General features: G+C 60.5%; 46 protein-coding genes (1 of these 46 running past the window's edge). 30 read left to right on the forward strand and 16 right to left on the reverse strand.

From position 1 onward, the window contains the following. Window positions 1–147: 147 nt before the first annotated feature. The 14 genes from B0G57_RS13240 (at window position 148) to B0G57_RS13310 (ending at window position 22,022) form a co-directional block, all read left to right on the forward strand. Window positions 148–5,691: a beta strand repeat-containing protein gene (locus tag B0G57_RS13240; RefSeq protein WP_018443841.1), complete on the forward strand. Its 5,544-nt coding sequence runs from the start codon at window positions 148–150 to the stop codon at window positions 5,689–5,691. 108 nt (window positions 5,692–5,799) lie between these two features. Continuing rightward, window positions 5,800–7,923 carry a type I secretion system permease/ATPase gene (locus B0G57_RS13245; RefSeq protein ID WP_026230259.1) on the forward strand — a complete coding sequence of 708 codons (2,124 nt, stop codon included), beginning with the start codon at window positions 5,800–5,802 and terminating at the stop codon, window positions 7,921–7,923. A gap of 5 nt (window positions 7,924–7,928) precedes the next feature. Beyond that, complete coding sequence (locus tag B0G57_RS13250; protein WP_026230260.1) at window positions 7,929–9,356, forward strand: HlyD family type I secretion periplasmic adaptor subunit; 1,428 nt, start codon at window positions 7,929–7,931, stop codon at window positions 9,354–9,356. Between the two features lie 145 nt (window positions 9,357–9,501). Beyond that, on the forward strand, window positions 9,502–10,890 hold the full coding sequence (locus tag B0G57_RS13255) for a TolC family protein (protein ID WP_018443844.1): 1,389 nt from the start codon (window positions 9,502–9,504) through the stop codon (window positions 10,888–10,890). 48 nt (window positions 10,891–10,938) lie between these two features. Beyond that, a complete protein-coding gene (locus tag B0G57_RS13260; protein WP_020566555.1) occupies window positions 10,939–12,228 on the forward strand; it encodes a glycosyltransferase in 1,290 nt (429 codons plus the stop codon). Between the two features lie 444 nt (window positions 12,229–12,672). Further along, entirely contained in the window at window positions 12,673–15,588 is a 2,916-nt protein-coding gene (locus B0G57_RS13265) for a LysM peptidoglycan-binding domain-containing protein (RefSeq protein WP_158256613.1), read from the forward strand. 5 nt (window positions 15,589–15,593) lie between these two features. Then, the gene (locus B0G57_RS13270) at window positions 15,594–16,016 is read left to right on the forward strand and encodes a hypothetical protein (protein WP_018443847.1); all 423 of its coding nucleotides are present in this window, start codon (window positions 15,594–15,596) and stop codon (window positions 16,014–16,016) included. A 93-nt stretch (window positions 16,017–16,109) separates the two neighbouring features. Continuing rightward, window positions 16,110–16,667, forward strand: a complete 558-nt coding sequence (locus B0G57_RS13275) for a hypothetical protein (protein ID WP_146013370.1) — start codon at window positions 16,110–16,112, stop codon at window positions 16,665–16,667. After that, window positions 16,625–17,317: a hypothetical protein gene (locus B0G57_RS13280; protein ID WP_146013369.1), complete on the forward strand. Its 693-nt coding sequence runs from the start codon at window positions 16,625–16,627 to the stop codon at window positions 17,315–17,317. Before B0G57_RS13275 ends, B0G57_RS13280 begins: the two co-directional genes overlap by 43 nt. Continuing rightward, window positions 17,317–17,724, forward strand: coding sequence for a hypothetical protein (locus tag B0G57_RS30895; RefSeq protein WP_035469703.1), 408 nt, complete (start codon window positions 17,317–17,319; stop codon window positions 17,722–17,724). The genes B0G57_RS13280 and B0G57_RS30895 overlap by 1 nt, the downstream gene beginning before the upstream one ends. A 344-nt stretch (window positions 17,725–18,068) precedes the next feature. Further along, the gene (locus B0G57_RS13295; RefSeq protein WP_018443852.1) at window positions 18,069–18,470 is read left to right on the forward strand and encodes a hypothetical protein; all 402 of its coding nucleotides are present in this window, start codon (window positions 18,069–18,071) and stop codon (window positions 18,468–18,470) included. A 549-nt stretch (window positions 18,471–19,019) separates the two neighbouring features. Then, a complete protein-coding gene (locus B0G57_RS13300; protein WP_035469707.1) occupies window positions 19,020–20,036 on the forward strand; it encodes a dienelactone hydrolase family protein in 1,017 nt (338 codons plus the stop codon). Window positions 20,037–20,200: 164 nt separating this feature from the next. After that, window positions 20,201–20,668 (forward strand): hypothetical protein, encoded by a 468-nt coding sequence (locus B0G57_RS13305; protein WP_146013368.1) that lies wholly within the window; start codon window positions 20,201–20,203, stop codon window positions 20,666–20,668. Between the two features lie 274 nt (window positions 20,669–20,942). After that, window positions 20,943–22,022: an alpha/beta fold hydrolase gene (locus B0G57_RS13310; protein ID WP_189595337.1), complete on the forward strand. Its 1,080-nt coding sequence runs from the start codon at window positions 20,943–20,945 to the stop codon at window positions 22,020–22,022. Window positions 22,023–22,165: 143 nt separating this feature from the next. Here the strand turns inward: B0G57_RS13310 and B0G57_RS31730 are convergent, their stop codons facing one another. The 5 genes from B0G57_RS31730 to B0G57_RS13335 all read right to left on the reverse strand — a co-directional run bounded on the left by B0G57_RS31730 (window position 22,166) and on the right by B0G57_RS13335 (window position 27,237). Then, window positions 22,166–22,531, reverse strand: coding sequence for an energy transducer TonB (locus B0G57_RS31730; protein ID WP_018443856.1), 366 nt, complete (start codon window positions 22,529–22,531; stop codon window positions 22,166–22,168). A 394-nt stretch (window positions 22,532–22,925) separates the two neighbouring features. After that, complete coding sequence (locus B0G57_RS13320; protein WP_018443857.1) at window positions 22,926–23,324, reverse strand: ExbD/TolR family protein; 399 nt, start codon at window positions 23,322–23,324, stop codon at window positions 22,926–22,928. After that, window positions 23,321–23,980, reverse strand: coding sequence for a MotA/TolQ/ExbB proton channel family protein (locus tag B0G57_RS13325; RefSeq protein ID WP_018443858.1), 660 nt, complete (start codon window positions 23,978–23,980; stop codon window positions 23,321–23,323). Before B0G57_RS13325 ends, B0G57_RS13320 begins: the two co-directional genes overlap by 4 nt. Window positions 23,981–24,000: 20 nt before the next feature. Further along, window positions 24,001–26,175 (reverse strand): TonB-dependent receptor, encoded by a 2,175-nt coding sequence (locus B0G57_RS13330; protein WP_051090139.1) that lies wholly within the window; start codon window positions 26,173–26,175, stop codon window positions 24,001–24,003. A gap of 273 nt (window positions 26,176–26,448) precedes the next feature. Next, window positions 26,449–27,237 carry an SDR family NAD(P)-dependent oxidoreductase gene (locus B0G57_RS13335; RefSeq protein WP_018443860.1) on the reverse strand — a complete coding sequence of 263 codons (789 nt, stop codon included), beginning with the start codon at window positions 27,235–27,237 and terminating at the stop codon, window positions 26,449–26,451. Window positions 27,238–27,339: 102 nt separating this feature from the next. Between B0G57_RS13335 and B0G57_RS13340 the strand changes: the two genes are divergently transcribed. The 4 genes from B0G57_RS13340 (at window position 27,340) to B0G57_RS13355 (ending at window position 32,156) form a co-directional block, all read left to right on the forward strand. Further along, window positions 27,340–27,897 carry a TetR/AcrR family transcriptional regulator gene (locus tag B0G57_RS13340; RefSeq protein WP_018443861.1) on the forward strand — a complete coding sequence of 186 codons (558 nt, stop codon included), beginning with the start codon at window positions 27,340–27,342 and terminating at the stop codon, window positions 27,895–27,897. A 295-nt stretch (window positions 27,898–28,192) separates the two neighbouring features. Beyond that, window positions 28,193–29,416: an MFS transporter gene (locus tag B0G57_RS13345; RefSeq protein ID WP_018443862.1), complete on the forward strand. Its 1,224-nt coding sequence runs from the start codon at window positions 28,193–28,195 to the stop codon at window positions 29,414–29,416. A gap of 45 nt (window positions 29,417–29,461) precedes the next feature. Then, window positions 29,462–29,989, forward strand: a complete 528-nt coding sequence (locus tag B0G57_RS13350; RefSeq protein WP_018443863.1) for a metal-dependent hydrolase — start codon at window positions 29,462–29,464, stop codon at window positions 29,987–29,989. 241 nt (window positions 29,990–30,230) lie between these two features. Then, entirely contained in the window at window positions 30,231–32,156 is a 1,926-nt protein-coding gene (locus B0G57_RS13355) for an SMP-30/gluconolactonase/LRE family protein (RefSeq protein ID WP_018443864.1), read from the forward strand. 27 nt (window positions 32,157–32,183) lie between these two features. Here the strand turns inward: B0G57_RS13355 and B0G57_RS13360 are convergent, their stop codons facing one another. Continuing rightward, window positions 32,184–33,098 (reverse strand): LysR substrate-binding domain-containing protein, encoded by a 915-nt coding sequence (locus B0G57_RS13360; RefSeq protein ID WP_018443865.1) that lies wholly within the window; start codon window positions 33,096–33,098, stop codon window positions 32,184–32,186. A gap of 120 nt (window positions 33,099–33,218) precedes the next feature. Here B0G57_RS13360 and B0G57_RS13365 point away from each other — a divergent pair, with 120 nt between their 5' ends. The 4 genes from B0G57_RS13365 to B0G57_RS13380 all read left to right on the forward strand — a co-directional run bounded on the left by B0G57_RS13365 (window position 33,219) and on the right by B0G57_RS13380 (window position 39,116). Further along, window positions 33,219–34,385: a mandelate racemase/muconate lactonizing enzyme family protein gene (locus tag B0G57_RS13365; protein ID WP_018443866.1), complete on the forward strand. Its 1,167-nt coding sequence runs from the start codon at window positions 33,219–33,221 to the stop codon at window positions 34,383–34,385. A gap of 62 nt (window positions 34,386–34,447) precedes the next feature. Beyond that, window positions 34,448–35,788 (forward strand): C4-dicarboxylate transporter DctA, encoded by a 1,341-nt coding sequence (gene dctA, locus B0G57_RS13370; RefSeq protein WP_051090140.1) that lies wholly within the window; start codon window positions 34,448–34,450, stop codon window positions 35,786–35,788. A 145-nt stretch (window positions 35,789–35,933) separates the two neighbouring features. Beyond that, window positions 35,934–37,496 carry a methyl-accepting chemotaxis protein gene (locus tag B0G57_RS13375; protein WP_018443868.1) on the forward strand — a complete coding sequence of 521 codons (1,563 nt, stop codon included), beginning with the start codon at window positions 35,934–35,936 and terminating at the stop codon, window positions 37,494–37,496. 288 nt (window positions 37,497–37,784) lie between these two features. Continuing rightward, a complete protein-coding gene (locus tag B0G57_RS13380; protein WP_018443869.1) occupies window positions 37,785–39,116 on the forward strand; it encodes an MFS transporter in 1,332 nt (443 codons plus the stop codon). On the opposite strand, the gene B0G57_RS13385 is transcribed toward B0G57_RS13380, so the two are convergent. Continuing rightward, on the reverse strand, window positions 39,117–39,644 hold the full coding sequence (locus B0G57_RS13385; protein WP_018443870.1) for a GNAT family N-acetyltransferase: 528 nt from the start codon (window positions 39,642–39,644) through the stop codon (window positions 39,117–39,119). A gap of 261 nt (window positions 39,645–39,905) precedes the next feature. Here B0G57_RS13385 and B0G57_RS13390 point away from each other — a divergent pair, with 261 nt between their 5' ends. Beyond that, a complete protein-coding gene (locus tag B0G57_RS13390; protein ID WP_020566561.1) occupies window positions 39,906–40,625 on the forward strand; it encodes a hypothetical protein in 720 nt (239 codons plus the stop codon). A gap of 314 nt (window positions 40,626–40,939) precedes the next feature. Continuing rightward, entirely contained in the window at window positions 40,940–43,309 is a 2,370-nt protein-coding gene (locus B0G57_RS13395) for a PAS domain S-box protein (protein WP_018443872.1), read from the forward strand. A gap of 10 nt (window positions 43,310–43,319) precedes the next feature. On the opposite strand, the gene B0G57_RS13400 is transcribed toward B0G57_RS13395, so the two are convergent. Both B0G57_RS13400 and B0G57_RS13405 read right to left on the reverse strand, forming a co-directional pair. Next, the gene (locus B0G57_RS13400; protein ID WP_018443873.1) at window positions 43,320–44,153 is read right to left on the reverse strand and encodes an anti-sigma factor family protein; all 834 of its coding nucleotides are present in this window, start codon (window positions 44,151–44,153) and stop codon (window positions 43,320–43,322) included. Next, the gene (locus tag B0G57_RS13405; protein WP_018443874.1) at window positions 44,150–44,668 is read right to left on the reverse strand and encodes a sigma-70 family RNA polymerase sigma factor; all 519 of its coding nucleotides are present in this window, start codon (window positions 44,666–44,668) and stop codon (window positions 44,150–44,152) included. Before B0G57_RS13405 ends, B0G57_RS13400 begins: the two co-directional genes overlap by 4 nt. 349 nt (window positions 44,669–45,017) lie before the next feature. On the opposite strand from B0G57_RS13405, the gene B0G57_RS13410 reads away from it, so the two are divergent. Further along, entirely contained in the window at window positions 45,018–46,067 is a 1,050-nt protein-coding gene (locus tag B0G57_RS13410) for an aldo/keto reductase (RefSeq protein WP_018443875.1), read from the forward strand. A gap of 10 nt (window positions 46,068–46,077) precedes the next feature. Here B0G57_RS13410 and B0G57_RS13415 read toward each other — a convergent pair whose 3' ends face one another. Both B0G57_RS13415 and B0G57_RS13420 read right to left on the reverse strand, forming a co-directional pair. After that, on the reverse strand, window positions 46,078–47,076 hold the full coding sequence (locus B0G57_RS13415) for a DedA family protein/thiosulfate sulfurtransferase GlpE (RefSeq protein WP_018443876.1): 999 nt from the start codon (window positions 47,074–47,076) through the stop codon (window positions 46,078–46,080). A 334-nt stretch (window positions 47,077–47,410) separates the two neighbouring features. After that, complete coding sequence (locus B0G57_RS13420) at window positions 47,411–47,722, reverse strand: DUF4148 domain-containing protein (RefSeq protein ID WP_018443877.1); 312 nt, start codon at window positions 47,720–47,722, stop codon at window positions 47,411–47,413. Window positions 47,723–47,917: 195 nt separating this feature from the next. Between B0G57_RS13420 and B0G57_RS13425 the strand changes: the two genes are divergently transcribed. Together B0G57_RS13425 and B0G57_RS13430 are read left to right on the forward strand one after the other, a co-directional pair. Then, the gene (locus B0G57_RS13425) at window positions 47,918–48,736 is read left to right on the forward strand and encodes a creatininase family protein (protein WP_018443878.1); all 819 of its coding nucleotides are present in this window, start codon (window positions 47,918–47,920) and stop codon (window positions 48,734–48,736) included. Between the two features lie 102 nt (window positions 48,737–48,838). Further along, on the forward strand, window positions 48,839–50,014 hold the full coding sequence (locus B0G57_RS13430) for a YncE family protein (protein WP_018443879.1): 1,176 nt from the start codon (window positions 48,839–48,841) through the stop codon (window positions 50,012–50,014). A gap of 34 nt (window positions 50,015–50,048) precedes the next feature. On the opposite strand, the gene B0G57_RS13435 is transcribed toward B0G57_RS13430, so the two are convergent. The 3 genes from B0G57_RS13435 to B0G57_RS13445 all read right to left on the reverse strand — a co-directional run bounded on the left by B0G57_RS13435 (window position 50,049) and on the right by B0G57_RS13445 (window position 53,452). After that, entirely contained in the window at window positions 50,049–50,723 is a 675-nt protein-coding gene (locus B0G57_RS13435) for an HAD family hydrolase (protein ID WP_018443880.1), read from the reverse strand. Window positions 50,724–50,840: 117 nt separating this feature from the next. Further along, the gene (locus B0G57_RS31735; RefSeq protein ID WP_146098872.1) at window positions 50,841–51,212 is read right to left on the reverse strand and encodes a hypothetical protein; all 372 of its coding nucleotides are present in this window, start codon (window positions 51,210–51,212) and stop codon (window positions 50,841–50,843) included. Window positions 51,213–51,328: 116 nt separating this feature from the next. After that, entirely contained in the window at window positions 51,329–53,452 is a 2,124-nt protein-coding gene (locus B0G57_RS13445; protein WP_020566563.1) for an NPCBM/NEW2 domain-containing protein, read from the reverse strand. Window positions 53,453–53,557: 105 nt separating this feature from the next. Between B0G57_RS13445 and B0G57_RS13450 the strand changes: the two genes are divergently transcribed. Beyond that, window positions 53,558–54,307: a hypothetical protein gene (locus tag B0G57_RS13450; protein WP_018443884.1), complete on the forward strand. Its 750-nt coding sequence runs from the start codon at window positions 53,558–53,560 to the stop codon at window positions 54,305–54,307. A 137-nt stretch (window positions 54,308–54,444) separates the two neighbouring features. Here the strand turns inward: B0G57_RS13450 and B0G57_RS13455 are convergent, their stop codons facing one another. Beyond that, window positions 54,445–55,356 carry an AraC family transcriptional regulator gene (locus B0G57_RS13455; RefSeq protein ID WP_018443885.1) on the reverse strand — a complete coding sequence of 304 codons (912 nt, stop codon included), beginning with the start codon at window positions 55,354–55,356 and terminating at the stop codon, window positions 54,445–54,447. Window positions 55,357–55,521: 165 nt separating this feature from the next. On the opposite strand from B0G57_RS13455, the gene B0G57_RS13460 reads away from it, so the two are divergent. Continuing rightward, a complete protein-coding gene (locus B0G57_RS13460) occupies window positions 55,522–56,355 on the forward strand; it encodes an oxidoreductase (protein ID WP_018443886.1) in 834 nt (277 codons plus the stop codon). 121 nt (window positions 56,356–56,476) lie between these two features. Continuing rightward, window positions 56,477–57,145: a VC0807 family protein gene (locus B0G57_RS13465; RefSeq protein WP_018443887.1), complete on the forward strand. Its 669-nt coding sequence runs from the start codon at window positions 56,477–56,479 to the stop codon at window positions 57,143–57,145. 7 nt (window positions 57,146–57,152) lie between these two features. Here the strand turns inward: B0G57_RS13465 and B0G57_RS13470 are convergent, their stop codons facing one another. After that, window positions 57,153–57,671: the 3' end of an SMP-30/gluconolactonase/LRE family protein gene (locus B0G57_RS13470; protein ID WP_026230266.1), read on the reverse strand. Its footprint extends 1,491 nt past the window's final position; the window shows 519 of its 2,010 coding nt (coding positions 1,492–2,010); its start codon lies beyond the right edge, outside the window; the stop codon is at window positions 57,153–57,155.

A 57,671-nucleotide genomic window follows, 5' to 3' on the forward strand; every position in this document is an offset into this window, starting at 1 on the left:
TCTCAGTCATAGGTTGCGTCCGCAAGTTGTAGTTGCGGACGCAAGCCTGCGCTCGTTCAGCTTCCGATTCTAGGTGCGCTTAAATTCGCGCTTACGTATCAATGGGCCGGCGTCGAGAACGTCGATCCCAGCAGCCGGGGATCCTATATGGACGCTCAGGAACTGGGTGTGCTAGAAAAATTCACGGGCGAAAACTTCGTATCAAGCTTCACAGGTGGCCCCGACCCTTCCAATTGGCATCAGGCCCAGGTGCTGCAGGATGCATTCAACCAGCTGATGAATGCCGTTGAGGTTCGCTTGGTGGCGCAAGGGCCTCTGGCCTCTTATCTGTCGGGCGTGGGCTTCAATTACGACACGGACTCGTTGGTTGGCAGCGTGGACCTCACCGCACTAGCTGAAGCGTTGATCAATGCAACTCCAGCGGGGCAACTTGCGGCTGAGGGGTACTGGTCAAGTGTGGCCCCGATGGTTGGCAACCTTTGCAGCGAGTTGGGGTTGGGGGCGAGCGCCTATCAGACTGCGTTTCAGGGGCCATTCAGCAGTCTGAACTTGCCGTTCAGCCTTGATGAAATCGTCCAAGGCAACGTTTTCTTGGGCAACGGAACGAACACTGTGGCTGTGGCGCACACTGCGGGTGTCCCACACTATTTCGACGGTGGTCCCGGTGTCAGGTACGAAGGGAGTTCAGGCAGCGGGGATGTGTTTGTCTTCAATCAAGGCTATGGGCAACTGGAAATCAACGAATTCGACTGGAACGCGTCGAATAACGTGTTGCGCTTGGGAGCCGGCATTACGCCGGATGCCGTCAAAGTCACGCTCGATGACAATCAGGACATTCTCCTCACCATTGGCAGCAATGGCGATCAGATAAAACTGGACAGCGAGGGAACGGGCGATCTGCGCTGGGGAGTCGAACAGGTCCAATTCGCCGACGGAGCCGCATGGACCCAGAGTCAACTCATCGCGTCGGCGCGCAACATCCAAGGCACGGCCGCAAGCGAAACTTTGTACGGTACCAACGGAGCCGACACGTTCGATGGCAAGGGCAGCACTCCGTACAGCGGCAGCGACGTGGAGATTGGCAACGGTGGGAACGACACTTTCATTTTCAATGAAGGTTACGGGAAGCTCACGATTAACGAGTACGACTATGGCGCATCCCCGGAGAACGTATTGCAGTTGGGTGCTGGAATTACTCCTGATCAGGTAGTGGTCAGCGTCGATCGCAGCCAAAACATTGTGCTGACAATCGGCACCAACGGCGACCAGGTCATGCTTAATCGTGAAGCGACCGGGGACGCGCGCGAAGGCGTCCAGCAAATTCAGTTCGCCGATGGCACGATCTGGACGCAAAGCCAACTTCTGGGGATGCTCGCCACCATCGACGGGACACCCCAAGATGACACCCTCTACGGCACAGGGGGGGCCAACGTCTTCGATGGTAAGGGCGGCTATGACGTCGAGGTAGGGAACGGCGGGAACGACACATACGTCTTCAACTCGGGCTACGGAACTCTTGTCATCAAGGACTCTGGCTCCGGCGTCTTGGACTTAGGCACGGGCATCACGCCAAGCGAAGTGAAGATCAGCACCGATTATTCAGGCGATATCGTCTTGACGATCGGTACCGAGGGCGACCAGGTCATGCTGAGCGGTATGACCCGAGGTGCGAGCAGCAGCATTCAGCAAGTGTTGTTCGCCGACGGCACGAGTTGGACAGCCGCCCAGATCTTGGCATGGTCGAGCGACATCCAGGGCACGACTGGCAACGACGATCTCTATGGGACGTCGGGCGACGACGTCTTCGACGGCAAAGGCGGCAATGACTACGAGTCGGGGCGTGGAGGCAACGATACGTTCATTTTCAACCAGGGCTATGGGCACCTCGAGATTTCGGAGGTCAACGGCAGCGCCGGCTTCGACAGTGTGCTCGAGTTGGGCTCGGGAATTACGCCGTCAGCGGTGACGATCGCATACGGCCCCAACCAGAGCCTCGTTCTGACGGACGGCAACGATCAGATCACCCTCGACGGAATGGCCAATGGATCAGGACGAGACGGCGTGCAGACGGTGCAGTTTGCGGACGGTACTGTCTGGACCGCCAGCCAGATGCTGGCGTCGATCGGCGAGATCCGCGGCACGGCGGGCGATGACCAGCTTTTTGGAACGAGCGGTGCAAACTTGTTCGATGGTGGTGGGGGCAACGATTACGAAGACGGAGACGGCGGCAATGACACGTTTATATTCAATCGAGGGTACGGGACGCTAGAGATAGTCGAGCAGGGTGCGGCAACGACAACGGGCACCCTGCTGCTCGGCCCTGGCATATTGCCGTCATCCGTGACGGTTAGCCTGGCGGGCGACTCCGTGCTGCTCACGATCGGTTCGAACGGCGATCAGGTGAAGCTGGATTACATGACCGACCGTGGCAGCAACTTCGGCGTTCGAGACGTGCAATTTGCCGACGGAACCGTATGGACAGCGAGCCAGATTCTCGCGTCACTCAGCGACGTTTCAGGCACGGCAAAAGATGATTCGATCGGCGGCACGAGTGATCCAAGCGTTATTGACGGAAAAGGCGGCAACGATGTGGCGGGCGGACAGGGAAACAACGACACGTTCGTCTTCAAAGCCGGGTATGGACATCTGACGGTATACGAACCGCAGGCTGCCAACGGTGTCACCAACGTGTTGCTCTTCGGGCCTGACATCGACGAATCGTTTGTGACGGTAAAGGAGAATATGCAGGACGCCGTCGTGCTGACAGACGGCATCGCGGGCGACGAGGTCACGCTGGTCAACCAGGCATATGAGTTCCAGGGACTGCAGTACGGCGGTGTACAAGAGGTGCAATTTGCTGACGGTACCATGTGGACGGCGCAGCAACTGCTGCAGAGGGCGACGCAGGGAACGCCGGGGGACGACGTCCTCATTGGCGGATGGCAAGCGAGCCTCTTGGATGGCAAAGGCGGGAACGATTACGAAGCCGGCGGTGGCGATGGCGACACGTTCGTTTTTAACGCCGGATACGGACATCTGCAAATCAATGAGTATCAGTGGGGGACCGCAAATAACGTACTGCAACTCGGACAGGGTATCAGCGAGTCGTCGATTTCAGCGTCTGTGACGCGCGGTGACGCCATTGTGCTTAGTGACGGCACGCCTGGTGACCAGATCGTTCTCGATGGTGAGTTCGATGACGCACGATATGGTGGTACCTCGCGTGGCATACAAGAGGTTCAATTCGCCGATGGGACGACGTGGTCCGTTCAGCAACTGGTTCAATTGGCGCAAACGAGAACAGGTACGCCGGGGGACGATTACTTGGTCGGCACCACTACTGCCAGCGTGTTCGACGGCAAGGGCGGGAATGACTTCGAGACCGGCGGCGGCAAGGGAGATACGTTCGTTTTCAATGCGGGCTACGGGCATCTGGAGATCTATGAATATCCGTATCAACCCACTAACGTCTTACAGCTTGGCCCGGGGATCAGCGCCTCGTCAGTGGAGGTTAGCGCCACCGAGGACTACGGGGTCATACTGACGGATGGGATGGCAGGCGACGAGATCGAACTCGACGGCGAATTGGGCGGGGAGGGCGTAGAGCAAGTCCAGTTCTCGGATGGAACGGTCTGGACCAGGCAGCAGCTGTTGCAGATGGCGGAAACCACAACCGGCACGCCCGGTGACGACGTGCTTCTGGGCACCACCGACGCCAGTCTGTTTGACGGGAAGGGCGGCAACGATTATGAAGAAGGTGACGGTAACGGCCATTTAGACACCTTTGTATTTAACGCGGGTTACGGTCACTTGGAAATCGACGAGTCAAATTACACCGTCGCGACGAGCGTGTTGGAACTGGGTCCTGGAATCAGCGAATCTTCCCTCCAAGTCACCACGGACAAGAGCGAAGACATCGTGCTGACGTCGGGAACGGATCAGATCGTGATCGACTGGATGGCGGATGGCTGGGGAGATTACGGCGTCGGACAAGTGACGTTCGCCGACGGGACGGTATGGACGGCCAGCCAGATCATCGCAATGGCCAGCAACGTTCAGGGAACAGCCGGTAACGACACGCTATACGGCACCAGTATTTCAAGTACGTTCGACGGAAAGGGAGGCAACGACGTCGAGATCGGAAATGGCAACGACGATACGTTCATATTCGATCCGGGCTACGGACATCTCGAAATCGAAGAGGGGATGGCCAACTACGATTCAACCAACGTGTTGCAGTTCGGGGCCGGCATCAGGGCCGCTATGGTCACTGCGTCGTTGGGAAGCAACGGCAGTATCGTCTTAACGTCTGGCACAGACCAAGTCGTGCTGGATGGTATGACCACGCAATCGTGCGGAATCCAACTAGTCCAGTTCGCCGATGGCACGCAGTGGACGCCGAGCCAGATATTGGCGATGGCCAGCATCATCCGAGGGACCGCTGGTAACGACACGCTATCTGGGACGGCGGGCGGCGACTGGTTCGATGGCCGAGGCGGCAACGACCTCGAGGTAGGCGGAGGCGGTGCCGACACGTTTGTCTTCAACCAGGGCTACGGCCACCTGGAAATCGACGAGCAGGACTACTCTCACGGCATTGTGGGAAAGGTGTTGAAGCTCGGCCCGGGGATCGCGCCTTCTTCAGTAACGGTGACATCGGACCAGTACCAGGATGTCGTCTTGACGTCGGGATCCGATCAGATCCAGCTGGACGGCATGGCGGATAACTCGGGGTTGCGGGGCGTGCAGCAAGTGCAGTTTGCCGACGGAACCTTATGGACGGCGGCCCAAATGATTGCCTGGGCGCGCGATGTCCAAGGCACGCCGGGCAACGAGACGCTATACGGCACCAACGGCGCCGACATTTTTGATGGCCAGGGCGGCAACGATATCGAGATCGGCAATGGCGGCGCTGATACGTTCGTCTTCAATCAAGGTTACGGTCAACTGGAGATCGACGAAGCCAATTACTACCCAGGCACGAATTCGGTCCTGCGGCTTGGCGCGGGAATCGACGAGTCGGAAGTCTCAGTAGCCGGCACAAGCAGCCGCGGGCTGGTGCTGACAGACGGCATAGCGGGCGACCAGATCACGCTGGATAACGCCCTCTACGGAAGCGACTACGGGGTGCAGCAGGTGCAATTCGCCGACGGTACGACGTGGTCGGCACAGCAGCTTGAGCAAATGGCGACGACTGGCAACGCTGGCGGGGGCACGCTCTACGGCACACCGGGGGCAGACGTATTCGATAGCCGTGGTGGCAATGCGACCGAAGTCGGCAACGGCGGAAGCGATACCTACCTCCTCCAACCGGGATACGGTCCTATAACGATCGTCAATGGCATATCGAGCAACAACGTTTCGGAAGGGGTTTTATCGATCGCGGGCGTCAATCCTGACAACGTTTGGTTGGCGCAAGTCGGAAACAATCTTCAGGTTGAAGTGATGGGTTCCACGACGGAAGCCACCATTCAAAACTGGTTCAACAACTCCTACAGCAAGCTTGGAGAGCTTACTGTCAGCGGCGGCACGGCGGGCAACATGACGCTGGATGCACGGATTGACCAGTTAGTCCAGGCAATGGCGACCTTTAGTAGCAATAATCCGGGCTTCGATCCGACCTCGTCGGCAAACCCGGTTATCAACGATCCAACGCTGCTTACCGCGGTCAATTCGGCGTGGCATCAGTAGGAGCATTCCATCTTCGGTGATCCCGTCACATCTACGTGACGGGATCCTGACGGCAGTGATTCGTCGACGACACAGGATCGGCGAAACAACCAATACGGGGTCTCGTTTGTGACCGCACGACCAGAACACCTCGCCGCGGATCCGGGGCTCGCGGCACTGATTGTGATAGCGCGCCTTCACGGCATCGCAGCGGATGCCGATCAATTGCGTCATGCGGCCGCGCTTGAAAACGCTCGTTTTGACGAGCGAGATTTAATTCTTTCCGCTCGTTCACTTGGGCTGAAGGTGCGCGCGGTTAAGGTCAGTGAAGCCCGTCTGCCAAAATTGCCTTTGCCGGCACTACTGCTCGATAGCGAAGGGAAGCATTGCGTCTTGGCCGCATGCGATGGCATGCGATCCATGGTCTTGGAATGCGGCGCGGCAACGCCGACTGTCACTCAGCCCTCCGAGGTAATGAGGCGCTCCGCAGGGCACCTACTGTTGTTCGCTTCACGAGCGTCGCTCGCCGGCGAACTGGCGCGGTTTGACTTTTCGTGGTTTATTCCTGCAGTCGTCAAATACCGGCGCCTGTTGCTCGAGGTGCTACTGGTATCTCTCGTGCTGCAGCTCTTTGGCCTCGTCTCCCCTCTGATGTTCCAAGTCGTGATGGACAAGGTTCTCGTGAACCGCGCGTACACGACGCTCAACGTTGTTTGCCTCGCGCTGCTCGTCTGTTCCATTTTCGAAGTGATCCTGACGGGCTTGCGAAACTTCGTCTTCGCACATACAACCAATCGCATTGATGTAGAACTTGGCGCTCGGCTCTTCCGTCACTTGCTGACGCTGCCGCTCGCCTACTTTGAGGCGAGACGCGTCGGCGATACGGTCGCTCGCGTCAGAGAGCTCGAAAACATTCGGAGTTTTCTTACCGGGCAGGCGATAACAGCCGTCATCGATCTGCTTTTCTCTGTGGTTTTCTTTGGCGTCATGTGCATTTACAGCGTCTGGCTGACCCTGGTCGTCGCCATCTCCCTGCCAGTTTATGCGTCCATTTCCATGACGCTAAACCCGGTGCTGCGTGACCGATTGAACCAAAAGTTCGCTCGCGGTGCCGACAATCAATCCTTCCTCGTGGAGGCGGTTTCCGGCGTCCAGACCGTGAAGGCGATGGCGCTCGAGCCGCAGTTCACCCGTCGCTGGGACAACCAACTGGCGGCGTATATCACCGCCAGCTTCCGCGTGAATTCTCTGAGTAAACTTGGACAGCAACTTATTCAACTCGTGGGAAAGCTCGTTACAGTGACGACGCTGTTCCTGGGCGCGAAGCTCGTCATCGATGGCAAGCTGACCGTCGGCCAACTGGTCGCCTTCAACATGATGTCGCAGCGTGTCGCCGCACCGGTACTGCGCCTCGCACAACTGTGGCAGGATTTCCAGCAAATTGGCATCTCGATGCTGCGCTTGGGCGATATCCTGAATTCGCGTACCGAATTACCCCAAAGTCGCCAGGCGATGCCTGCGATCAAGGGGGATGTGAACTTTGATGACATCCGCTTCCGTTATTGCCCCGATGGCCAACCTGTCCTCAACGGAATCAACCTGGCGATCCGCGCCGGGGAAGTCATCGGCATCGTTGGCCGGTCGGGTTCCGGGAAGAGCACGCTGACGAAATTGTTGCAGCGCTTGTATGTTCCTGAACATGGTCGCGTGCGCATCGATGGGATCGATCTCGCCCTGGCGGATCCTGCATGGCTGCGCCGGCAAATCGGTGTGGTGCTGCAGGAGAACTTACTGTTCAACCGATCAATTCGCGACAATATCGCTATCACGGACTCCGGTGCGCCTCTGGAAGCGGTGATCCATGCGGCGAAGCTCGCGGGGGCGGATGACTTTATTGCAGAGCTTCCGCAAGGCTATGACACAGTCGTTGGCGAACATGGTTCGACGCTTTCGGGTGGCCAGCGACAACGCATTGCCATTGCACGTGCGCTTCTCACCAATCCTCGAATATTGATCTTCGACGAAGCCACGAGCGCGCTTGATTTCGAGACCGAGCGGGTAATTCAGAACAACATGAAAGCCATCTGTCAGGGCCGTACAGTGATCATTATCGCGCACAGGCTCAGTGCGGTTCGCCATGCGAATCGCATCATCGCAATGGATAAAGGGCGTGTCGTCGAGCACGGCAGCCATGACGAACTGATGAACCATCGCGGCTACTACGCCCACCTCGTGTCCCTGCAAAACGCATGATGATAATGAATTCTCTGCGGCTCCAGGCGATAGGAGACTTATGTCGGCGGTACGGTTCGATCTTCCAGTCGGCATGGGCTATACGAGATCAACTGGAGGCTCAGCGGCGCTCCACCGACGAGTTGCAGTTCCTGCCCGCTAACCTGGAACTGATCGAAACGCCGCCACATCCGGCGCCGCGCTGGGCGATGCGCGCCATTGTTGCGCTTGCATGCGCATTGCTGTTGATCGCTGTGTTCGGCAAGCTCGACATCGTGGCGACCGCCCAAGGAAAGCTAATCCCAAGCGCGCGCGTGAAAGTGATTCAACCGGCGATTACGGGCGTTGTGCGCCAGATTCTCGTGCATGATGGGCAACGGGTGTCACAAGGACAACCCCTGATCGAGCTGGATACCACTCAGGCGGCTGCAGATGCTCACAAATCACGTTCAGCACGGATTGACGCGGCACTTGCGATGGCTCGAGCCCGCTCACTCGTTGCCGCTCAGCAGACAGGTTCTAGTCCGGCCGTTTCCGCAGTCGATGGTGCCTCGTCTGAACAGCGTGCCGAGGCACAACGCTTTGCTGACGGCTTGTTTCGCGAGTACGCGGACAAGGTTGCCGGGGCCCGCGCGGAACTGCTGAAACGAGAAGCAGAATCGACGACGACGGCGCAGGAAGTAGCGAAGCTTCGTGCGACCGCGCCGCTCGCCCGAAGGGAGGCAAACGACTATAAGGCTCTCGCCGTCGATAACTACGTTGCTCAGCACGACTACCTCGGCAAAGAACAGACGGCTCTTGAGCAGGAGCACGAGCTTGCCGCACAGCAGAGCCACGCACGCGAACTAAACGCCGGCGTCATCGAGCAGCGATCGATCATCGAGTCGATCACCTCCCAGTTTCGCCGCGAGCAACTCGATGCCCTTGACAAGGCCAGCCAGCAATTTGCACAAAATCGCGATGAGGAAACCAAGGCCGACACTCGCCAACGCTTGTTGACGCTTTATTCTCCGGTCTCTGGCACCGTACAGCAATTGTCAGTGCATACCCTCGGCGGGGTTGTCACGACCGCTCAGTCGCTCATGGAGGTGGTGCCCGACGACGCCGTGGAAGTTGAAGCGAATATCGAAAACAAAGACATCGGTTTCGTTAATGTCGGCCAGGATGCCGTCGTGAAAATCGAGGCGTTCCCGTACACACAGTATGGCTATCTGACCGGCAGGGTGGTATCCGTCTCAAACGACGCGGTGCAGGATAAGGGCAAAAAGGCGGGACTGACCTTCGTAGCCCGAATTCGTCTGCCATCCAGCCAGATGCGTATTGAACAGAAGTGGATCAGTCTCACGCCCGGTATGCAGGTAACCACGGAGATAAGGACCGGGCGCCGCAGCGTCGCAGGATACTTCCTGGATCCGCTGATTCAGACGGCTCGGGAGAGCCTTCGTGAGCGCTGAACTTGTGGCGGGCAGGCATGGCTGCGCAGCAGTGCCGCCGCGCTCGGCATTGAAATGGGATCGCGCGTCTACACGTCATCGCGTATGCAAAATTGCGACCTTCTTAGGCGCGGCAGCGCTCGCCTGGGCTGAACTGCCATCAGCAATGGCGTTTGACGTCTTTGGCACCTCGGACGCGGTGCCGCGCACGCCCGCTGCCCTCCTTCTTGCAGCCAACGCCGGTTCACCTTGTCAGTTCGGCCCGTTGGGCACGCCGCTTATGCTTGAAGAGGCCGTTGACAGAACGCTATGCGAGCATCCGAAGACACGCGAAGCGTGGGCCAACGTCAAAGTACAAGCTGCCACCGTCGGAATCGCGAAAGCCGCCTACCTTCCCTCTGTCACGGGTGCATGGCAAGACGTGCGCGATAACCAGGTTACGGATGTGACTGGACACCCCGCCTTGAGCTCAGCAAACCGCAGCATGATTCAGACTGAATCGGTCTCGCTGAATTGGGTGCTATTCGATTTCGGCGGAAGGAATGCGGCGTTACGCAACGCGCAGCAGCTTTTGGCGGCTGCTCGCGCCAATCAAGACGCGATCCTCCAAGAGGTCTTTGCGACGGTGGCGACAGATTACTACGCGGCACAAGCCGCGGCAGGCAAGCTGGCTGCTGCCCGAGAGACCGAGCAGATTGCGCATGATAGCTTCGTGGCTGCGTCCGCGCGCGTCCGAAACGGGGTTGCCGCGATCACAGACCAGTTGCAGGCTCAGACGTCGTATGCACAAGCGACGTACAACCGAGCCAAGGCAGAGGGCGATCTAAGTACGGCGCTTGGGACGCTCGCGTCGGATATGAATCTGAGCCCAGCCGAGCCTATCGCCATTCCCGGCGTTGCCGCGGGGGTAAGTGCGGATCAGGATTTCATCGATTCTGCTGCGGCGTTGATCGACGAAGCCGAGCGCACCCATCCGAGCGTGGCCGCCGCACGCGCGCAATTGGAGGCAGCTGTGGCCAAGGAAGACCAGATCCGCGCCGAGGGGCTACCGACGATCAGCCTAGTGGGCAAATATTCGCGCAACAATCAGCCGGCCGCCTTGGGCTTGGGTGAGCCACCCTTTCCGGCAACGGGGCATGACTGGTACATCGGAGTTCAGATACAGATACCTTTGTTCGAAGGGTTCGGCAGGACGTATCAGATCCGCGAAGCGCATGCGCAAGCGGAGGTGCAGCAATACACCCTTGACGAAGCCCGACGACAGGTGGGCCTTGACGTCTGGAAGAGCTACCAAGCGTTGCAGACTGACACCCGGAATGTCGCAAACACCGCGGCGCTGCTTCAGATAGCCGAGCAGTCATTCAACGCAGCGAAGCATCGATATACCGCGGGCGTGGGCAATATTCTCGAATTGCTCAATGCCCAGTCCTCCTTAGCGGACGCGGCTAGGCAGCGCATTCAGGCGTTGACCGACTGGCGAGCGGCAAGGCTCCAGCTGGCGGCAAAGATCGGTCGACTCGGCATCCCGGACCTACACCGGATAAGTACCGAATGAAGACACAAGTTGTCGTACCACCCGGGATCAGGTAGAAGGAGCGGAGATTTGCGGATTCTCTTCATTCATCAAAACTTGCCGGGGCAGTTCAGGCACTTGATGGACCACTATGGACCTATGCCTGGCGTCGAAGTGTTTGGGCTTGGCGACGCGTCGCGGATTCGTGAGAATTTCGCTCAATGCTCACATAACGTCAAGATTTTCGGCTATGCATTCGCACGGCAGATTGGGCGCGCTTCTCAGTCTGCGCTGGGCAGCACTGAGATGCTGCTGCGGCGGGGCGCGGCGGTAGCGAAAAGTCTTAAAACCTTACGCGATAAGGGCCTTCACCCGGACGTGATCTATGGTCATCCCGGGTGGGGCGAAATGCTCTACGTTCGAGACATCTTCCCCGACGCAAAGGTCGTCAATTATTGCGAGTTCTACTTCAATCGGCGCGGCCAGGATTACGGATTTGACGACGAGTTCATGCCCGCCAGATCGGACGACTTAAGCGTCGGTACCGAGAACATGGTCCACGCGCTCAGCTTAATCGCGAGCAATTTGGGCATCAGCCCAACGCGATGGCAGCATTCGCGGTACCCGACGGAGCTTCGCTCAAAGATTGCGACGGTTCACGATGGCGTCGACACCCATCTGATCAAACCGGCCCCCAGTGCGACGGTAGCGCTGCCCTCATCAAGCCTCACGCTCAGTTCGCGCGACGAAGTCATTACTTTCGTGAGCCGCAATCTGGAGCCTTATCGCGGGTTTCACGTATTCATGCGAGCACTGCCGGAACTGCTACGCCACTGCCCGCGCGCACACGTGCTGATCGTGGGAGGCGACGACGTGTCATACAGCCGACCTCTCAGAGGTAGAACATATCGTCAACATTTTATCGAAGAGGTCGGCGATCGACTCGACCTATCGCGAGTGCATTTTCTTGGTCGCCTTTCTTACACAGACTATCTTCGTGTGCTGCAAATTTCCACGGCCCACATCTATCTAACGTACCCGTTTGTACTTTCTTGGTCGATGCTAGAGGCAATGGCTGCCGGTTGTGTCGTGGTTGGCTCACGCACGGCACCCGTTGAGGAAGTCATCGAAAACGGATGCAACGGCATATTGGTCGACTTCTTTGATCGCGAGCACCTGATCGAAGCAGTGATAGGTGTCTGCGCGAACCGCGAGGCGCACAGCGCAATGAGGAGCGCGGCGCGTGCGACAGTGGTAAGTCGATACGACCTCGAAACTGTCTGTTTGCCTCGGCAGGTTGCGCTGTTGGAGGGGGGCGAGGCTGCGCCGCGACGCGAGCTCGCAGTCACTGACTCCTCAGGGCCCACGATGCAACGGTGACACTTTTAATTCGCAATCGCAACTCCATGAAAATCAACGGTAATTTTTGGATTGAAGCATCCGGCCATCAAGAGTGACACTTTTATTTCCGTTTTTGTGACAGATTTATTTTGGTCTACGGCTGGCCAGGGCCACATTCTGACGTACGACAAGAACGGCAATCGCACGAGCGACACCGCATGGGGCCAGTAGGTCGTGCGGCAGGAGAACGTGGTCGGCTGGGATGAGTCGGGCAACGCGATCATCAACGGCGTGAGCTATGTGAATCATGCCGGCCGGATCACCGAGTTCTACACGTACGACCGCATGAATCGCCTCTCGACGGTCTCGACGGGTGCGTTCGACACGAACTGGAACGCGCTGCCGAGCCAGGAGGCGATCCGCCTGGATACGCGCCTGTACGACGGCGCCTCGCGTGTAGTGCAAAGCGGGCCGGCCGGGAGCTTGTCGAACGACTACATCCAGGCGCTGACGAACGGCCGAAGCGACGCCAACGGCGCGATCACGCGCGTATCGCGCTATGACGCGGACGGTCATCTGCTGAGCCTGCACACCACGAAGCCGGACGGCTCGTTCTCGAGCGATCAGGTGTACCAGAAGGTGACCACCTGGCAAACGCAGGACCAGGTGCAAACCGGCACGGACGAATCGGGCGCGCCGATCTACACGACGCAGACGGTGAACCACTCGTCGGTGAGCAGCGGCTACGACGCGGCGGGCAACGTCACGAACTACCAAATGACGGATAGCAGCGGGGTGACGGAGTACTTCAGCACCACGTACGCCAAGTTCGAGGGGTACAAGGAAGCGACGGTCAGCGGCTACCGCAGCGACAACGCGGGGCAGATGGGCACCACGACCGATGGCTACGACGCCAACGGTGACTTGATCAGCGTGACCGACAGCACGAAGGGCGCCAACGACCGCACGTTCGTGAACGACGCGAACGGCAACATCCTGCAAAAGACGCAGCAGGGCAACGTGCTCAAGCAACTGGTGGTGGACGGGCAGGTGTACGGCACGTACGGCACGGGCGAGGATCCGGTCACGCCGACCAACGGCAACGGTGACCCGAACTACGCGGACCTGACGAACTTCAACCTGAGCTACCAGCCGATCACGAACGCGTATCCGGGGGCATCGACGGGGCAGTACACGATCCGCAGCGGCGACACACTGCGCAGCATCGCGCAGCAAGCGTACGGCGACAGCGAGCTGTGGTACCAGATAGCGGACGCCAATGAACTGCGCGGCGATGACGACCTGCGCGTGGGGCAGACGCTGACGATCCCGAACCGGGTGGCGTCGGCGCATAACACGAGCTCGAGCTTCAAGCCGTACGATCCGAGCAAGGTGGTGGGCGATACCACGCCGAATCTGCCGGTGCCGCAGCAGGATGGCGGGGGCGGGTGTGGAGGGCTGGGCGGCATCCTCGTCCTGATCGTGACGGTGGTGGTAACGGTCATTGCTCAGCAATACGAACTGCTGCCGGAAGAGGTAGCCGCCGAGCTGGGGGCGGCGGCGCCGGTTGCGGAAGCGATGCTGGACGCGGCGGTGGGAAATATTGCGGGGCAGGCAGTCGGCAACGCGGTTGGCGTGGAGCATGGCTTTGACTGGCAATCGCTGGGGACATCGGTCGTCAGCGCAGGCGTGACCCAGGGGGTGGGTGTTGGGGGCCTTGGCAACTCGGTGGCGGGCGCGGCCTTAACCAATGCGATGACGCAAGGCATTGAGGTAGCCACGGGTTTGCAGCATAGCTTCAGCTGGCAGCAGGTGGCGATCGCGGCGGCCGGCAGTGCGGCCAGCTCCGTGGCGCAGGTGGGGGCGGATAGCGCGATGGGCTACGACCCGAGCCAGGGCTTCGACTTCGGCAAGGACCTGATCTCGGGAACGATTTCGGGCATCGCGGCGGGTGTTACGGCGTCGGTGATGCGCGGCGGCCGATTACAGATCGCGCAGCTTGCGGCAGACGCGTTTGGCAACGCGCTGGGCGAGAGCTTGGCGCAAGATGCGAGCACCCAAAGCGGGACACAAGCGGATACGCTGGCGCAGACCGAGCAGCAGGTGATGCAGTCGAGCGACGTTGGGCAGCCGGGTGATGCGGTGCTGTTCGGGCCGTTGGGCAATGGGGCGAGCGGCCCGAATGGGGCGCTCTCGGGCTCGAACGGGTTTGATACCGAAGGGGCGTATAACCAATTGGTCGACGCGTTCAGCGCCGCGCCGATCGATAGCGGCGCTCAGCCGGGGATGCTGCTCGCATCGAACGATCTGACGCAGCCGGGGCAGCCGATCGTGGCAACGGACGCGGGTGGTGGGAGCCTCGACGCGCATGACGCGCGCGTGGCGGAGTTCCAGGCTGAGGCCGCCCAGATGCTTGCTGTTCAAACGGGATATAACGCCGACGGCACGTACAACATCCTGGTGACCGGCACGACGCCGCCCGACGAACCTGTCGGGACGGATCCGACAACGGGAACCGAGGGGTATGCGGTGCCGGCACCGGAAATCCAGGTGACGCCGCTGGATCAGTCGAGCCCCGCGCCCAGCGGCGGCACCAGTGAGACACCGTTTGACGCTTTCATTCGCGGAGCGGAGGGCGGATACGCCGGCGTCTTGGACCCGAATCAAAGCGCAGCACGTGTGGGCAGCTATGTGAATGACGCGTGGCATAGCTTCACGCAGTTCGGCCGCGAGATGAGCGGGGCTGTCTATCAGGACGAAGCGATCCAGCAAGGGCGTGCGGGCCACTACGTGGCGGCAGTCGGCCGGGAAATGCAAGCCTTTGGTCAGGCCGGGTTGACGCTGTTTGGCCTCGGGGAGGTCGGGTCCGCTGCCGCTCCTTTAACTGGTACCGTTTTAAGGTCTCTGGGCGACACCGCCTATAATGCTGTAACCCGGTACGCGGATTTGACGGGCGCACGGTTGTCGATTGTCGGCGATGAGGCAGGATCGACGACGCTTGCGGATCAGGTCCAGGCTGCTGCGACAAGGAGAGTCGGGACCGAGTCCGATAAAACCGGTGGCGCCACGTTTGGAAATGCCGTATCAACAGACTATCGCACAACCTTTTTTGACGCTTACCCTGACCTGCAAGGACAAGTTGTTGTTCACCATGCAGTTGAGCAACAGGTATTGACGCGATATCCTGGTCTCGTTTGGCAGGAAGAGATTCACTCCCTTGAGAACCTGCGTGGCATTCCCAACGAGTTGAATTCTGATCTGCACCTGAGCCAGATTCGCAGGGAGTGGAACCAGTTCTATCGGCAAACACCAAATCCGACGAAGGATATGCTGCTGGAGAAGGCTACTGAAATCGACGCCAAGTACGGTTCTCAATTCAATCCACCAGTAGATAGATAGACACTATGCAATACTTCTTTCTTGAACCCGAAGTGGCAGGCGAACTAGGTGAGGACACTGTTATCGATCCCACTGTGCATCCGCCCAGGGTCGACAAACTGCATTACAAGTTTAGTGGCTGGCAGGGGGATGCTGTGCTCGAGAGTTTTCCATGCGTGATTGCCACGCAAGCTGCTTCAGATGCCCTACTACAGAACGGTGTCACAGGGGTTCAGTTCGTGGAGGTTGAAGTTTCGGCGTCTGATGAGTTCCGTGACTTGTATCCGAACCGCGAGCTTCCTCCTTTCCGGTGGCTGAAGATAAGTGGAGAGCCCGGCAAGCATGACTTTGGCATAGCCGGCGATCTACGCTTAGTTGTCTCTGAGAAAGTGTTAGGCATCCTCCGATCGTTTGGACTAGAGCACGCCTTGACAGAGCCGTTTGCGTAAAGAGCTCATGGCTATGACAACGCCCGCCTTGTGCGGGCGTTGCTGTTCGCGCATGACGCGCGCGTGGCGGAGCTCCAGGCTCAGGCGGCCCAGATGCTTGCTGTTGAAACGGGATATAACGCCGACGGCACGTACAACATCCTGGTGACCGGTACGACGCCGCCCGACCAACCTGTCGCGACGGATCCGACAACGGGAACCGAGGGGTATGCGGTGCCGGCACCGGAGATAACCGTTCGTCCGCTCGATGCGCCCACCGCTTCCGCTTCGCCTGAGAACGCCGTGGTAGTACAAACCGACGCGATGGGCAACGTGACGGGCGTGACGGACCAAGCACCGGCTAGCGGGCCGCAGATGGGCTACTTCGAGCAGATGTCGAACGTATTCCACTTCGTCGGTCAAGGCGCTATCGGTTCTGGCAAGGGTCTTGTGAACGGCGTGCCCGAGATGGTAATGAGCGCCGCCAACGCCATCACTCAGGGTGCCGTGATGCAGGGGCAGATCGAAGCGGGCGTGGACCCACAAACGGCGCTCACGAATGCACAGCAAAGCACGGCTGGGTGGTGGAATCGGGCCACTGTCGATATGACAACAGCATGCAGCGCGGGATGGGCTACGTCGGCGAGCTCCTCGCGCCGAGCGCGGACCTGAAGGCGTTGCAGCTCGGCTGGGACGGAGTGAAGGCGCTGGGTCTGGGCGAGACCGCCTATAATGCTGTGAGCCGGTACGCGGATTTGACGGGCGCGCGGTTGTCGATTGTCGGCGATGAGGCTGGGTCGACGACGCTTTCTGATCAGATCAAGGCTACGGCGACAGATGGCATAGGCGCATCAGCGGAGCCGGTAAGTAAGCTCGAGGTAGTCACGTACAGAGAGAGTGTGGAACGTGCGGTGGCCGGGGACAATTTAACTGGCGATCACATTCCATCAATTGCTGCAATACGAACACACGTCGAAAATACGCTTGGGCTCCCGCTAACAAGAGCGCAAGCAACTGCACTGAGAGCAGAAACGAATACTCTCATTGTTGATGGAGACTTCCACGCGAGTGGTCGAACGTACTTCAGCAATAATACGCCAGCGCAAGTTGCTGCGGATGCTCAAGATTTGCAAGCTGCGGCATTTAGAGATCAGGCAGTATATATGCAAAACGCAGAGAAATTCGGCTATAATAGAGAAGATTTACAGGGCGCCGCTTTCAATGTCCTAAACGAAAGGAATAGCGGCTTGTTTGGTCAACTGTCCACAAAAGACGGGATCAAGCAGTTCTTCACCAATCTTGGCGCATGGGAGCCGGAATAATGTCATTTAGTGAAGATTTGATCTCAATTCTAGGAAAAGCGACGTCGGCTGCCGAAGTGGTTGACGTCGTAAATCGGTACGGGCTTCGAGATGTATATGACGACCCACCGTTTCGGCGCTATGTCGGTTCCTCCGAGAAAGGCGTTGATCTGCTTTTTGAGAATGAAAAGGTATTGGACATCCAGATTTATGCGCAAAGATCGCAGACTCATATGCCCTTCCCCGTAGAGCTCCCATTTGGGATAAAAGCCGGTATGACTGATAAGCAAATTCACGCTTTGCTTGGCGAGCCGGAGATCCGTGATTCGATCGGTAGTAAATATACCGCGCTGGAAGGGCTAGCCAAGCTAACTATCGTTTATGACAAGTCAAATGTAGTTAGCTATGTTAGCATAAGAGGACTGTAGCCGCGCTTGACGTATTGCCGATCGCGGTATCTTCGGATGACATCGACGTGATGGTGACGACGCGTCCTTACACGGCGACGCCGGGATGGTCCTATGGTTCCGGGCGGGCTTGTCGAGACCCTGATCGGGTTTGATGAGTTGATCCTCAGCTAGGTCAGGCGCGCCGGTGACGCTCGCCGCCAGGCGGTGCCTGGGCTGTCGCCAGACATAGCGGACACCGCTGACCGGCCGGCAAGCACGTCACCGAGGAGACGGCGCAGAACGGCCAGCTCTACCAAAGCCAGACGCTCGCCTACGACACGCTGGGTCGCCTCGCACAGGTTGACGCCCTGGATGGCGTGAGTTTGCACTTCGAATACGACAAGGTCGGCAACCGGCTGCTTCAACAGACGACGACCACGACCTATACGACGGTCACGGATTACCAACAGGTGCAAACCGGCACCGACGAGTCGGGCAACCCGATCTACACCTCGGTGCCGGTGCAGCGCACCGTGCCGGTCTCGAACTCGCGGACGATGTGGTATGCCTACGGCGCCATGAACCGCCAGACCCTGGTGGACGGTGCAGGCGATCAGCATCACGATCGAGATGCGCGATTCCTTCCCTGGCGCCTATATGCCGAATACCGGCTGGCTCCATATGCCGGAAACGCAGTGGCTCCTTTATGCCCGAAGTCAATTGGCTCCAATGTGCCAGAAGATGACACGTCTGCGGCGGCGGGCCGGAGCCGCTCCATCGGGTAGTGTGCTCGTACACAAATTTCAGGAAATCCTGACATTGAGCCACCGTTCAGTTTCGGGCCGCATGGCCGTATTCCTTGAGTAATACGCGCTTTTATCGCGTACGCGGCCCCTGGCGAGCATGGGATCGTACAGCGTCGCCCAATCGGCCGTTCCGTGGCCTTGGTGGGCTGAAATGATTGCGTCGGAGAATCGCTTTGGGATTTACGCGGATGATTACGTCCGGCCCGCTAGGCGCAAACGTTTCAAAGCAATACCAAGATCTGTTCTCGCTCGTTTGCCTAGACAAATGCCTTTCGCTGTGGTCAACTTACGTAACTTAAAATTCAATGCAGATTGCTTAATAGATCAATAATCGTTGACGTTAATTTCGTCATCAATAGGGGGTATCCGATTGCACATGATCGTGGGCATCTATCAGTGATACATGTCACCATATCCGCGCGCTCAGCGTGAGCCAGTTTCATTGCTGTCTGAGGCTGCTCGCGTGGGCTGTAAACCAATTCTTTGGGGCGACTTGTGGTAAATGCACAAAGCAGCTTGTCGAGTTCAATGACGCCGAATTCGATGCTCAGTCGTTTGGTTTCACATCTATCACTGATCGCCGTCATCGTCCTTTCGCAGATGGCGGCTGCTCAGACGCTCTCGCCGGAAAGAGAGGGCCGCATTGAATTCAATAGCTTCACGCCCAAGACCATGTACGATCTTGCGCGAGAGCATCGGGAAAATTGGGCGGAACAGACGGTCTGGGGAGACCTGTCCTTACCGAAGAGCGACGCAGCCAAAGTCCCCGCTATCGTGCTCATGCACGGCAGTGGGGGCGTTGAGGCAAGCATGGCGCAATGGGTGCAGGCCTTCAATGAAATTGGCGTCGCTACGTTCGTCGTCTACGTGTTTGAGCCTCGTGGCGTGAACCGGACTGCGGAAGACCAAACGCGGGTGCCCTACGCCGCGGACGTCGTGGATGCCTTTCAAGCGCTTCAGGTACTGGCGAGCCACCCGCGGATCGATGCCACAAGAATTGGAATCATGGGATTTTCCCGCGGTGGCAGCGCAACGTTCCGAACAGCAGAAGAGCCATTTCGACGTGCTGTAATCAAGACCGACCTCAAGTTCGCACTGCATATTCCTGTGTATGCGGGATGCAATCAGGTCTATTGGTCCCCGCAAATTACTAAGGCACCCATACTCAATCTCGTTGGCGAGGCGGATGACTACACCCTACCCGAGCCTTGTGAGCGTTTAGCCAGGCGGTATGCGGACGCAGGGGCAACTGTTCGGACCATCGAGTACGCGGGCGCAGGGCATTCTTGGGACGGCATGTATCCAGTCAGTTACCAGCCTCGAGCAACGTCCGCGGCACCGTGCGGTGTGCTCCGGTGGGACATCGAACCGTGGACGATTACGTCCGAGCGCACTGGCGAAACGATTGATCCGCCCAAGCTCAACGAATTTTTTGCGGGTTGCAGCAAGTTGGGGGCTCACGTTGGGCGGAACGAAGCGGCGTTCCGAAAATCCCGCAGCGATGCTCAAGCCTTCGTTCGAGAGGTTTTCTTCGCGAGTCAATGAAGCTGATCGTCCAGCAGATAGGGTGCTGATCTTCCCGGGCGGAGATTGCAGCGTCGTAGTTGTGGTCTCAAGAATCAAGTGAAATGCGGTAAATAGTGTAACCGTTGATATGGCAGTGGGTGCTAATCGGATCGAGCGTCAGGGCTCGCGTCCGGTAGCGTAGAATGAACGTTAAGACATTTAAAATGCTCAAAAAATCAATAATCGGATTGGTCAGTGTGGCGCTGTTGGGATGTGCAAGTTCGGGGCGGATTGGCGAGCTTCCTACAGTCGCCGCAGGTAGCGCCGCATCGCAGTTGGTGCTGATTCGCCCGAGCAGCCTGATCGGCGCAACGAACAGCTACTACGTCGCGCTGGATGGCAAGGACGTCTTTACGATTCGTTCCGGCGAGAACACGCAATTTCACATACCCGCCGGCGAACACGTGGTGTCGGTCAAATGTTTTGGCGGCTGGTCGCCGACATGGAAGGAAGATGGCAAGCAATTTTTCGCCGCTCAGGATCAGCCAAGCTATTTTCAAATCAGCCGGAATCTGACTTGCGCAAAGATCGCTCAGATCAACTCGGAGGATGCAAGGAAGCTCCTTGCCGCAAGCAAGTTCATCAGCCCGAATACTGTGTCGAACAAGTAGTCGGTAATGGCATCTTCCAAAGCTATGGAAGATGCAGTGGCCTTCCCACACTTTCGGCAACGACATCATGCCATTTAATGTGTCGGGGAAAATGGGGGAAGGGCAGTTGACCGTCTCCACCGCATAACGCAAAATCAGACGCCGCCCCGGTCATTGTGAATAGCGGCAATGGCTCTATTGCCGGGCGTGTTCGAACTCAACGAAGGGACGCACGAGCTGCGATGACTGCTCGCGGGGAGCGTCCTTGTCTTAAACAAAACGAACGAAGCTAACAATGAACGAAAGAAAAAGAATTAGCGGGGTGCGTGTATCCTGTTTCGGCGGCCTAATTGCCCTTTCGGCCGCATTGATGACGGGCTGTGCTTCGACCGTCAAAAACTACGCACTTGATGATCACTTCTCCGGCACAGAGGCCATGAACGGCTCGGTCGCTACGCCGGATCAGTGCGCGAATACGCCGGACGCCGTCTGTGTTGTCGGGGCGTCGTTCCAAGAATGCATTCGTTACTATGCGTCGAATGCTTTCGAACGCGGGCACGTCGATCGAGCAATCGTGTTCATGGAGGGCGACGTGCTTTCGACGAGCGGCGCGTCATCGAGTTATTCGAAGTGGACGCCTCGCCGAAGAATGACAACGGCTCAGTTGCAGCAGAGCAGCGGAGGCACCGCCTACTTGATCCTGGCGCGCCCCGGTGTAGACGGAAGCAGCGGCAACCAGAACCGCAGACGCACTCAGTACGAGACGCTGGTGATGAACGCAGCGCTCGACAAGATCAAGGCAAAGTACGGCATTCGAGAATACGGCCTGGTGGGGCAGTCGGGAGGCGGAGGGCTCGTCGCGGCACTCATCGCGGAGCGGCGAGACGTCCTATGCGCCGTCTCTTCATCGGGCGTCACATCAGTGGTCTATCGCGCCCGGGAGGCGGGGCGGTCTACCGACTACACGGGCGTATCGTTCACCCATGTCTGGGATCCGATCGATCAGCTTCCCCGTGTTCATCCGATGCCGGGTTTCCGCATGTTCGTGACCAGCGACGAAACGGATACCGACGTTTCCTTCAGTTCTCAAGACCACTACGTACAGGCCGCGAAAAAAGCCGGCTTACCGATCTTCCAGATCATGGTGCATGGTACCGGCTCGGACCATCATCAAACATCGCGTATCGGATCGCGTGTCGTGGAAGACTGCATGCTCGGACTGCCAACCGAGCAGATCGTCCGGGTCTACACGGGCATGAACAACAACGACCCGATGACTGACCCCGCTAGCAAGGAACGTTCGTTTGCAGGTTTGCCCGTGGATGCAGCAGTCCGACCGACCGATAAAGCGGCAGGGGCTGCGCCCAACCAATGAACTCTTGGGCGGGCGTGCATCGAGATGCGAATAAACGGCCAATGCGGCGAAACACAGGCGGGGCGGTGCGTCCAAAGACCTGGACTGGCTTATGTCGCAATACCGAGACTTTGTCAGTATTCGAGCGCAGCACGTCCTTTCGTTCAATCCACGTTGAAGTGAACCCGCACTTCTTGACGGCTCTCGACAGGATGCCCGGCCTCTGTCGCCGGGAGGAAGCGCCATCTATGCAGTGTCGCGATGAGTATCTGATTGAGGCGGGGATTCGGTGTCGGCTTGATTAGTTCGACATCGAAGGCCCCGTTCGCGTGAATGACGAAGCGCGCGACCGCGACGAACTGGTAACCGTCTTCACGAAGATCGTCCGGCAAGTCGGGCAGGGGTTGGGCGACGACGCGCGCGGGGCCGCTTGCGTCCGAATGGCCTTCTGTCGATTGCTGAGCGTCAAGCGCCGATGCTGCGATTGCATTCGACTGCGGGGCAGCGCTTTCCGTTGGAGTTGGCGACACGCTTGACGTCACCGGCGGCTGGGTTCGCCGTACCGTCTCAGTGGTGGGCGGTGGGACAGGTGGCGGGTTCTCGGCTTTCGGCAACGGAATTCGCGCTACTACCTCATGCCGGCGCGCCACAGGGTGCGTGGGTCGCTCCGGCGGACGAGGAAACGCGTGCGTTGCCGCATCCGGCGCCCTCGCAATTGCACTATTGCGCCCAGCATCTTGCGGCATTACGGGCCATTCAACCAGCCGCATGTCGATCGGTTCATCCCTGCTTCTCAAAGGTTCGCTGCCGGAGAAAAGCCACCGCGAATTCGAGAGAAACAAACCCCACGCAGCCGATGCCAGCAACGCTGCAACGACGAGCCGCCAAGCTCTGCTTCGTTCTGCGTCAGACGAGACCCATCGCTTATTCACGGTGCAAGGCAACGAGAAAGTGCTTCGCGCCGGCCTTTCGGGCCTCGAGCATGGCTTGCACGACGATGCCATGAGATGCACCGTCATCGGCGGCCACCACGAGATCACCGTCGGGCCCGATGAGGCGCTTCACGCTGCCGACGATCTGATCGAGCGAAACCGGTTGCTGATTGATATAAATCCGATTTTCGCGATTGACCGACAGCGTCACCGGCCGATCCGCCGGCATCTGCTGCGCCTGCCCACGCGGCAAATCGATGCGGACGGAGTCGAGGCGCTGCATTGCAAGCGACGTCAACATGAACGTCGCGAGCAGAAAGAACATGACATCGATCATCGGAATGATTTCGATGCGCCCGCGCTTCGACACGCGAGAGCGGCGCAGTTTCATGGCCGCGCTCCTGCGTTGCCCGTTTCGCGAGAAAGGCGAATGTCGCCGAGCCGTTCGTTTGCAAGCGATTCGATCTCGTCCATCAAGCGGTCGATGCGCCGCGAAAAGTAGTTGAACGCGAAAAGAGCGATGAGCGCAATGACAAGCCCTATCGCCGTGGCGACGAGTGCCTGTGCAACACCGCTTGACACGCCGGCGGGGCTCACGAGACCGTCTCCCCCAATCAATCGGAACGAGCGCATCATGCCGACGATCGTCCCCAGCAGCCCGAGCAGCGGGGCGGCCGTCACGATCGTTTCGAGAAGCCAGAGGCCGCGGCTCATGTCGCGCTCGATATTCGCCGCTGCCGTTTCGATTCGAGCTTCAGTTCGCCAAAGCGGCGTCTCTTCATGATCGGAGAGAATGGCGTCGATACGGCTCCAGGCATGTCTTGCCGGCAATGTACTCGCGCGCGGATGCGCCATTTCGTTGCCGCTGATTTCACCAGTCCGGTGTTTGCTCCGCAGCGATACGTCTCCCGGAATACGCGCATAACGCCAGAAGACGTACGCACGGTCGATCATGATCGTCAACGCCGCGACGGCGAGCAGGCTGAGCGGGTAGACCACCCAGCCGCCCGCGCTTACGGCTTGGGCGATACCAGTCCAGTCGTTCATAACGCTAGCTCCGAAAATGCTTAAAAGTGTTTCGTGATGCCCGCGTAAATCGCGCGTTGCGGGCCGAACTGCGGCGCCTGCACGCCGATGCCGGAGCCGTCGCGCAGCTCATAGACGCTGTTGAACGCATTGATGAGCACGATCCGGCCATCGAACTTGCCGATGAGCGGCGCGTTGAAACGTTCGATTACGCCGAGATTGAGTTGCCAATACCACGGCAGTTTGTCGGTATTGTCGAAGCCGCTGCGCAAGCCGCTGCCGACGATGCCGTCGAGCGTGAACGTCGTTCGGCCCAATGTGTAGGCGCCGCCGAACGAAGCCGTGACGCGCTGGTCGTGATCGAGATAGATCCAATTGCCGGCCGCGAATGCGAGCTCGTCCGCGCCGAAGTTGAACTGCGCCGACTCGATGTTCTTGCCCTGTGCGCGGCTCCAAGCGACGTTCGCGTAAGCCGAGATGTTTTCGTGCTTGTAGTTCGCCGTGAACTCGAGACCATAGACGCGACCCCGCTCGTAATTGAACGCTGTGAAGATGAGCGCATTGCCGAACTGCCCCTCGTCGATCAGGTCACGCGCGATCTTGTAGTACGCGTCGAGGCCCAGCGTGAGGTCCGACGTGACGCGCTGCGAGATACCGATGTCGAAGTAGTGGCTGCGCTCGGGCTTTACCGGGTCGTTTTGCGAGCCTGTCGCTTGATTCGTCGTGCCGTTGAAGAGGCCGATGGTCGAATCGGAGACGAGCTCCATGGGCGGCGGCGTGAAATAGCGGGTATAGCCCGCGTGGAGCGTCGTTGCGCTGGTTGGCTGATAAACGAGCCCGATGCGCGGGCTCAGCTGCCCCGCTTGGACGAATTCATCCACACGGTCATAACGTACGCCGTAATTCAGTGTCACCTTGCTCGTGAGTTTCCATTCGTCTTGCAGATAAAGCCCGTATAGGTAGCCCGTCTTGCTGTTCGAATCGTTGATCGTGAACGGCCGATCCGAAAGCTGATTGCCGTTGGCATCGACGGGGAACACCGCGACGCTATCGTTGAAGCTCGCGTGCTCCTGCTCCAACATGATCCCCGCGCGCACGGTGTGCTTTTCGCCGAGCCGGTACGTCGTATCGGCCTGCAGCCCATTGGCCTGGTTGCTGTGAAAGTCGCGGGACGCCACGCCATCGAAGATCAGATCGCCGACAGGGTCGGGGTTGAACTGTGTGCGCGTATAGCGTGTGTAGAGCGCGATCTGATAGTCGAGTGCAGCTCCGTTGGTACCCTGCAGCGCAACGACGGCGAAGTTATTGAGCTCCGACTGTGTTTCATCGAGGTTCGCCGAATCGAATGTAGGTGTCCCGTTCAGCGTGAAGACCGGCGCCAGCCCTGGCGTATTGGGAATCTGAAAATGATTGGCCGCTGCGCCGAACATCACGCTCACGCGCGTGAGCGGGTCAATCATGTACGACAGGTAGCCGAAGCCGTTGCCCTGGCGCGTGTGATCGTGCAGGGGATTGGCATCGGACGTGGGCGCTTCGATGCCGAGATTGTTCTCGCCGAGTGTGCCCGTGAAGTAATAGCTGAACGGGCCGCTCGAGCCGAACAGCTCGGCGCTCGTCTGGATCGTTTCATGGCTGCCGCCGTAGACGTCGATCGTGCCGCCGTTGCCCGCGTTGCCTTGCTTCGTGCGAATGTCGACGATCCCCGCGGTCCGGTCGCCGTATTGCGCGGGCAACGCGCCTGTCACGAGGTTGACTTGATCGACGATCCGCGAATCGAACGATTGACCGAAGCCGCTGATCGGCTCGGGAATCATGATGCCGTCGATCCGATACTGCAAATTCGCATGCTCGCCGCGCACATGCAGTTGACCGAACGAATCGTTCGCCACGCCGGGCGCCTGCAGCAAGACTTGATTGAGCGGCGTGTTTGCGCCCTGCGGCATGTTGTCGATATCGGATTCAGTAATCCGGTACACGCTGCTCCCCGTCTCGGGCAGGAGTCCGTTGCGGGCGCGATCGAGGCGCTTGGCGCTGACCGTGACGTCGAGGCTCGTTGCGTCGCGTTGTCGTGCATTGGGATTCGAAGGCGTTGCCTGACTTGGCGTGCCGCTGGCTGCATCGGCAGCAGCGTCCTGAGCATGAGCCATCAGCGCATATGACCCAAGAATCGACGCTGCCGCCACCGCGCAGGCTCGGGCTATATGTGAGCGTTCCATCTTCGTCTTCTCGTTCTGCTTTCAATGGGGAGCCCGTTGCATCGAGGGGTTTTGTACGATCCGCAAGCCGCTCGAAACGGAGGGCGATGATATAACGTATCACTCACGTGAGTGTGATGATATAACATATCACCTAAGGCGGCAAGAAGTTAAAACGAGAAGGGCTGCTAGTCTTCCCCGCCGCCCGTCGATGCTGGCGGGGTTAGGATGGCAGCGCGAAAGCTGCCTAGGGGTATGTTCAATGAGGTCTCGCCGACGGCGCGAGCGTTGCGCTTATCCAGCAGTCCGATACCGCTCAGCCGCATGCGACTGCCCGAAGTTCGGCATCATCGCCAGCCGCGCGGCCTGATAGGTCTCCCATTGCCCAACATCAGGCAGCGGCGGAATCGTAATGGCCTCGCGGCGATCGAAGCCGACGAGCGCGGCATCGACGAGCTCTTCGACTTCCATGACGCCGGGGATCGTATCCACATCCTTGCCGCCGTGCGACCAGATTTCGGTCCTCGTCGCGGCGGGCAACACCGCCTGTACATAGACGCCCTTCGCGCCGAGCTCGAGTTGCAAGCCTTGTGAGAGAAAAGTGATGAAGGCTTTCGTCGCGCCGTACACGGTCGAGCCGAACTCCGGAATCAAGCCGACGACCGATGCGATATTGACAATCGCGCCCGAGCCCGCCTCGGCGAAACGCGGTGCGACTGCAGCGGCGAGGCGCGCGGGCGCGGTCGTATTGAGGGCGATGAGCCGCGCAACCTCTTCGGGTGCTTGATCGAGAAACGTGCCCGGCAACGTCGTGCCCGCGTTGTTGATCAGCACGCCGATGCGCGTGTCTGCGCGCAACCGCGTTTCCACTTTCGCCACGTCGGCGGCTTCGGCCAGATCCGCTTTCACGATGTCGATCGCGATACGGTTCTCCGCTCGCAATCGCGCTGCAAGTCCTTCCATACGCTCGACGTTGCGTGCGACGAGCACGAGGTCGTGGCCGCGCTTGGCGAAACGGTCGGCATAGATGGCGCCGATGCCGGTGGAGGCGCCCGTGATAAGGACGGCAGGTTTCGTGGACATTAGGTTCTCCAGAAGAAAGATTATTTACATGACGATCATCATGTATGCTCTAATGATGATGATCATCATGTATAATGTCAAGCGTCACTGCAGGGAGGAAACATGAAGGTGAGCCGAGAGCAAGTTGCCGAGAACCGGCGGAAAATTCTGGACGCCGCAAGTGAGCTTTTTCGCGCCAAGGGCTTTGAGGCGGTCACGGTCGCCGATGTCATGAAGGCCGCTGGGCTCACGCACGGCGGCTTCTATGGTTATTTCAAGTCGAAGGAAGACCTGATCGCGCAGGCGCTCGCGCACGTCTTCGAGCGGGCTGCGGCCAGCGATACGGAAATAGTCCGATACGCGGCGAAGTACCTCTCGCCGGCGCATCGCGATGATCTTGCCTGCGGTTGCCCTGTTGCCGCGCTCGGCGGCGAAACGGTACGGCAGACGCCACAGGCGCGTGCCGTCGCGACTCGGGCGCTGCGCGAGCGGATCGAGCGGGTCGCCGCAAGCATGGAAAATGTCGATCCTGCGATTGCGCGTAGGGAGGCGATCGGAAGCTGGTCGGCGTTGGTGGGCGGACTGATTCTCGCGAGACTAGCGGATGATCCAAAGCTTGCCGACGAGGTGCTGAAAGAGACGCTTGCATGGATTGATGGGCGCGCGATACAGCACTCATGAGGTGACGGACGCGCCATCGCAGGGCGGGGTCATTAGAGACTCGACTATCGACAGGAAGCACCATACGGCCTGCGGATGGCCACACTCGTCGAACATTCGCATACCTTATGCGATGCCGACTACTCCGCGAGACGGGCGAATGAGCCGAACGTTTCGAGCCTCCGCGTAGCGGTGGACGGTCCGTCCCGCGGGCGCCCGAGGAGAATATGTAGGGCCCGAATACGTGATTTCCCTAATCCCAGTAGAATCGCCGTTTCGAAAAGACGAATCCATCGACGAATCGGCGAGCGAACTGATGTACCAGGTAGGGACGGAAAGAAAAACGGGGCTGGTGCTTTTTGCGCTGGCGGTGGGCGGGTTCGCAATCGGTACGACGGAGTTCGCGACGATGAGCTTGCTGCCGTTGTTCGCGCAGGGCCTGGGCATCGACGCGCCGACTGCCGGCCACGCGATCAGCGCCTATGCGCTCGGCGTCGTCGTGGGAGCCCCGGCGCTCGCGGTAATCGGTGCCCGGCTCGATCGGCGCACGTTGCTGATTGCGCTCATGGCCATGTTCGCCATCGGCAACACATTGAGCGGCCTTGCGCCGAGCTACGAATGGTTGCTCGTGTTCCGCTTCTTGACCGGGTTACCGCACGGCGCCTATTTCGGCATCGCCGCGCTCGTCGCGACTTCTCTCGTGCCCGAGGATCGCCGCACCGTTGCCGTCGGCCGCATGTTTCTCGGCCTGACGTTCGCAACGATCATCGGTGTGCCGCTCTCGAATTGGCTCGGCCATGCGATCGGCTGGCGCTGGAGTTTCGGCTTCGCCGCTTCGTTAGGAGTTCTGACGATGACCTGCGTTCGGCTGTGGGCGCCTTCGGTGCCCCCCTCGGCCGAGGCGAGCCCGCTGCGCGAATTGGGCGCGTTGCGGCGCCCGCAAGTATGGCTGACGCTCGGCATCGGCGCGATCGGCTTCGGCGGTCTTTTCGCCGTCTACACCTATCTCGCCGACATCCTCGCATCGGTCACGCATGTGTCTGTCGCCGCCACCGGCCTCATATTGAGCGTATTCGGCGTGGGCATGACGATCGGCAACGTCGTCATCCCGGTCTTCGCGGATCGCGCACTGATGCGCACCGCAGGCTTGCTGCTTCTCTGGAGCGCCGTCATGCTGCTGCTCTTTCCGCTTGCCGCCCATAACGTGTGGACGATCACGATCGTCGTATTCCTGATCGGCATCGGCGGGGCACTCGGCACGGTGCTGCAGACGCGACTCATGGATGTCGCCGAAGACGCGCAGGGGCTGGCCGCGGCGCTCAATCATTCCGCGTTCAATACGGCCAATGCACTCGGTCCGTTTCTCGGCGGTCTGGCGATCGCAGGCGGATTCGGATGGACATCGCCCGGGTGGGTCGGCGCATTGCTCGCGCTTGGCGGGATCGGCATCTGGGCGCTTTCGCTCTACGTTCAGCGCAGAAGCGCAGCGGCCGCGGTTCGGCGCGTCGAGAGCCGCGTGTATGCCGAATCGGAGCGGTAGCGAGTTCGATGACTGCTTAGTTAGCGTCGTAAGGCACATCATCGTATGGCATCGCACGCGGCACATCATGCGACCGGCTGGGCCGCTGGCACGATTGCGGCCGTGCTCGTCGCGCAAGCGGGCGCGGCGGGCCCATGGCACCTCGGAATCCTGGCTGCGTTCGTGGCCGGTATCGCCGGCGGTACCGCGCCCGATTGGCTCGAAATCGCCTGGTGGAGCCGCTCGCGACGGCTCTGGATCACGCATCGCACGGCAACGCATTGGGGCCTCGGCTGGGCAGTCGTGCTCGCTTTTTCCTATCACGTGCTCGGCCGCGCGCAACCCCTGGCGGCGCCGCTCTTCGGTTTTGCCTGTGGCGGATTCATGCATCTGCTGGCGGATTGGCCGAACCCGCTCGGTGTGCCGTGGATTTGGAAACGCCATTCCCTGAACTGGTGGAAGAGCGGACGCTGCGACCTGCTCGTCGTCGCGCTCGCGTGGGCGGCCGCATGCTGGATCGCGCGGCCGTTTTGGGCGACGCGCGTTGGACATCTTGCGCACTGGCTGCATGCCCTTTCAGGCGGCGCTTTTTAGACTTCCTCTCCCGGCTGTCGCCGAATTCCCAGCCTTACGCCGTGCTCGGGCAGGCCGCCGCTGGCGATCTCGCGACGAGCCGCGCCCGATTTTTTCGCTTTTTTTTGCTTTAAAGATTCATTTTTGTTCGTCGGCGAGTGAAGTAGATTCGAAATGCATAAGGCAATGCGCCGCCGCTAGACGCCGATCATGCAAAACGCAAAGCGGCAGCGAGGTGCCGGTAGTCTATTCGCCCGTGGCCATGAAACGAATCCGTGCTTTGCTCACTGCCGCCTGGCTAGGCGCGGCGGCGGCGATCGCACCGCAGTGTCAGGCGCAGTACACCACCGACTGGTTGGCGAACACGTTCGGAACCGATGCGGCCCACGTGGGCAACACGGCTCGCTCGATGTGGGTCGCGCCGGAAGGGACGATCTATACCTCCACCATGTGGGACGAGGACGAAGGTGGGGTGGCCATTTACCGGAGCGGGCAGAACGCCGGTTCGATCGGGATCCACAACGAATTTCAAGGCAGCGCCATCACAGGCAACGCTACCGCCATCTTCGCCGCTTTGCAGTACAACGCCGCGTATGGCAGCGGCATGGTCGGTCGATATGACCGCACTACCGGCGAGCGCGACCTTCTGATCCCGGTCAGCGCGGATACCTCCGAAACGCGGGCCGATGTCGTCACCGGGCTCGCGACATCGGGCTCGCTGCTTTACGCAAGCGACTTTCCCGGAAACCGCGTCAGAGTCTTTACCACCGATGGCGTATGGCAACGCGATATCAGCGTCTCGGGCCCCGGCGCACTGGCGATCGACGGCGCCGGGCACCTCTGGGTTGCGCAGAAAGAGCAGGGCGCGGTTGCGGAGTTCAGCCCGGCCGGCGTGCCTTTGAACACGATTGCGATGCCTGCCGCCTCGCGGCCGTCCGCCCTTTACTACGACTCGCCCACGCGCCAGCTGATGGTCGGCGACGAAGGGCCCGACATGAATATCAAGCGGTACCTGATTACCCACGCGCCGATTCTCGTCGGTACCTTCGGCGTGACAGGCGGCTATCTGGATACGGCGTCCGGCATCAAAGGGCAAATCGGCGACAAGCGATTCACGCGCGTAGTCGGCATCGGTAAAGACTCCGCGGGCAATCTCTACGTCCTCGACAACCCATGGGGCGGCACCTGGGATCTCGGCCGCGACGGCGGCACCGACATTCACGCCTTCGACAGCTCCGCCAACCCGCTCTGGAACCTTCAGTCGCTGAACTTCGAAGGAAACGGCGCACCGGATCCAGGTACCGATGGCGCCTATTTCTATAGCGGCAGCAACATCTACACCGGCACGGCGGGCGGGACGTTCGTGGCCAACACGATCGACCCCATCGCCTACCCGTCGGACCCGCGCATCGTCAACGACGGCGGCGATCGCGACGAGCACTTCGCTCAAGTCGCGTCGATCGGTGCGAATCGCATTCTCGTCGCGGCGGGCCAGAATCCGGCGCACTTCTATTTCTTTCATTTCAATGCCGCCAACGGCTACATCGCCATACCCGATGGCTCGCTCCCGGGCGCGCTGTTCGGCACGACGGCGCTCGTCACTTCGGGGTTCTGTCTGGACAGCAGCGGGGATGTCTGGGCCGGCCCAGAAGGTACGAATGAGATTTGGCACTATCCGCTCACCGGCTTCGATGCCGCGGGCGAGCCGATATGGGGGCAGGCGATCGCGACGGCCGTTCCAGCGACGGTGCAGCCGCTCACGCGAATCGTCTACCTGCCCGAAAACGACACGATGATCCTTGCGCAAGGCGTGGCCGGCAGCGCGGACTGGTCGCAGATGGGAACGAGAATCGAGGTGTACCACGGATGGCGCGCAGGTAACACCACGTTGCCTTATCCCGTCATCAACATCACGGGTGCCAATCCTAAGTCGATTGCGGCAGCCGGCAATTATCTCTTCGTCGGCTATTTCCATACGGTGCCCAACATCGATGCGTTCAATCTCGTCACCGGCAGCCTCGATGCGACGTTGATCAACACGAATACGAGCCGAGTGAGCGTCGGCAACGACGTCGATTCGATGTATGGGCTGAGAGCCTATCGGCGAACGACAGGGGAGTACGTCGTCACGAAGGACAACTACAACGATTCGAGTCTGATCGTTTATCGCTGGAACCCGGGCTTGTAGCCACGCGCGGGGCTGCCGAACCCAGTTCTACGACGCGTCCGCCGGCCCGCCGTCCTTGAAGTGGTCGATCAGGAAATCGATGAACGCCCTCGCTCGTGCCGACTGATTGCGTTTGTTCGGGTAGTAGACGAAGAGATCGGCCGAGGGCTGCGCGAATTCCGGCAATACCACGCGCAGCCTCCCGCTTTCCAGATATTTCGCGAGATCCCATTCCGAGCGCACGAGGATGCCGTGGCCATCGAGCGCCCAGCCGAGCACGATGTCACCATCGTTGCTGGAAAGCATGCCGTGCACCTTCACCGATTCGGTTCGCCCGTTGTGCGCGAGACGCCAGACGCCGTAAGCGTCGTCGTTCTGCCGATGAAGGATGCACGTATGCCGGGCGAGATCGGCAAGGCTCGTGGGTGTCCCATGTTTTTCGAGGTAGCGAGGCGAGGCGCAAAGAAACCTGCGATTCGACATGACCCGTCGCGCATTGAGTCTCTTGTCAGGAAGCTCGCCGAAGCGGATGGCGAGGTCGATGCCGCTTTCGACGAGATCGACCGGGCGATCAGTCACGTCGAGCTGCACCTCCACATGCGGGTATCGCTTCGCAAACGACGAGACGATCGGCGCGATGGTTGTACGCCCGAAGCCGAGCGTGGCGTTGACGCGCAGCAGGCCCTTCGGCACTGAGTGGCTCGACGATACGGCGTCTTCCATCTCACGAATCTCGGCGAGGATCCGCGTGGCGTGATGCAGGTACGTCTCGCCCTCCGACGTCAGGCTGATGTGGCGCGTGGTGCGGTTCACGAGCCGCACGCCGAGCCTCGCTTCCAATTGTGACAGCCGTTTCGTGGCGGCGGGCGGCGTCAGATCGAGCGCCCGGGCCGCCGCCGCAAGGCTGCCATGGCGTGCAAGCAGCACGAAGAACTCGAGTTGAGAAGCGACTTCCGTCTTCACTGAAAGTTAATAAAGAAGTGAGTTTCGGTGAATCATAACGCCCCTATCGGCGAATAATCTAGCGGCTCTTGGCGCTGAATGCCGCTTCGCGGCGGCGACGCGCGATGCAACGGAGACCCTATGAGAATCGTCGAAATCCGCGAGAAGACCGTTCAAATCAGCTCGTCCATTCGCAATGCCTACATCGATTTCAGCAAGATGACGCTGAGTCTCGTCGCCGTGGTCACCGACGTGATCCGCGACGGCAAGCCGGTGATCGGTTACGGTTTCAACTCGAACGGTCGCTACGGACAAGGAACGCTCATGCGCGAGCGGTTTATTCCGCGCTTGATGGAGGCGGATCCCGCTTCGCTCGTCGATGACAAGGGCGACAACCTCGATCCGCATAAGATCTGGGCGACGATGTTCAAGAACGAGAAGCCCGGTGGCCACGGCGAGCGTTCGGTCGCGATCGGCACGATCGACATGGCCATCTGGGACGCCGTCGCGAAGATTGAACGCAAGCCGCTCTTTCAGTTGCTGGCCGATCGTTATGGCAACGGCCAGCCGAACCGTAAGGTTTTCGTCTACGCGGCCGGTGGCTACTACTACCCGGGCCAGGATCACGGGAAGCTCAAAGACGAAATGCGCAGCTACATCGACCGTGGGTATACGGTCGTCAAGAAGAAGATCGGCGGGGCGTCGCTCGACGAGGACCTGCGCCGCATCGATTCGATCCTGAGCGTGCTTGGCGAGGGGCAAAAGCTCGCGGTCGACGCGAACGGCCGCTTCGATCTCGACACGGCGATCCAGTACGCCAAGGCCCTCTCGCAATACGACCTCTTCTGGTACGAAGAGCCGGGCGATCCGCTCGATTACGAACTGCAGGCGACGCTGCGCAACTACTACGCGAATCCGATGGCGACGGGGGAAGACCTGTTCTCGATGCAGGACGCTCGCAATCTCATCCGCTACGGCGGCATGCGGCCGGACCGCGATTGGCTCCAGTTCGACTGCGCGCTCAGCTACGGCCTCGTCGAATATCTGCGGACGCTCGAGATGCTGCGCCAGCACGGCTGGTCGCCGAGCCGTTGCATTCCGCACGGCGGCCATCAAATGTCGCTGAACATTGCCGCGGGTCTCGGCCTCGGCGGCAACGAGTCGTACCCCGACTTGTTCCAGCCTTATGGCGGCTTTCCCGATGGCGTGAAGGTCGACAACGGCTACATCACGATGCCGGACCTGCCCGGCATCGGCTTCGAAGGCAAGGCGGACCTCTACGCCGAAATGCGAAAACTCTCGGCATAGAACGATCGCAGCACACGCGGCCTGCGCGAACAGAACGAATACGCCACGGAATGGAGACAGCCATGCGGGTTTCAACGATAAGGAAGTACCTGTCGAGACTCTACGTTCAGGTCTTGATCGGCATCATCGCCGGCGTCGCCGTCGGGCATTTCTTTCCCGATCTGGGCACCCAAGCCAAACCGCTTGGCGATCTCTTCATCAAGCTCATCCGGATGCTGCTCGCGCCGATCATTTTCGCGTCGGTGGTCGTCGGAATCGCGCGGATGAACGACATCCATTCGGCCGGGCGAGTGGGTGTCAAAGCGATTCTCTACTTCGAGTTCGCCTCGACGATCGCGCTTGCAATCGGGCTCATCGTCGTCAATCTCGTGCATCCAGGCAGCGGAATGAATGTCGATGCCGCCCATATCGACACGGCGGCAATCAGCGCCTATACGCATTCAGCGCACCAGCATACGACGCTCGATTTCTTCATGAATATCGTGCCGAACAGCGTCGTCGGCGCATTCGCCAACGGTGAAATGCTGCAGGTGATCTTCTTCTCGGTGCTGTTCGCCATTGCGCTCGCGAAGCTCGGCCCACGCACGGCACCTTTCGTCGACATGCTCGACATGTTTCTGCAGGCGATGTTCGGCGTGGTGCGCATCGTCATGTACGTCGCGCCGATCGGCGCGTTCGGGGGGATGGCATTCACCGTCGCCAAATATGGCATCGGCACGCTGGCTTCGTTCGGCGAGCTGATGTTGAGCCTCTATCTGACGACGATCGCGTTCATCGTCGTGGTGCTGGGCGGCGTGATGCGTCTGAGCGGATTGTCGCTGTGGAAATTTCTGCGGTACATCAAGGACGAAATCTTCGTCACGTTCGGGACGGCTTCAACCGAGGCTGTTTTGCCGCAGATGCTCATCAAGCTCGAGAAGCTGGGGTGCTCGCGCCCCGTTGTCGGCATGGTCTTGCCGACCGGCTACACGTTCAACGCGGACGGTACGGCAATCTATCTGACGATGGCCGCCATCTTCATCGTTCAGGCGATGAATATTCATCTGAGCGTATGGGATCAACTTCTGGTGCTCGGCGTGCTGCTGTTCACCTCGAAGGGGTCCGCCGGCGTGGCGGGCGCGGGCTTCGTCGCATTGGCGGCCACGCTCGCATCCATGCAGAAGATTCCCGTGTCGGGCCTGGTGCTGTTGCTGGGTGTCGATCGCTTTCTGAACGAGGCGCGCGCCGTGACGAATCTGATCGGCAACGGTGTCGCGACGATCGTCGTGGCCCGATGGGAAAAGGCCATCGATATGGAGCAGGCGCGAACGATGCTTGAGAGGGGAACGCTCGATATGGCGGAAATCGAGCGGGCTGACGAGGACGCGAACGGGCGCGTGATCGGTGCGGGGCGCTCGGTCTGAATCTCGATCGGCGCGGAAAAACAAAAAGCGCTCGCTCTCACGGCTCAAGTCCAACGGGAGGGTGCCGTTAACGGTATTGGTGGCCTCTGTCCATCGACATTGGGCAAGGCGAGAGTTTTTCACATACCTATCGGCACCCTTTCAAATGTTTAGACGTCTCTCCATTTCCGCGCGTCTGTGGCTGACGATGGCCCTGCTCGGCGCGATGCTCATAGCGATCGGAGTGCTCGGCGTATACGGCACGAGACGCTCCGACCAAGATCTCAATTTCGCTTACTCGAATCAGCTCAGCGCGGCGATTGCGATCGGCAAGGCCAACCTGAACCTGACGATCGTGCGAACCACGCTCGATCGCGTCTTGCTTCATCCCGACGCGCCCGATACGGCGAGCCTGATTGACAAGGCCCTCAACTATCTTTCGATCTCGAATCGCGCGTGGAACGAGTACGCTTCGCAACCGCATAGCGCCGACGAGCAGGCGCTGGCCGATACGGTCGGCACCGCCCGTTCGGCGCTGATCGACAAGGCGATCCTGCCGATGATCGATGCGATGAGGAAAGGAGACCACGCGAGCGCGGACGACATCGCGATGAAGGGCGTGCCGCCGCTGTCGGTCGCATTGACCAAAAGCTCCGACGCGCTCGCTGCCTGGCAAAACCAGCACGGCAATGAAGCATTCACGGCGGCAAAGGTGCGTTCAGGGGCGGTTCAGGGGATCGGCGGCGTGCTCCTCGCGGCGGGCCTCATCGTCTGCGCGATCTGCGCCGTGGCGCTCAACCGCTCGATCGCACGGCCGCTCGCGATTGTCCTTGCGCAAATGCAGCGAATCGCCGCGGGCGACCTGAGCGGGCGATTGGAGGTGCGATCCGATGATGAAATGGGGCAACTTGTCAAAGGCCTGATGGCGATGCAGACATCGTTGACCGAGACGGTCCGGCAAGTGACGCGCAGTGCCGAGTCGATCGCCGCGGCAACGAGGGAGATTGCCGCCGGCAACAGCGACCTGTCTCAGCGTACCGAAGAGCAGGCGGCATCGCTGCAGCAAACGGCGGCCAGCATGGAAGAGCTCACGGCGACGGTCAAGCACAACACCGACAATGCGATAACCGCGCAAACGTTGTCAGGCGGCGCAAACGATGTCGTGGTGCGCGGGGCCGCGGTGGTCGAAAGCGTCGTCGAAACGATGAACGGAATCGACGCGGCATCGAAGAAGATCGCCGACATCACGGGCGTGATCGAGGGCATCGCGTTTCAGACGAACATTCTGGCGTTGAACGCGGCAGTCGAAGCGGCGCGGGCCGGCGAGCAAGGCCGGGGTTTCGCCGTCGTGGCCGGCGAGGTTCGCTCGCTTGCTCAGCGGGCCGGTGCCGCCGCCAAGGAGATCAAGGAACTGATCGGCGATTCGGTGGCACGCGTGGATGCCGGGGCCAAGCTCGTCGATACGGCGGGGCACACGATGCAGGAAATCAAGGAGGCGATCGCGAAGGTGGCATCGATCATGGACGAGATTGCGAGCGCATCGGGTCAGCAAAGCGACGGCATCGAGCAGGTCGGCATCGCCGTGTCGCAAATGGATCAGGTCTCGCAGCAGAATGCGGCGCTCGTCGAGGAGGCCGCTGCGGCGGCTGCGTCCCTCGACGATCAGGCTGCGTTGCTCAAGCGTGCAGTGGGGGTGTTTCGGTTGGAGAAGACGGCCGGCTTCGCATGAAACCGCTATCGCCGGCATCGATCGGTCCAGCCGTTGTATTGCCGGGTTCGCTGCGTTGACGCGCAACTTCTGCAACAATCGCATAGCTTCGCTGGGCTGACGTCTATCCACTCGCTCATCGAAAGCTTTTCCGGAACGCACCCAGCCGCTTCGCCCTGACGAGGCTCGTTGTCAAACGCGCCCTCGTCGCGCCAAACCGTCCGCGAGCTAGCCTTGTCCGACACACCGACCACCGACGCTGCCACGTCCGAAATCGATGCACCGATATCGGGCAAAAGCCGCTGGGGTATGGCAGCGATCCAGTTGACCGTTGCGCTTGCAACGATCGACACGGCAATCGCGAACACAGCCTTGCCCGCGATCGCCTCCGATCTTCATGCCACGCCGGCGGCCTCGGTGTGGATCATCAATGCGTATCAACTCGCGCTCGTCGCGACGATGCTCCCCCTCGCCGCGCTCGGTGAAATCATCGGGCATCGCCGCGTCTACCTCAGCGGCATCGTCGTATTCACCGCCTCGTCGCTCGCCTGCGCCCTGGTCTCCACGCTGCCGATGCTGACGGCTGCCCGGATCGTGCAAGGTCTGGGCGCCAGCGCGATCATGAGCGTCAACGCCGCGCTGATTGGCTGTCTCTACCCGCCGAGCCGCCTGGGCCGAGGGATGGGCATGAACGCGTTCACGGTCGGCGTGTCGTTCGCGGTCGGCCCGACGGTCGCGTCGATGATTCTCTCGGTGGCCTCATGGCCGTGGCTGTTCGCGGTCAACGTGCCGCTCGGTATCGCCGCGCTCGCCTTGGCGCTGCCTGCGTTGCCGCGGACGAAGCGCGGCAAGCATGCGTTCGATCCGGTGGCCGGCGTGTTCAACGTCGTCGCATTTTCATCGTTGATATTCGCCCTCGGCGAAGCGGCGCATCGTGAGCCCACGTCGCGCGTGCTGGTCGCCGCCGCGATCGCCGTGATTTTCGGTGTGCTGCTCGTGCGCCGGGAGGCCGGTCACCCGGCGCCGATGCTTCCGGTCGACCTCTTCAAGCGGCCCGTCTTCGCGCTTTCCATCGTGACGGCGATCTGCTCGTTTGCCGCACAGGGCCTCGCGTTCGTCTCGCTGCCGTTCTTCTTCGAGGACATCCTCCACCGCAGCCAGGTTGAAACGGGCTTCCTGATGACGCCGTGGCCCGTCGTCGTCGCGCTCGCCGCACCGATCGCCGGACGCCTTTCCGATCGCTACCCTCCCGGCTTGCTCGGTGCGATCGGGCTCGCCATTCTCGGTGTCGGCATGGCGTCGCTTGCGCTGCTGCCCGCCTATCCCTCCGTTCACGCGATTGCGTGGCGGATGGCCCTATGCGGTGCCGGATTCGGCTTTTTCCAATCGCCGAACCTGAAAGCAATCATGTCGAGCGCGCCGCCCGAGCGCAGGGGAGGCGCGAGCGGTATGATCGGCACGGGCCGGCTGCTCGGGCAGACCACGGGCGCCGCGCTGGTGGCGCTTTGCTTTGGTATCGCGGGCCGCCATGGACCGACGCTCGCGCTGGCGACCGGTGCGGTGTTCTCGGGCGCGGCCAGTATCGCCAGCGGACTGCGGCTCTTTGCGCCATCGCACCGCGCGGGAGCCGCGGTGCGCTAATCAGACGTGCTTGTAATAGAACGTCGTTGCGCAAAACGCGCCGTCCGGCATCAGTGCGTACTTCGGCACGACGCCGACGCGTTGCCAGCCGGCTCGTTGATACAGGCGTTCCGCGTCGCCGTCCGTTACGGTATCGAGCACCAGTACAGACTTGCCTTCCTCGCGCGCAGCGTCTTCGAGCGCGTGCATGAGGCGCTGCGCGATTGCCCGCCTGCGCGCCCTTCGATGCACGAGCATCTTCGCGACATCGGCCCGGTGCGGCTGGTTCTCGGGCTGAGCCAGAACGAGTTGGACGGTACCGACGACATTTCTGTGTTCGTCTTCCGCGATCAGCAACGCGCGCTCGCCGCGCACGACACCTTCGGCAACATTGCGCCAGAACGCCAGTGCCGTCTCCCGTGTAATAGGCAGCATGAAGCTGACCGATGCGCCACCCTCGACGCAGTCGATCAGCACATCGGCCAGCGCTTCAACATAGTCCGATGCCTCGTTCGCCTGAACACGCCTGATCGTCACCTCGTCGCTCATTTTTCTTCCGGATTCGTTGAATGGGGGACCTCGTCAGCGCCACGAACAGCATGGCGGCTTCCGAGTGGGATTGCCAAAATCATGAGCCAGTCGATCGACTTCTCCAGGCGATCGCCCGGCTGCATGCAGCAGCATAAACGACCAAAATCGAGCCACGTTGTAATCAAGTTGTAAAGCGTGAGTATGGCGACTGCCCTATCATTGGCAGCACGGTTCCACGGCGTTCAATAAGAAGAGGGCCTTGAAATGAAATCTCGGTTCATGAAGGTGACCCGCATAGGCGTCGCCAGCTTGATAGTATTGGCCGCGGCTTGCGGCGTCGCGCTGGCATTTGCGTTGCCCGCGGCCGCGGCAGCGGTGTGTCCTTCCTGCTATGGCTTCGAATATGTGGCCGAGCGCACGTTCGTCGAGAGCGGAGCGAGTCCCGAGGAGCGGGCGCGGCTCGTAGCTGTCGTGGCGGAAGGCCGGCAGCGTGTACAAAGCTTCTGGGGCAGGCTCGGCGCGGCTCCGAAAGTGCTGGTCTGCACGACCGAGAATTGCTTTCGACGTATCGGAGGCGGCCGTCGCCGGGGAATGTCGGTATTCGATCGCGTGGCGATCCTCTCGCCGCTCGGCAGCGATGCCGTCATTGCCGCGCATGAGCTCTCGATGAACGAGCTCAATCATCGCATCGGGGCGCTGGGCGTGCTGCGCGGTACCGTGCCGATCTGGTTCAACGAAGGCATCGCGATGTACGCGTCCGACGACCTGCGTTATCTTGCGCCGCCCGGGGCGGGCGATCGCTGCCTCGTTCCGGCCGCGGAGCCGCTGCCCGTCGGCGTGTTCGAGTGGAATCGACGCGCGCTCAACGATAACCGGCTGTATGCGAAAGCCGCGTGCTCGACGAGCCGATGGATCTCGCTGCATGGCGGTCCGTCCGCGGCCGTCAGCCTGGTGTCGAAGGTATCGGCAGGTGCCGCGTTTCAAGAGGCGGCTCGCTGAAAGGACAGAGCGGCCTGGCTTTGGAAACGCGGCGTAGCTATATCGACGCCCCGGGTGACCCGGGATGCTGTATGTTTACACAGCGTCCGCGTCCTCGAACGTTGCTTTTCGGACGTCGAATTCGGGGCCTGCCCCGATGCCGAGGTAAGATTAGCACTCCTATTGAACTCAGCCCCACCGTGCGGTCGTGCATTTCGCCTGACCTATTCGCGAGCGCATCGTCGGCGGCGAGTGGTCGGGAACGGGCCGCTGAACGGCTGGGCCGCGCGGGCACGCGCGAACCAGCCGCCGAACAGGACTAGTTTGGAGGTCACGTGTCGCATTCGCCTCTTGGCATTCCGGCTGCAAGCGAGTGGCTTTCGATTTGGGAAAAGGCCACAATCGACTATTGCGTCGCCTTGCTGAGCCCCACGGGCATCGTGCTCACGTGGAACGTGGGCGGTGAGCACATTCATCGCTACCGGCCGGACGAAATCATCGGCCGTCATTTTTCGGTCTTCTATACCCCCGACGATCGCGCCGCCGGGGTGCCGCAAGCGGTGCTCGTATCGGCGCTTGCCACGGGGCGCCACGAGCTCGAAGGCTGGCGACTGCGCAAGGACGGTTCGTCATTCTGGGCGAATGTCGTGCTGACGCGGCTCGACGATCGGGACGGCAAAACGATCGGCTTCGCCAAGGTGGTACGCGACGTGAGCGACAAGCGCGCCGCACATGAAGCCGTCGTCGAGAGCGAAAGGCGTTTCCGTCTGCTCGTGCAAGGCGTCACCGACTACGCGATCTTCATGCTGTCGCCCGAAGGGTATATCACGAACTGGAACCCGGGCGCTCGCCGCATCAAAGGCTACACCGCCGAGGAAATCATCGGCTCGCACTTTTCGCGCTTCTATACACCCGAGGACCGGGCAGCCGGCGTGCCGCAGCGGGGACTCGCAACCGCCGCGCGTGAGGGGCGTTTCGAAGCCGAAGGGTGGCGCGTGCGGCGCGACGGCAGCCGCTTCTTTGCTCATGTCATCATCGACGCGATTCGCAACGAGGACGGGGCGCTGCTCGGGTTCGCTAAGGTGACACGCGACATCACGGAGCGGCGCAAAGCGGCCGAGCAGCTCGAGCAGACTCGGGCCCAGCTGTTTCAATCGCAAAAGATGGAGGCCATCGGCAAGCTGACCGGCGGCGTCGCGCATGACTTCAACAACGTGCTGCAAGTGATTCGAGGCAACCTCGAGCTGTTGCGCGCTGAGGCTGCGCGCGACGTGTCGGCTGCTCAACGCGTCGACAACGCGCTCGAAGCGCTCGAGCGCGGCGCGAAGCTGGCGTCGCAACTGCTCGCGTTCGGTCGGCGGCAACCGTTACAGCCGACGGTAGTCAACTTGTCGCGCGTCATGGCCGGAATGGACGACATGCTGCGACACGCGCTCGGCGAGCCTGTCAAACTGGAGACCGTCGTTTCCGGTGGGCTGTGGAATACGTTCGTCGATACCCACCAGCTCGAGAACGTGATCCTCAATCTCGTCATCAATGCGCGCGATGCGATGCCGCAGGGCGGCCACCTCACGATCGAGCTTCTCAACGCCGTGCTCGACGATCGATATGTCGCGTCGACTTCGGACGTACCGGCGGGGCAGTATGTCATGGTCGCCGTGACCGATACGGGCACCGGCATGCCGGCCGATGTCGCCGAGCGCGCGTTCGATCCGTTTTTCACGACTAAGCCTGAAGGCAGCGGCAGCGGCCTCGGTCTGAGCATGGCGTATGGATTCGTCAAGCAAAGCGGCGGGCATATCAAGATCTATAGTGAAGTGGGCCATGGTACGACCGTCAAGCTCTATCTGCCGCGCTCGACTGACGCGGAAGAGGTGACCCAGCGGACGAGCGAAATGGTCCCGCTGATGCTCGGCAATGAGACGGTGCTTGTCGTGGAGGACGATGACAAGGTGCGGGCGACCACCATCGAAATGCTGGCCGGGCTCGGCTACAAGGTGCTCCAGGCCAATAGTCCGGAGGCCGCGTTGACGATCATTAGCAGCGGTGTGTACGTCGACTTGTTGTTTACCGACGTCGTGATGCCGGGCCCGATGACGAGTATGGAAATGGTCCGCCAGGCGCAGCTGCTGCGGCCCACTATGAAGGTACTGTTCACGTCGGGCTATACCCATAACTCGGTCGTTCACGGTGGGCGGCTGGATCGTGGCGTCGAGTTGCTATCCAAGCCGTATGGCCGCGAGGAGCTTTCGCACAAGATTCGCCAAGTGCTGGGCCGGCGCGGCACCCCCGACCTTGCGGCCGCGATCGAACCGATCGCTGCGGCTGCGGTGTCGACATCGTTGAGCCGTCCCGCGGCCGATTCGCTGCGCGTGCTCGTCGTCGACGACGAGCCCGGCTCGCTCGATGCCGTCGCCGAGATCTTGCGCCTGCTCGGGCATGACCCGCATAAAGCCGCCAGCGCGCGCGAGGCGCTCGATGCGATCGCCACGATGCATTTCGATGCTTTGCTGGCGGACATCCGTTTGCCGGACATGTCGGGGATCGATCTCGCGAAAAGTGCCGCGAAATCAGCGAATGGCATGCGCATCGTGTTCGCTTCAGGCGACCCGATGTCGATCGATGGCGCCTCGCTGCCGTTCGAATGGCGTGCGATTCGCAAGCCGTTCAGCGTCGACGACCTGAAGCAAGCGTTGAGTGCGTGAGCGCCTATCGTCAGTCCGGCGCCGCGCCCGTCAACTGCTGCTGGACATCGTGTGCGAGAGCGAGCAGGGCGTCGCGATCGATACCGCTCGATACCGCATAGCCGAAAGCGCCGTCCACCCAATAGAAGACGTTCACCGGGCCATCGCGATAGAGCTTGAAGGCGGTCGTGTTCGGGCTGAGCGTTCTGCGCGAAATACATAGCGTCACGCGTTTGCCTTGCGCGTCGCGGTACATGAAGAGCGCCATCGTTCCGTGAACGTCGTGGAGCAGGCGTCCGCCCGTCAGCTCATAGCCGCTACGCGAGAGCGCCGGCGGATGGATGTCGGTGCCCAGCTTGTTCGACAGCCACTGTACGAAATCCTGCTCGTGCTTCGCACCGAGTTCGGTGGGCCTATCGACCGCGGGCATGTAGACGACGTGGGCGATTGCCGCATTGCGCGCGAAGGCGTCCGCCGTATCGACGCTGACCGTGCGCGTACCTGAGCCGCTCCCGGGCTGACCGAATTGCGCGCGGCCAATCTGCATGCCGGCACCCATGCCGATGCCGATGCCGACGATGAGCGCGGCAGCGAGCCCGGCGTAACGCGGCCAATGTGGCCGGTTGGCGGCAGTGCGCCGCCGGCCGACCACATCGGGCCGAAGCCGCTTCGGGATCGGTTCGGCCAGCGTTCGATCGTAACGCTCATGCAAAGCGGCGTTGAGCGAAAAATAGTCGTTGATTTTTGCGGCGAGCGCCGGATCGCGCGCCATCGCGCGCTCGACTCGCTCGCGCGCGTCGGCTGGCAGCGTTCCGTCGACGTAGGCGTGAATATCATCTTCGCTGATGATCGATTTATCCGTCATCGCACCACCCTGAGCCTTTGGACGGGCTGCACGCCCGCCATCAGGTTTCTCAATCGCTCGCGGCCGCGCGAGAGTCGCGACATGACCGTTCCGATCGGAATGTCGAGCGCGAGCGCGACATCCGCATAGCTCATCTCCTCGAGACCGATGAGCAGCACCACTTCACGCTGTTCGGCAGGCAGCCGCTGCAAGGCGAAGTCGAGGTCGCGCATTTCGAGGGAGCGCATCTGCCCGGCAGGCTGGGCAAATTCCACTTCCGCGATGCCGTCGTCGTCGAACGATAAATGCGGGGCGCGTGCCGCCGCTCTGCGTAGTTGGTTGACGAAGACGTTGTGCATGATCGTGAAAAGCCAGGCGCGCAGGTCGGTACCCGCTTTGAATTGATGGAGGCGCGCGAGCGCACGCTCGAGCGTGTCTTGCACGAGATCGTCGGCGAGCTGGCGATTATGAATGAGCGCTCTCGCGTACCGGCGCAGGCGCGGAATGTGGTCCATCAACTCATCGCGGGAGTCCATTGGTCATACCAGTGCGCAATAGGCGATTCGACAGGTGCCGGGCGCCCTCGACGCCCTCCGCGATGATAAACACCTGTCGCCGCGGTTTATTCCCGCGGGACGGGCCGCACCGATTCTGACCGGGCGCAGAGGAACAGGCATGAATAACAGACGATTGGGTATCGGATCGAGGCAACGGTGGGTCCATACTTTGCGCTCCGGTCGACCGTGCGTCGAAGGCTTAGTGCTGCTGCAACGTCCGACATTCGCTGTTGGCGAAAGGGGCAAGCAGGCATCGTGTTCCGTCCGCGAGATCGGCGCGCGGCGACGGCTAAATCTGGCACGAATGCGCAATGGAGGGAGTTGAGTCATGCGTTATGCAAAATTCGGTTCCACAGGGCTTTTTGTCTCAGAGCTGTGTCTCGGCACGATGACGTTCGGCGGAGAAGGCGCGGTTTGGGAGCATATCGGCAAGTTGCAGCAGACGGAGGCCGACACATTGATCGGCCGCGCCATCGATGGCGGCATCAATTTCATCGATACGGCGAACGTCTATTCCGGAGGCCTCTCCGAAACGATCACCGGCACCGCACTGAAGAACCTCAAGGTGCCACGGGAAAACGTGGTCGTCGCCACGAAGGTCTTCGGCGAAACCGGCACCAAAGCAGTCAACTCGCGCGGCCTCTCGCGCTTTCACATCATGGAGTCCGTCAAGGCAAGCCTGCGGCGTTTGCAGCTCGATTACGTCGATCTGTATCAGGTGCACGGTTTCGACCCTGCGACGCCGATCGAAGAGACGCTGCGCGCGCTCGACGCGCTCGTTCAGCAGGGCCATGTCCGCTATATCGGCGTATCGAACTGGGCGGCATGGCAGATCATGAAGGCACTCGGCGTTTCGGAGCGGCTCGGCCTTGCGCGCTTCGAATCGTTGCAGGCGTACTACACGATCGCAGGCCGCGATCTCGAGCGTGAGATCGTCCCGTTGCTGCAGAGCGAAGGCGTGGGGCTCATGGTCTGGAGCCCGCTCGCGGGTGGACTGCTCTCCGGGAAATACGGACGCAACGTGAAAGCCGAAGAAGGGAGCCGGCGCACGACGTTCGACTTCCCGCCCGTCGATCTCGAGCGCGGCTACGACTGTATCGACGCGATGCGCGGCATCGCCGAAGCGAAGGGCGTATCGGTCGCGCAGATCGCCCTCGCATGGCTGCTGCACCAGAAGGTCGTGACGACGGTCATCGTCGGTGCAAAGCGCGTCGAACAGCTCGAGGACAATCTCGCGGCCACTTCGGTGAGCCTCACGGCCGATGAGCTCGCGGCGCTCGACAAGGTCAGCGCGCTGCCGCCGGAATATCCGGGCTGGATGCTGGCGCGTCAGGGCGAAGCCAGACGCACGCAACTGCTGCAGTCGGCCAATCGTTGAGCGTCGGCGCTCAGACGATCTTCGGGTCGGGGCTCACCGTCGAATCGTTGGCGGCGGGGCCCGGCTCGATAGGAAGCGACGCGACCGTATACCCCGCGTCGCGCCACGCGTCGATGCCTCCGCGCAGCGGCACCACGTCGCTGAAGCCGCTATTCATCAATTGCTTGGCCATCCATGCCGCCGAAACCTCGTTAGGGCACGAGCAGTAAATCACGACCTTCTGATTGCGTCGATACGCAGCGAGGATACTGTCGAGATCGCGCTCATCGGCAAAGCGCGCTCCGGGGATGACGTACGGATCGAGTTGGCGCTTTTCGTCCGAGCGGATGTCGAAAATGACAGGGGGCTCCTCGCCGTCGATCAGACGATAGAGCTCGTCCACGTCGATGCGGGCCGCCGCGAGCTGACGCAGCAAGGCGCGGCGGCGCATCCAGCGAAATCCGGCGTAAAGCACGGCCAGCACGGCGACGATGAGCGCCGTAAAACGGCCTAGACGGCTGGCTCCCTCAAGCAGAACGTCGATTTCTGGCGCGAGCAGCACGCCGATCACGAGACCGAGGGCCGCCCATATCGCCGCGCCGATCCCGTCGTGTGCGAGGAACGTGCGATAGCGCGTGCCCATTGCACCCGCCATCGGCACGGAGACAATGGAAAGACCGGGCACCAGTTTCGCCACGGTGAGCACGCGCACCCCCCAACGTCCGAAGAACCGCTCGGTCTTCTTGACGCACGAGTCGCGAGAAAGGGACAGCCTGCATAGCTGTTTCAGCGTGGCGCCGCCATAGATGCGACCGGCAAAGAACCATACCGAGTCGCCGATGAGCGTGGCGCAGACTGTCAGGATCAGCACCGAGGCGAGCTGGCTGCCGATCGCAAGCGGATGAAGCGCGGCGAACGCGCCGAAGACGATGAGCGTCGGCATGGCGGGCACGGGCAAACCCAGCGACGCGGCGAGTGCGTTGGCGAATACTAGCGCGGCACCGTAACGCGCGACGAGATCGTGAAGCATCGGCTGTTTCCTGGCAAGGCGAGGCGGAACGTGGCCGCACCCGCGAATTATGCCGCTAGTTGCGCCGCTTCGCTGCAATCCCGTACCGGGGCATTGATGTACCCAACGAAAAAGCGCCTAGCCGTTCGTTCGCGGCTAGGCGAAAACCGCCGGTTTTTTCCGGCGGCGGAGGTACCGACGCGACACAGGCTGGTCGCCGCTTTCGGCAACGACCAGCCAGCTTCGTTCAGCGTGCCGACCCTCAGTTCCCCGACGACATTTCGGCGATGATTCGATGAGTGCGTCGTCGGAGCGCGGTAGGTGTTCTCTCGATGCTCTCTCGATGGCTTGGGCCTTATTCGCCGAAGTAAAGCGACTTCGCGCCAGGTGCAGCCGTCGACCGACTGCCCGATGCCGAAGTGCCATTCGATTCCCCGCCGATCGCGACCGAGCTGCCGTTCGCCGCCGCGGTACGCGTTTCGGCGGCTTGCGCCGAAGTGGGGTAGTAGGGATCGCGGCCGAATGCGCTGCGAGGTGCGCTCTGTTTGAATTGCACGAGGTCTGCCTGCACTTGCGCACGTGTCAACGGAGCATCCGCTTGCGCGAACGAGAGGGCGGGAACGGCGAGCACCGACGCGATCACCGCGGCTTTGAAGAGCGATTTCATGTTTCTTACCTCCGAAGTCTTTTGAGCGGATTAGTTGCATCGGCCTTTCTTTCTCGCCTGCAACCCATATGAGCAGTCTATCGAGGCAAGCATTAAGGGTTAACTCCTATTCGAAGAAATCACCGTTACGTAATTGGCGATAATCGCCGTTGTGCCCGGGTGTCTTTCTTTCTGAGAGGAGGCTTCGTCACCGCCATGCGCATCTTCCTACGAAACGCTTTCATCGTGCTGGTATCGCTGCTTGCGTGCCGGATCGTCTCGGCGCAGCCACCCGACAGCGTGCAGCTCGAAGACTTCACGTGGACCGAGTTGCGCGACGCCGTGAAGGCGGGCAAGACGACGATCATCATTCCGATCGGCGGCACGGAGCAAAGCGGCCCCTATGTGGCACTCGGGAAGCACAACGCACGTGTGAAGGTGCTCGCCGCGCGGATTGCGCAAGGGCTCGGGAATGCGCTCGTTGCTCCGGTGATCGCATACGTTCCCGAAGGGAGCGTCGCGCCGCCGACTTCGCATATGCGCTTTCCCGGCACGATCACGATTCCTGACGACGTCTTCGAGAAAACCCTCGAATCGGCGGCCAACAGCTTCAAGGTGCACGGGTTCAAATACGTCGTGTTTCTCGGCGATCACGGCGGCTATCAGAACGACATCAAGCATGCGGTCGTGCAATTGAACCGCACGTGGGCCGGCCAGGCGCATGCGCTGGTGCCGCCCGAATACTATGGAACAAGCTCCGACGGCTATGCGCAGATCCTGCGGCAGCATGGCTACCGCGATGACGAGATCGGAACGCACGCCGGGCTCGCCGATACGGCTTTGTTGCTTGCCGTCGCGCCGCAGATGGTGCGGTTGAATCAGTTGCACGACGCGCCGAAGCCCGGTCCGGCGGAGGGTGTCTATGGCGGCGATCCGCGGCGCGCCACCGCCGACATCGGACGACTCGGGACCGATGCGATCGTTGCCAGGACGATCGAGGCGATCAGGAGGGATACAGGCGGCAAGTCACAATGAACCGGATCGATGCTGTCTAGCTTTGCATTGCCGGCTCGCGGGCTTTTGCTTCGGGCCTTCGTTTGCGGTCTTTCGTTTCCACATTCGACAACGGATTCCGTTATGCGTCCAATCAATCGAAATGCGCTGCGCGTCGTCTTCACGGTTTTCCTTGGCATTGCCGCGTTGTTGATCGACTGCTCGCGCGCCGCTGCCGCGTCAAGCATTGCAACGGTTGCAGGCATGCCGGCCGTCATCGATTCTTCGAACCTCTATAGCGAGGCGGGCGCCGCGCATCTCTCTCGCGCTGTCGCGGGCGCGTTGCCGCGCGTCTACGTGCCGAACCTGCGTTCCGACGATGTCTACGTGATCGACCCGGCGACCTTCAAGGTGGTCGACAAATTCAAGGTCGGCCGCAGTCCGCAGCACATCGTGCCTTCATGGGACCTGCAAACGCTGTGGGTCACGAACAATGCCGAGGGGCGGACCGACGGCTCGCTCACGCCGATCGATCCGAAGACGGGTAGGCCGGGCAAGGAAGTACTCGTCGACGATCCGTACAACATGTATTTCACGCCCGACGGCAAGGAGGCGATCGTCGTGGCCGAAGCGCATGCGCGGCTCGATTTCCGCGATCCGCATACGATGGCTTTGCGCTCGAGTGTCGACGTACCGCAGTGCAAGGGCATCAACCACGCTGACTTTTCGATCGACGGCAAATACGCGATCTTTACCTGCGAGTTTGGCGGCGGGCTGGCGAAGATCGACATGACGGCACGCCGCGTCGTGGGCTATCTGACCTTCGGCAAAAAGAGCATGCCACAGGACGTGCGTGTATCGCCCGACGGTAAGGTGTTTTATGTCGCGGACATGATGGCCGATGGCGTGCACGTGGTGGACGGCGACAGCTTCAAGGCGATCGGCTTCATCAAGACGGGCGTCGGCACGCATGGTCTTTATCCGAGCCGCGACGGCACGAAACTCTATGTGGCCAATCGCGGCTCGAATCTCGTGCACGGGCCCCGGCACGGGCCCGGTAGCGTTTCGGTCATCGATTTCGCGACGCGCAAGGTCGTGGCGAACTGGCCGGTGCCGGGTGGCGGAAGCCCGGATATGGGGAACGTCAGCGTCGATGGCAAGACGCTATGGTTATCCGGGCGTTTCGACGATGTGGTCTATGCGATCGATACGGCGACGGGCACGATGAAGTCGATTCGTGTTGGCATGGAGCCGCATGGGCTCACGGTGTGGCCGCAGCCCGGGCGGTATTCGCTCGGGCATACGGGAAATATGCGGTGAGGCGGCCGATGCCGGTAAACGTTCCCCGGTCGGTTCACGCAGGAAGCGTCTCTGCTCCGAACCACGCGGCAACGTGCTCCATCGCGTGATCGAGTGTCTCGAGCATCGTCAGGCTAACGCCGATGAGGTCCTCCGACGGCGCTTTCAAATCCGGCACGGTCACGACCTGAATCCCGGCGCGATGCGCGGCGCGCACGCCGTTCTCGCTGTCTTCGAATGCAAGGCACTCGCTCGGCGATTTCTTTAGCCGGGAAGCCGCGAGCTCGTAGACGGCCGGATCCGGCTTCCCACGGGCGACTTCATCGCCCCCGGCGATCGCGTCGAACAAATCGAGCACCCCGACTCGTCCAAGCCGAGACTTGATCTCCTGTGCGCTCGAAGACGAAGCAACGGCACATGGCACGCCGGCATTGACCAACGCAGTCAGTAGGCCATGCGCTCCCGACTTGAGCGGAAACACCGGAGGATTCGTCGGAGACTGTAACCGCTGCCGAACGAACTTCAGCGCTTCCTGAAATGCCGCCTCCGCGCCGAACATCGTGGCCAGCATCGCGTGGCACTCAGGTAACGATCTCCCAATGATCTGAACATAGTCGACGGGGAGGATATCAAGCCCGAGTTCGCGTCCGGCGGCTATCCAGGTGTTCATGATCGTTCGTTCCGAATCGATCAGTAGCCCGTCCATGTCGAAGATTGCCGCGGAGAACATATGCACGAATCGTTGGGAAGTGTGAGATGGCCGCACTATAACGCCTGCGCAGCTGGCTCTGCGTGAACGATTCCGACATAAAGCTGGTTCATTTCCGCCCATGCCTGTATGCATTGCTCAATCAGCGACCGGCGCCTCACAGACCGATTGATATTCAGAGTTGAAATAGTACCTGCAAGCGAGTGCGACATTGATCATGAGCGCAGCGCAGACGACCACGCAGACGGTGGCTGCTACGACATTCGTCGCTTGCCGATACCGCCATGCTTTGCCTATGAAGCAAGCCAAGCCGACCAAATAAATGATCAGGGCGGGAATGCTACACATCAGTACCTGGATCGGACCGTCGCAATCGATTCCGCCTGATCCCATCGCCTCATATTCGTTGGGGAATGACAGCATTCCAAGCAGGGCAAGGGGCGCGAATACGACGATTAGAACGAGGACGAGCCATTCGCGACGGGTCGGCCTAAATGAAGAGCTGGTCATAATCAGCTGAGCCGGAGTGGCACCATCGGATCTCCCTCTTTACGACGTATACACAACGCTGAGCGCAATTAGCGCTGATCGACGGCAAGCAGGCCAAGCGGGAGCACTGGCCAAAGTCACCGACAGAGCAGCCGTGGTGATGCCCAGTCCGCCGTATCAAAGGCACTTTGCCCTCCCGAACGACCGGTCTGGTTCTGAATCTGTCCGCCCGTGCGGCCGAGGACGATCAGGCGCAGCATTCCCACATTGCTTACGTCAACGGAGACGCTTTGCGCTGGCGAGCCCTGCTGCATGATACCGCTGTCAAATAACATCTCGCCATCCCCCCAGACCTGAAAGCTTACCGCGCCAGGCACGGGGCCGCTGTCGTCGACTCCGATCTCGGCGGTGAATTTCGAGCAACGCCTATCGAGGCGGTAAGCAATTTTCGCGGGAGCGCCGAGTATGCCGAAGCCTTCCGCGTAAGTCGCGCCGGCGATTTTTAGCGGACCCGATAAGGGTGGCGCATGCAGATCGTTTGCGACGACGGCATCCGTGGAGACGGGCGCTGAATAAACGGTCGCGCGTGAGGGCGGTGGCGCAGCGTCGAGCGCGATGTTCGACGTGTAGGGTGAAGTGTCGATCCGGTTGAATGCCGCATACGCCCAGCGGAGCGCACCAAGGCGTACCGAGCCAGACAACGCCGGCTCTTGTCCCTGGATCACCAGCAGACTCGTTCCGTGCGGCGCAACCGTCGCCTCATAGGAAGACGAGAAGACGCCCAGGTCTTTGTGTGCCCAGACATCCCGGACGGAGGCGGGACTTTTCGCGAGGCCTAGATCGGCGAATTTCACTTTGATTCTGGCCTCGATATCGCCCTCGTTCAGGAGCGCGACAGCACGAGAGCCGGTGCGGCTTAGCGGTTTCGCCAGTACGTGTGTGTCGCCTTGGGGGCCAGGCCTCAACGCAATTTCGGATGCGGCGAAATGCAAAGGGTCCTGATCGATTGCAATCACCTCTCGATTGGTAAGTAATCCGAGCGCTCCGTTATCGAGCGTCAGGTCATTCCCGGCGATGAGCGGCGCCGACATCATGGCCCAGATCGACATATGGGTTTGTGCCTCGGCGGGCGTGAGAGAGCCGTTGCCGATTTCGAGCGAATCCATATCGATGACAAAACCGGGCTCGACATACGCCGGCGCCAGAACTCGGGCAATGTCGATGTTGTGTCGGATGCTGGCCCAGGTCGCCCGCACATCAGAAGCGATGCGCGCGGAATCGCCAATGTCCATTGCGGCCCAGCTATCAGGCGTATGAATGAACTGATCGAGCCGGGTGACGTAAGGGATGTCGAGATAGACCGTCTTGCCGGAATCGCGCGCGAAAGAGTCGAGGGCGTTACGAATCGCGTCGAAACTTCCGGCAGTGCCGTCACAGTCGTCGTATTTGATCAGATCGACGCCCCACGACGTAACGGTTCTTACGTCCTCAGCCTCATGCCCCAAACTGCCCGTGTACAATACGCCACCGCCACCACGGCCGATACAGGTGACCGTGTAATTGGCAAGGTAAATGCCGAGCTTCAGGCCCTTGGCGTGAATGTAATCGGCGAGGGCCTTCATTCCATCCGGAAACTTCCGCGGATCAGCCTGAATGTTGCCATGCGCATCGCGGCCTTTCATCCAGCCGTCGTCGATGTTCACATACTGGTAGCCGGCGTCTTTCATTCCGTTCGAGACCATCGCATCGGCGATTGCCTTGACTAGACTCTGATTGACTTCCCCGCCATACCTGTTCCAGCTGCTCCACCCCATTGGAGCAGCGTTGAACCGGATTCGACCAGCCATGCCCTTGGGGGCGTTGTCCAGTTGCATGGGAGAGTTCGAGGAATCGAGCGGCTGCTCGATGAGAGAGGCATCTCTGGTATTAGCGACGTTTTCAGGTGTGTGCGTGAAAGCCGCGGGTGGGCGAAATACCGGGGATGCGCATGCTGTCATCAGGAGTGCGGCGAACACCCAAGCAATGAAATATGCCTTCGGAAGGTCGGCCGGTGGAGCGGTGCCGGCAAGTCGCGCGCCGATCGCGTCCATTTGGATCGTCTGCAGCGATGAAAATTTTCGATGCATTGAGGTATCCACCGTTTCTCGCCATGACATCGAGCACGCCTTCGCCGTCCGGTCAATCGCGCTGATCGCTTGGAGCCCCAGACTATAAGCATCATGCGGCCCGCAATGGGCTTCATTATTGCCGAATGCGCGCATCCCACCGCATACTAATTAACTTGCGCGCCGCTGCTTGCGAATGTCGCCATCGAAATCACAGGACAGTAGTCGATCGAGGGGCCAAAAATGACCACACGGAGTTTCATGCGGACGCTTAGAGTTGACGAATCGCCGGTGCAGCTTCAAGGACAAGACGTGATCATCCGCCCGGAGCCTTGGCTGAATGTCGCCCGCGCAGCTACGAGGCGCTTGGCTGCGCTTGCCCGCATCCGGTATTCATTTCTCATGCGCTTCGAGATCGCCGCATTAGGTCTGCTCCTGCTGCTCATACCGTTCGCAGCCCGCGCAGCGGACGTCGAGATCGTCAGTGGCTCGTACGATGGCGGCATGCTAATCGGTTTCGACCGGACCACAGGAGTCGTCACCGGCTACTTCAGCGAACAAACCGGCGAAGGGCAGTTTAGCTGCATCTTCTACCTGACCGGCAAATTGCGGGGTTCGGAGGCCCCAATTTCGACCTATTTTTCGGAAGCCCCGACCGAGGATTTAATTAAAGGCCAACTGGTACTGGGTGCACGCGGAGAGTTTCAGGTCCGACTGCCATCCGAGCACGGCGGCTGTTGGAACGTGGAGCATTTCGCCGACGAAAGCCAACCGGCCGATTTCACACTTGATGCCGCATACCCATGGATCACCGTCGCCGTCGTGAAGCGCGACAAAGCCTATTTCTTCGATACGCCGGCCAGCGCTGTCCATCGCAAGGGGTATGTCGTAAAAGGCGACGGCGTTGGCGTGCGCGCCACTCAGCCAGGGTGGCTGCAGGTTGATTTCGTCGGCAATGGCAAGCCCGTCTCGGGTTGGATCAGGCAATCAGACGTCTACCCGACTCGCTAGGTTGGTGGGCAACTTAGTTCGCTCGTACCTGATCGGGTACCAATCTCTCTCGGAAAATGTTCCGCGTGCCATTTGGTATCCGATCGGGTACGGCGTGCGCTTGTGGAAGCAGCTCCCGCATGAAGGGCTGGCCGCCTTCAATGCGACGAGACGTAATCCGGGTTTGCATGTGCTGGAGGTATCGCAAAACTCTCCTTCATCCGTTTCGTCTCCGCCGCCGGCGGCAGGCCAAAAAGCCGCTTGAATTCACGATTGAATTGCGACGCGCTCGCATAGCCTACTGCATGGCAGGCTGCCTCCGCAGTCATGTCCTGACGCACCATCAGCAAACGCGCTTGGTGGAGTCGTATGGACTTCACATACTGCATTGGCGATGTCCGCGTAATCGCCTTGAAGTGGGCGTGAAATGTAGGCACGCTCATGCCCGCCTCTTCGGCCAACTGTGAGAGATCGAGTGGCTCTGCGTAACCGGCGTGAATCCGGCGCAGCGCCTTGCCGATCTTGCCGAACTGTCCTTGCATCGCCAAGGCCGCGCGCATCGCATGGCCTTGCGCGCCCGTCAACACGCGGAAATATAACTCGCGCACGAGCGCAGGCCCGAGAATCGCGGCGTCGAGAGGGTGATTCATCGCTTCCAGGAAGCGCAACACGGACGTACGCAGTGCGGAATCCATCGGACTCGACATCATGCTCTGCGGCTGGTCCGTTCGCACGGAGATGTCATGACGATCCAGCTCGATCATCAACTCCGCGGCCGCCTGAAAGTTCAGATGCATGTAGATGGCCAGGAGTGGGCGGTCCGGCGTCGCGTCGGTTTCCATTGTGAAGGGCACCGGTACAGCGACTGCCAGATAGTGCTGCTCGTCGTACAGATAGAGCTGGTCGCCGAAATAGCCCCGTTTGCTTCCCTGACAGACGATCACAATGCCGGGATCGTAGAGCACCGGCGTGCGCGACAACGCGTGGTCCGAGCGGAGGATGCGCACGTCGGGCAGCGCGGTGAAGTTGTATCCCTCGTCGGGTGCCAGTTTCCGAAGCAAGTCCACCATGCGCCGCCGGTCACTCGAGGAGGAGTTCGAGTCGTAAGTCTTCTTTCTCATCGCATGCTGGCTCGTCTCATAGGAATAGGCAATACAAACAGAATATTCGACGTAAAAAAGCTCCGGCTCAAAGAATACTATGCAAACTTCTTTGAACGGTCTGGAGTGACTGGCATGCCATCCCCCAAAATTCTGCTCATCACCGGCGTCAGCAGCGGCTTTGGCCGAGCGCTGGCCCGTGAAGCGCTCGCCGATGGCCATCGTGTGGTCGGCACGGTCCGCAGCGAAGACGCCAAGAAAGACTTCGAAGCGCTCCATCCGGCCAAGGCCGTGGGCCGCCTGCTCGATGTGACAGACTTCGATGCGATCGATTGTGTCGTCGCCGAAATCGAGGCGTCGGTCGGTCCGCTGGATGTCGTCGTCAATAACGCCGGATATGGCCATGAGGGAGTCATGGAGGAGTCCCCGCTCGCGGAAATGCGGCGGCAGTTCGACGTCAACGTGTTCGGAGCGGTGGCCGTGATGAAGGCCGTGCTGCCTTACATGCGAGCACGCCGGCGTGGACACATACTCAACATCACTTCCATGGGTGGATTCATCACGATGCCGGGCTTCGCCTACTATTGCGGGAGCAAGTTCGCGCTCGAAGGCATTTCCGAGGCGCTCGGCAAGGAGGTCGAACCGTTCGGCATCGCTGTTACCGCGGTTGCGCCGGGTTCATTCCGCACCGATTGGGCGGGCCGATCGATGACGCGCACGCCTCGCTCCATTCCCGACTATGACGCGATCTTCGATCCTATCCGCAAGGCCCGCGAGGAAAAGAGCGGCAGGCAGTTGGGCGACCCGGTAAAAGCCGCGCGCGCGATGCTGGCTGTCATCGACAGTGAGTCGCCGCCGACGCACCTACTTCTCGGGAGCGACGCTCTCGCGCTCGTACGGGAAAAGATGTCGGCGCTCGCTAGTGAAATCGAGAAGTGGGAGGCGCTCACGCGCTCGACGGACGGATGAGAGGGGGCGAGCCGTTAGGATGGCGACGGGTTCAAAAGAGACCAAAGGCCGGCGAGTGCGCGATCTTCTATACTTCGGTTGACCTCGTCCCTCTTGCGAAGGGTGCAACGATCCGTTCGTCATGAAAATCAAGGCCGCCGGCTTAGCCCTCGAACTTGCCGTCAATCTCTTGCTGCCCTGGCTAATGTACCGCCTGGCGCTGCCTTATGTCGGCCGCGCCGGCGCTCTCTACGCATCGGCGGTGCCGCCGCTCGTCTGGAGCCTCGCCGGATTTGCAAGATCGAGGCGCCTCGACGCGCTTAGCGTCTTGGTATTGGTGGGAATCGCGCTGTCTATCGCGATGATGGCGCTCGGGGGGAGTCCGCGCATCCTTCTCGTTCGTGAATCGCTCGTTTCAGGCGTGATCGGCGTCGTCTTCCTGCTCTCACTCCTCCGCGATCGGCCTCTCACTTTCTATCTCGCTCGCGCCACTGTCGCTCGCGAGAACGGAAGCGGCGCAGCACGCTTCGAGGCACTCTGGCACGAACGTGCTGCCCTTCGCGCGTCGATCCGCCTGATGACGCTGGTCTGGGGCGCGGGGCTCACTGCGGAGACGCTGTTGCGCTGCTGGCTAGCATGGCACTGGCCCGTCGAGCGCTGTCTCGTTGTTTTGCCACTCATCAGCTACTCGATCTATGGCGGCCTGATGCTGTGGACCTTCTGGTTCCGAGGCCGGTTGAGAGCGCGTGAACAGTCGGCGAGTGGCAGTGTGGCGGGGCAGCCTGACGGGACGTCGATACATCGCGGTTAGCGTGCCGTTACAAGTGAAAACGATAGACGACGATGCTCGAGTCGTTGAAGTTATCCCTGGTGACCACATACTCCCCGGTTCCTTCATTGAAGTAGGACCTGAGGCTGTACATCGAATCGACATCATCGCCGACGCTAACGGCATTCGGATTCGAGTTGTTCAGCGTGGCGTCGAGTGTGCCCGTCGTGAGATTGAACGCATCGATGTCTTGTAGCACGTCGCGGCTCGGCACGGATTGCCCCGAATACACGTACCCGACGAAGAGATAGTTGGCCGACGCGGTGATCGACCTGGGCGTTGCACGGGTGATGTTGATGACGGGATTCGGCGCGGACGTATTGCCTGCTCGCCAGCCGTGATACACCTCGATCCTCGTTCCCATCTGCGACCAGTCTGCGCTGCCGGCCACACCTTGCGCGAGGATCATCGTATCGCTTTCGGGCAGATAGATGATTCTGGTCAACGGTTGCACGGACGTTGGCACGGCTGTCGGAACGCCTGCTCCCCAAATCGGCGTGCCGTCAGC

The organism is Trinickia symbiotica, assembly GCF_002934455.1.
Classification (GTDB): domain Bacteria; phylum Pseudomonadota; class Gammaproteobacteria; order Burkholderiales; family Burkholderiaceae; genus Trinickia; species Trinickia symbiotica.

Excerpts from the sequence above, each read along its gene's own strand:
- B0G57_RS31735 (WP_146098872.1), bottom strand. The coding sequence starts at position 51,212 with ATGACCAGCTCTTCATTTAGGCCGACCCGTCGCGAATGGCTCGTCCTC.
- B0G57_RS13415 (WP_018443876.1), bottom strand. The coding sequence starts at position 47,076 with ATGCTTCACGATCTCGTCGCGCGTTACGGTGCCGCGCTAGTATTCGCC.
- B0G57_RS13390 (WP_020566561.1), top strand. The coding sequence starts at position 39,906 with ATGAAGGTGACCCGCATAGGCGTCGCCAGCTTGATAGTATTGGCCGCG.
- B0G57_RS13385 (WP_018443870.1), bottom strand. The coding sequence starts at position 39,644 with ATGAGCGACGAGGTGACGATCAGGCGTGTTCAGGCGAACGAGGCATCG.
- B0G57_RS13450 (WP_018443884.1), top strand. The coding sequence starts at position 53,558 with ATGCGGACGCTTAGAGTTGACGAATCGCCGGTGCAGCTTCAAGGACAA.
- B0G57_RS13270 (WP_018443847.1), top strand. The coding sequence starts at position 15,594 with ATGCAATACTTCTTTCTTGAACCCGAAGTGGCAGGCGAACTAGGTGAG.
- B0G57_RS13330 (WP_051090139.1), bottom strand. The coding sequence starts at position 26,175 with ATGGAACGCTCACATATAGCCCGAGCCTGCGCGGTGGCGGCAGCGTCG.
- B0G57_RS13380 (WP_018443869.1), top strand. The coding sequence starts at position 37,785 with ATGGCAGCGATCCAGTTGACCGTTGCGCTTGCAACGATCGACACGGCA.
- B0G57_RS13250 (WP_026230260.1), top strand. The coding sequence starts at position 7,929 with ATGAATTCTCTGCGGCTCCAGGCGATAGGAGACTTATGTCGGCGGTAC.
- B0G57_RS13335 (WP_018443860.1), bottom strand. The coding sequence starts at position 27,237 with ATGTCCACGAAACCTGCCGTCCTTATCACGGGCGCCTCCACCGGCATC.
- B0G57_RS13325 (WP_018443858.1), bottom strand. The coding sequence starts at position 23,980 with ATGAACGACTGGACTGGTATCGCCCAAGCCGTAAGCGCGGGCGGCTGG.
- B0G57_RS13320 (WP_018443857.1), bottom strand. The coding sequence starts at position 23,324 with ATGAAACTGCGCCGCTCTCGCGTGTCGAAGCGCGGGCGCATCGAAATC.
- B0G57_RS13455 (WP_018443885.1), bottom strand. The coding sequence starts at position 55,356 with ATGGTGGACTTGCTTCGGAAACTGGCACCCGACGAGGGATACAACTTC.
- B0G57_RS13460 (WP_018443886.1), top strand. The coding sequence starts at position 55,522 with ATGCCATCCCCCAAAATTCTGCTCATCACCGGCGTCAGCAGCGGCTTT.
- B0G57_RS13430 (WP_018443879.1), top strand. The coding sequence starts at position 48,839 with ATGCGTCCAATCAATCGAAATGCGCTGCGCGTCGTCTTCACGGTTTTC.
- B0G57_RS13410 (WP_018443875.1), top strand. The coding sequence starts at position 45,018 with ATGCGTTATGCAAAATTCGGTTCCACAGGGCTTTTTGTCTCAGAGCTG.
- B0G57_RS13445 (WP_020566563.1), bottom strand. The coding sequence starts at position 53,452 with ATGCGCGCATTCGGCAATAATGAAGCCCATTGCGGGCCGCATGATGCT.
- dctA (WP_051090140.1), top strand. The coding sequence starts at position 34,448 with ATGCGGGTTTCAACGATAAGGAAGTACCTGTCGAGACTCTACGTTCAG.
- B0G57_RS13310 (WP_189595337.1), top strand. The coding sequence starts at position 20,943 with ATGAACGAAAGAAAAAGAATTAGCGGGGTGCGTGTATCCTGTTTCGGC.
- B0G57_RS13255 (WP_018443844.1), top strand. The coding sequence starts at position 9,502 with ATGGCGTTTGACGTCTTTGGCACCTCGGACGCGGTGCCGCGCACGCCC.
- B0G57_RS13375 (WP_018443868.1), top strand. The coding sequence starts at position 35,934 with ATGTTTAGACGTCTCTCCATTTCCGCGCGTCTGTGGCTGACGATGGCC.
- B0G57_RS13405 (WP_018443874.1), bottom strand. The coding sequence starts at position 44,668 with ATGGACTCCCGCGATGAGTTGATGGACCACATTCCGCGCCTGCGCCGG.
- B0G57_RS13280 (WP_146013369.1), top strand. The coding sequence starts at position 16,625 with ATGGGCTACGTCGGCGAGCTCCTCGCGCCGAGCGCGGACCTGAAGGCG.
- B0G57_RS13355 (WP_018443864.1), top strand. The coding sequence starts at position 30,231 with ATGAAACGAATCCGTGCTTTGCTCACTGCCGCCTGGCTAGGCGCGGCG.
- B0G57_RS13400 (WP_018443873.1), bottom strand. The coding sequence starts at position 44,153 with ATGACGGATAAATCGATCATCAGCGAAGATGATATTCACGCCTACGTC.
- B0G57_RS13275 (WP_146013370.1), top strand. The coding sequence starts at position 16,110 with ATGCTTGCTGTTGAAACGGGATATAACGCCGACGGCACGTACAACATC.
- B0G57_RS13425 (WP_018443878.1), top strand. The coding sequence starts at position 47,918 with ATGCGCATCTTCCTACGAAACGCTTTCATCGTGCTGGTATCGCTGCTT.
- B0G57_RS13300 (WP_035469707.1), top strand. The coding sequence starts at position 19,020 with ATGACGCCGAATTCGATGCTCAGTCGTTTGGTTTCACATCTATCACTG.
- B0G57_RS30895 (WP_035469703.1), top strand. The coding sequence starts at position 17,317 with ATGTCATTTAGTGAAGATTTGATCTCAATTCTAGGAAAAGCGACGTCG.
- B0G57_RS13240 (WP_018443841.1), top strand. The coding sequence starts at position 148 with ATGGACGCTCAGGAACTGGGTGTGCTAGAAAAATTCACGGGCGAAAAC.
- B0G57_RS13435 (WP_018443880.1), bottom strand. The coding sequence starts at position 50,723 with ATGTTCTCCGCGGCAATCTTCGACATGGACGGGCTACTGATCGATTCG.
- B0G57_RS13340 (WP_018443861.1), top strand. The coding sequence starts at position 27,340 with ATGAAGGTGAGCCGAGAGCAAGTTGCCGAGAACCGGCGGAAAATTCTG.
- B0G57_RS13345 (WP_018443862.1), top strand. The coding sequence starts at position 28,193 with ATGTACCAGGTAGGGACGGAAAGAAAAACGGGGCTGGTGCTTTTTGCG.
- B0G57_RS13365 (WP_018443866.1), top strand. The coding sequence starts at position 33,219 with ATGAGAATCGTCGAAATCCGCGAGAAGACCGTTCAAATCAGCTCGTCC.
- B0G57_RS13350 (WP_018443863.1), top strand. The coding sequence starts at position 29,462 with ATGGCATCGCACGCGGCACATCATGCGACCGGCTGGGCCGCTGGCACG.
- B0G57_RS13420 (WP_018443877.1), bottom strand. The coding sequence starts at position 47,722 with ATGAAATCGCTCTTCAAAGCCGCGGTGATCGCGTCGGTGCTCGCCGTT.
- B0G57_RS13305 (WP_146013368.1), top strand. The coding sequence starts at position 20,201 with ATGAACGTTAAGACATTTAAAATGCTCAAAAAATCAATAATCGGATTG.
- B0G57_RS13465 (WP_018443887.1), top strand. The coding sequence starts at position 56,477 with ATGAAAATCAAGGCCGCCGGCTTAGCCCTCGAACTTGCCGTCAATCTC.